The sequence below is a fragment of the Limosilactobacillus pulli genome, from assembly GCF_947381555.1.
In the GTDB taxonomy this organism is placed as follows: domain Bacteria; phylum Bacillota; class Bacilli; order Lactobacillales; family Lactobacillaceae; genus Limosilactobacillus; species Limosilactobacillus pulli.
Map to the genome: position 1 here is coordinate 57,672 of NZ_CANCWQ010000001.1, position 55,712 is coordinate 113,383.

The window sequence follows — 55,712 nt, forward strand, 5'->3', positions numbered from 1 at the left end:
CCAGTTCCTCTAACAGCTCAAAAAAGCGCGGATCATTTGGCAGCGTAAACTGGCCTTGCAGATGCAGCTTTTCTTCGCCATGACGAATAAACTCCTGAGAGCCGCGATTACCCGCTAACAACCCCACGGCATCAATGATAATGGACTTGCCGGCTCCGGTCTCACCAGTCAGAACCGTCATCTGATCGCTGAAGTCCAGCATAAGGTGCTCAATAATCGCCAAATTATCGATTGTCAGTTCCTGTAGCATAGCATCACCTGACTTTAGCGCAATGCCTGCAGTGTTCGCTCAAATTCAACGGCAGCTCCGGCAGAATGGCAGACGATCAAAACCGTGGCATCATCGCCAATTGCCGTAAACACTGTTGGATACTTCATTTGATTGATCAGCATGGCAGCAACCGGACCGTTACCTGGCCGCATCGTTAAGGACACGAACCGATCGCTGCGCTTCATTTCCTGCAATTCGTTACCCATCACGTTGGCCAGGCGCTCTTCTTTGTTGTCTTGGCGCCGAGCCGGCAAACTGTAGTGATAGCCGCCACCTACGCTTGGCACCTTGAGCAGCTGCATGTCTTTAATATCACGTGAAATCGTAGCTTGCGTCACCCGAATACCGGATTTGGCCAGTAGCTTAACGAGGTCTTCTTGACGCTCAACGTATTGATTGGAAATAATCTCTTGAATGTGTCGCTGACGTTCTGATTTCTTCATTAGACAAAACCTCCAAAACTAATCCTGCTTGTTCAGTTCCGCATAGGCCGCGTCAATCGTCTGGTCAATCTTGACTTCTGGTGCAATTTGGCCTTTTCGATCAACCAGTTTCAAGTGGGCCAAAAATTCGATATTGCCTTGACCACCTTTGATTGGTGAAAAGTCAAGACCTAAAACGTCGAAATGATCAGCAGTCGCAAATTCCAACACATGCTGCAGGACTTCTTCATGCACCTTGCGATCACGAACAATACCATGCTTGCCGACGTGTTCCTTACCGGCTTCAAACTGCGGCTTAATCAAGGCCACAACTGAGCCGCCCATCTTTAGAATTTTGGCCAATGGCGGCAAAATCAGACTCAATGAGATAAACGATACGTCAATTGAGGCAAATTCCGGCTGACCGTGCGTAAAATCGGCCAGCTTGCTGTAGCGAAAGTTGGTCTGCTCCATGACCACAACCCGCGGATCATCACGCAGCTGCCAAACCAATTGATTGGTTCCAACGTCTAAGGCATAGCTGAGCTTAGCACCATTTTGCAACATCACATCGGTAAAGCCGCCGGTTGAGCTGCCAATGTCCAATACAACCTTATCCTTAACCGAAATATCAAACGACTTGAGTGCCTTGGCTAATTTGAGACCGCCTCGGCTAACGTATGGCATCTTCTTGCCTTTCATATGCAGCGTCGTGGTGACCGGAATCTTTTGGCCCGGCTTATCAAGGCGCTCATTGTTCTTGCCTAGAATCTCACCGGCCATCACGGCACGCTTAGCCTGTTCTCTAGAATCAAACAACCCTTGTTTGACTAGTAAAATATCAACGCGTTCTTTTTCAATCATAATCTCGTCCTATAGTTTAAAATATGCCAAAAATTGATCAAAGCTATCCATTGATCTCCCAGTCAATTTAGCCAGCCGATCTTGATCCTCAATTGCTTGATCAAGGGCTTTTTGCAGCTGTTCTTTGGCACCGTCCAATCCCAAGAGCCCCGGATAGGTATTTTTGTGCTCGGTAGCATCCTTGTGAGTAGCCTTGCCCATCTGCTCTGGCGTGGCCACTACGTCCATGATGTCATCATAGATCTGAAAGGCCAGACCAAACTGCGCGCCAAACGATCCCAAAAGCTCAATAACTGCTGCCGGCTGCTTAGTGATAATACCGCCCGCTTGCACGGCATATTTAAGCAGCGCCCCGGTTTTTTGCCGGTGCAGATACTGCAGCTCCGCCAGCTTCAAATGCTTGCCCTCACCTTCAATATCGCGCGCCTGGCCGGCAACCATGCCACTGGGACCAGCTGCCTTGGCCAAAGCCAGGGTCAACCTTGCCTGCACTTCAATTGGCAATTCGTTATCAGTCAGCCACTGAAAAGCCAGCGTCAACAGGCCATCACCTGCCAGTGTTGCCATGCCTGCACCAAATTTAACATGGTTGGTCGGCTCACCGCGACGCAGATCATCGTTGTCCATAGCGGGCAGATCATCATGAATCAAAGAGTAGGTATGCAAAAGTTCCAAGGCACAAGCAGCCCGTAGCGTACTTTCATCAATCCTACCGCCCAGCATCTCAACCGTTGCCAATGTCAGTGCCGGTCGCAAGCGCTTGCCGCCTGCCGTTACCGAGTAGCACATTGACTTGCTTAAAGTTGGCTGATCAATATCTTGTGGCAATGCTCGATCCAAATAGTCATCGATTTGCGTTTTAAGTTCACTTAGCGTACTGGCCATCTGCTCATCCCTTTCATTAAATTCAGGCTAAAAAAGATCAACGTTGTCGTCTTGGCCATCTTCAAAGCCTTGACCGCTAAATTGCGAGCGATATCCTTGGTGACCAGAGCCATCGTCAGTACGGCTGTCGGTTGGATCTTCGACTTCTTTGCCATCGTCTTTCATTAGATGCGCAACGGTGGCTTCAGCGTTTTGCAGCTGTTTTTGCAGACCATTGGCCAGTTCCATACCGGTTTTGAATTCATTCAGTGATTCTTCCAAAGACAGATTGCCTTGTTGCAGCTCACTTACGATCTGCTGCAGCTGACTCATCTGTTCTTCAAAGCTGGGTTGTTTTGCCATTTTTTACCTCTTATTGATTTTCTTGATTACTGCTTCAGCCGCGCCATCCGCAAAATGCAAGACGACTGACTCATCTTTTTTAAGCTGCCTGGTACTGGCAACGACCTTGTCTTCTTTGGTGACATAACTGTAGCCACGTGCCATAACCTTTAGCGGACTCAGCGAATCCAGCTGGCTCAGCATGCTTTTGAACCGGTCGCTTTCATGCAGCAGGCGACGATCCATGGCATGAATCATTGCCTGCTGCAGCTGGGTAAGCGCCTGTTGATTATGCTGGAGACGATTAGCCGGGGCATTGAGCAAAAGGCCATCCAAGGCTCGCTGCCAATCGTGTCTGGTTTGGGAAAGGCGCCACTGCATAGACTGCTGCAGCTTTTCGGTTAATTGATCAACATGTTGCTGCTCACTCTCGTACAATCGTGCCGGCTGAGCAAAAACATAGCTGCTGGTTAGGACCTGAAGCTGTTGTTTAGCCTGCTGCAATCGATTTTGGATCGTATTGACCAGCTGTGTGCGGGCACTTTGCAGATCAGCCAAAAGATCCATTAAATGCAGCGGCGTAGCCATTTCAGCCGCCAAACCAGGTACCTGGGCCCGATAGTCGGCAGCCAGGTCGCAGATGGTCGTATCGGTTTCATGACCAACCCCAGAAATAACCGGAATTGGACTGGCAGCCACGGCACGAGCGACAATTTCAGAGTTAAAAGGCATCAGATCTTCTTCGGAGCCACCACCACGGGCCACAATCAGCGTGTCAAACGTGCCATTGATCCCAACTCGCTGAATCTGACGGGCCAAGTCCTCAGCCGCGCGCTCACCTTGCACTTGCGTAGGGTAAAAGACGACCTGTACCAACGGATTGTTATTGCGAATCCGCGTGATCATATCGTGCTTGACGGCCCCATCATTGCTGGTAACGATTGCGATTCGCTTAGGAAATGGATTGAGCGGGCGCGGGTCTTGCGCATGGGCAAACGCCCCGCTGGCCTTCAGTTTTTTATAGGTTTCTTGAAAGGCTAACTGGGCAGCGCTGATTCCAACCGGCAGCATTCGATTGACATAAAACTGATACCGGCCGTTTTGTTCATAAACCGTTACCTTCCCGCCTAAAATAACCTCCATCCCATTTTCTGGGGTAAAGTCAACGTTTTTCCAGTCGCTGCTAAACATTACGGCATCAATGACGGCCCGGCGATCTTCAGGAGCCGAGTCGTCTTTGAGCGAAAAGTACTGGTGACGGGCCCTTTTTTTAAAGTTGGTCAGCTTACCAACGATCCAGAGATTTCTCTGCAGATAAGGATCAAAATCAAATTTGCGTTTGATGTAGCGAGTCAGTTGATTAACCGTCAGGCAATCCTTTTTATCCATTAATTTCAGCGCTCCATTCTGCCAGATCAACCGTCTGTTCCATCAAAGAAGCAATCGTCATCGTCCCAACCCCACCTGGAACCGGAGTGATCATACCGGCAACTTCTTTGACCGATTCAAAGTCAACGTCACCGGCAATCGTTCCGTCTTCCAGTCGATTGATACCAACATCGATCACCGTAGCTCCCGGTTTAACGGCATCGGCTTTGATCAGATTTGGTACACCGGCGGCCACAACCAAAATGTCAGCCTCGCGCGTCCGCTTAGCCAGATCCTTGGTACGACGGCCTGTAATGGTGACCGTAGCATCCTCATTGATCAAAAGCGCCTGCAGCGGCCGACTGACCAGCGTGCTGCGGCCAACGATAACAACGTCTTGGCTAGCCAATGGCACATGATAATGGCGCAACATCGTCATGATACCGCGTGGCGTACAGGCAACCGGATAGTTTCCTTGAACGTTGTTGTAAAGCTTGCCGACATTGATTGGATGAAAGCCGTCAACGTCTTTAAGTGGGTCAATCAGATTGACGATCGCCGTATCATCAAGATGATTAGGCAGCGGTTCTTGAACCAGAATGGCATGAATCGATGGATCACTGTTGAGGTGTTCGACTGCCTGCACCAACTCAGCCTGACTGGTTGAAGCCGGCAAGTGTTCACGAACCGATTTCATTCCCATGCTGTGCGCCTTTTTCTCCTTGCTGCGCGTATAAATCTGGCTGGCTGGATCATCACCAACCAAAATCGTGGCAATCCCTGGCGTAATGCCATTTTCTTTCAATTTTTCAATACGTTGCTTGGTATGAGCGTTGACTTCTTTAGCCAATGCTCGGCCGTCAATCAATGTGGCCACGTGCTTCACCCCTTATCAGACTGCATAAAAATTGCATATGTTTATATTTTATCATCATTCGCGCAACAAAAAAAGAAGCTGGGAATTAACTCAGCCTCTTAGCAATTTTATAGATAACCATGCCTGAGCACAGGAATTGGCTGGCCGTTCAAATACTGATAGATCAGCGTTTGATCAACCTAGCCATTTTCGCGCACTCTGTTTAATTAGTTTTGTTCGCTTTCAATGCTGCCCAAGACACCGTTGATAAAGCGGTATGACTTTTCATCACTAAAGTCATGTGCCAGTCTTAAGGCTTCGTTGATCGCAACGGCATTTGGCACCTTGGTATATTCCAGCTCGTATAATGCCAAGCGCAAAATCACCAAATCAGGCCGTGCCAGACGCTCCAAAGTCCAGCCCGGTGCCAGCTTGGATTCGATCTGGGCATCCAGTTCGTCTTGATGGGCCAAAACGCCATCCACCAGCTCTGGCAAGTAGGCTGGCACCTCTTGATCCGGCTCAAGGCCCAGACGTTCGGTGTAGATTGCCTCCCGATCGATTTCAGGATCCGAAGCCAATGCAAAAAGCGTTTGAAAGGCACATTCACGGATCGCGTGACGACTAATTTCCACTATTCTTCACCATCTTTGTTTTCGTGTTCCCCAAAAATATCGTTGGGGTCAACCTGCTGCTCTTCTTTTTCAGTGATAACGCCCTGTACGTGAACGTTGACTTCCTTAACGTCCAGATCAGTCATCAGCGTAACCTGCTGCTTGATTTTGTCTTGGATCTCGGCGGCCACTTTAGGAACCGAAACTCCGTATTCCAAGTAGACGTCGACATCAATCGACAGTTCGTCATCACTGTTGGAAAGCTTAACGCCACGACGATGGTCAGAACGCCCCAGCAATTCACTGACGCTGTTGGCAATTGAGCCATGCATGCGTGAAACGCCTTCAATTTGACCAGCAGCAATCCCTGCAATGATTTCTAAGACCCGTGGCGCGATTTGAATCGTACCCAACGATTGATCTTCGCTGTTTAAGATAATGTTGGAATCTTCTGCCATTTGTCAGCCCTCCAGTTTTTTTCGTCATTAAGACATCTTTTTAATTATGCACTATTCTGCTAAAATTGGCAACCATGCCAGCCTAGCGCATCAGTGCATATTCGGCAATCTTTTTTACATCATGATTGTACCAATCGTGAATAACCAAGTCTAGCCGATCGACTGTGAAGGTGCCAAACTGCAGCTGCTGCATGGACATTAGATCAGCCAACAACGCCGGCGGAGCTTTTAGCGGCGCTTTGAATCTGGCAATCGTCACGTGACCAGAACAAGTTGGATAACGTTCAGCAACTGGCAGCTTATCGGTTAACTGATGGCGCAAATTCTGACGCAGCATGGTCAATTCATCAGAATAATATCCCGTAGCCAAGATGCCAGCTGGACTGGCAATCAATCCCTTGAGCGTCACATCAAATGGCTTTGATTTTGCCATTAAGTTTTGAAGCGCTTTTTGATAGGCAGCCAGGTCATGGGGCGAAATAGAAAAGTCATCATAAGCGCCAATCAGATCCAAAACGGTTAGATGCAGATCTTTTAATGGATAGTAATAAAGATTGGGATTGGCAAGGTGCAGTTTTTGCTGAGCATAGCCAATATTGCGACCGACATGAATCGGCAAGTAGGCAAGCAGCGTCAAGCCCCGCCGATGATCTGGCTGTTCATGATTCAAATAAGGATCGGTAAATTCGTTTTTTAAAATGGCCCGCCTGCCTTTTTGATCGATGGCTTGGTAAAGGCAGCTCAGGTCGTTTGAAGCTGATTCGGTCATCATTACAGCTTAACGATTTCCAATTCAGTTGGGGCCGTGGTCAAAATCTCAACGCCGCCATGCGTTACCAAAATATCGTCTTCAATTCGGACGCCACCAATTTCTGGAATATAGATACCAGGTTCAACGGTAATGACCTGATTGTTTTGCAAAACGACGTCACTGGCATTGGGACCATAGCTGGCTGGCAGCTCGTGGACGCTTAGGCCGATGCCGTGGCCCATGCCATGATTGAACTCATCGCCATAACCGGCGTTTTCGATAATCTGCCGTCCCGCTGCATCCAATTGATCACCATGAATACCAACTTTAGCCGCATCAATCACAGCTTGCCGGGCCTCATTGACGATCTTATAGACGTCCTTTAGTTCCGGATCGATGTCGCCGATCCCAAACGTCCGCGTCATGTCAGCCGTATAGCCTTCCACAAAGTAGCCAAAATCCAGCGTCACGATATCACCGTTTGCAATCACCTTGTCACTGGCCGTAGCATGCGGCATGGCAGCATTGGCACCACTGGCACAAATCGTTGGAAACGAGGCGGCCTGCGCACCGTGTTCTTTCATCCAAAAATCCAAGCGATTGGCTACTTGTCGCTCTGTCATCCCTGGCTCAATAAAATTCAAGACGTATTCATAACCAGCTGACTGTAATTGAGCTACCATGCGGATTTTTTTAATTTCATCGGGATCCTTGACTGCCCGCATGGATTCGATCAGACCATCAAAAGGCACGATATCGGCTTCCATAATTTCGTCTAAGACGTCATAGATCCGATAGTCAATCGTATTTTCAAAGCCAACGACTTCAATTTCCATGCCTTGGCAAATCTGGTTTAAAGCTCCCCAGTAATCGCGCGTGATCATGCCCACGACCTCATCGCTTTCAAATCCTTCCAGCTCGGTAGCATAGCGATCGTCTGTGATCAAAATCGCGGCGTCTTTGGTAATCAAAAGCTCGCCATCACCTTGGGTCAAATCAAATCCCGTCAGGTAAAAAATGTTTGCCTCATTGGTTACCAAAAAAGCATCAATGTATAAAGCGTCAAACCGCTTGCGCAGCCGTTCAATTCGAGAAGCCATGTCTAATCGTTCCTTTCAGTTTTTGCTTGTCATTATTAATCAATTTTGCGGATGCTCGTCAAAAACACCCCGTCTGGTCAGCAGATCTGCAAACGGCCGCACCGAAAGCTCATAAAATTCAGTATCCGAGATTCGTTGGTTACCATCCCAAAACCGGCTGCTCCAAAATTGACCGACGTTAAGCCAGACAAAATTCAAGGCTAATTGTCGATAATCAATATCATCGCGAATTTTTTCGGCTTGCTGCATTTTTTGGAAATAGTCAATAATCATCTCCACGCCATAATTACGGATTTTTTCAATCATCCCCCGCAGCTGCTGTTTTTGTTTAGGATCTTTAGTGGTATTAAACATAACCAGCATCACGTTTTGGCGCGGCCACTGCTGGCGAAAGCGTTTGGAAAACTCAATCAGATCATCTTCAAGCTCCCAAGTTGGCACAAAATCATCCATCAATTCAACAATCAGGCTGCGATACCTTTTGACCAGCTCATTAGCCAACCCCATCTTATCACCAAAGTGGCGGAAAATCGTACTTTCATTGACGCCCGCTTTTTTGGCCAGCTGACTGGTTGTCGTTGCGCTGTAGCCTTGCTCGTTGACCAAAACGGCAAAGGCATCCATAATCTTGTCGTCAGTCGCTGCTTTATCCTTCACGTTTTAGCCCCCTTTTTGTTTTTTATCATTTTAGCACATTATTGCAAGTATTTACTTGCACTTTCTTTTTGAGTATAATGTTTCATTAGATTAAGCTTATGTTAAGTTTAAATTGGCTACCGTAATTATAGAAGGTGAGAAGTATGGTAAAAACAATTTATTATACCGAACCAACTGATGACGTAGTACAAAGCGCTCATCAAGACTTTCAACTGCAAGATGACTTTCGCTGGCTGCGCACTAAGCCGGCTGAGCGCTGCTGGTCATGGATGATTCGTGGTGGCGCCAAGGCATTCGCCTATCTATATACTTATGGCTGGCGCAGAGCCAAGATCGTGGGGCAAGCAAAGCTGCAGCCATATCAAAATCAGGGATATTTTGTTTATGGCAACCATACGCAGCCGGTTAACGACGTCTTTATGCCCTTTTTAATCGGCCAGGCACAGCACTTTTATGCCTTGGCGGCACCGGCCAACTGGGGCATCCCCATAATCGGCCCATTGCTTTCCTATGGTGGGGCCTTGCCAGTGGGCAATTCGCTTCATCAAACCGCACAGCTCTTAAAAGCCGTACAGACCATCAGTCGGCACCAAGGTCACGTCTTTATCTATCCTGAAGCTCACGTCTGGCCCAACTATACTGAGATTCGACCCTTTCCCGATACCAGTTTTCGGTTTCCGATTAAAAATCAGCGGCCAGCATTTGCCATGACGACGACCTATCAAAAGCCGCGCTGGGGAAAAAAGCCACGTCTGACCGTTTTTATCGATGGACCGTTTATTCCCGATCAGAATCTGTCACTAAAAAAACAGCAGTCCTGGCTGCATAATCAAATTCAAGCTGCCATGCTAAGCCGGGCCCGCCTTAGCAATTATGAGGCCATCAAATATATTCAAGAAAGAAGATGAAACCGTGAATATCCTGTTTTGCGGCGATCACCGCGCTGAAGATGGCGTTTTGATCGTTACGCTGTCTTTGCTCCATCATGTTAAAGAACCGCTAAACATTTACGTTCTAACGATGAAGACGGCCACCAAGTCGTTGCAGTATGAGCCTTTCAGCAAAAAAGCCGCCAATCTTTTGACCCAGCAGCTCCAATCGTATAATCCCAAAAATTCACTTCATTTAATCGATTGTACCGAGCTGTTCAACAAATCACAGCCCTTGGCCAACATGAACTCGCGCTTTACGCCTTATTCAATGCTACGACTGTATGTCGATCTGATTCCTAACATGCCGGATCGCCTGCTTTATTTAGACAACGACGTAATCTGCCGTGAATCATTTGATGACTTTTACCATCAAGATCTGACCGGTGTCCAGGTCGTTGGCGTACTGGATCATTATGGGAAATGGTTCTTCCACCATCAAATGCGCATGGCCGATTATATCAACTCAGGCATTTTGCTTTTGAACCTGCCTGAAATCAAGCGTACCAATTTATTCGTCAAAGCACGCCACATGATCACCACCCGCCATATGTTTATGCCCGACCAGGCTGCAATCAATCGACTCTCACATGCCAAAAAGATTGCACCACGACGTTTCAATGATCAGCGCCGACTCCATCACGACACTGTATTTCAACACTTTACCACCAGTTTTCGCTTCTTCCCCTGGTTTCACATTCTGACCGTCAAGCCATGGCAGATCAACAACGTTCACAAAGATCTGCGCTTGCATGAATATGACGGTCTTCTGGAAGAGTATCGTCAACTGAAGTCCGAACTATAAGGAAGGTTAATATGACGCAGCCAATTCCAATTTTTTATACCATCAGCAATGACTTTGCCCCCTATGCGGCTGTAGCGATTCAGTCGCTGCGTGATCATATCTCGCCTGAGCAGCACTATCAGGTTATCATCGTGCATCAGGGACTGACGCCGGTGACGCGGCAAAATCTGCAAAGCCTGGCCAGTGACAATCTTGAGCTTATTTTTTATGAGATCAATGATGAAGCACTCAATGCCATCCAAAATCGCAAAGAAAACTACCTGCGGGCCGACTTTTTTACGCCCAGCATTTTTTACCGCTTATTTTTAGCCGATCTTTTCCCTCAATACGACAAGGCCATCTATGTCGATAGCGATACGGTCTGGAATGGCGATCCAGCCGACATGTTTGCAATTGAGCTTGGCAATAATCTGATTGGTGCGGCACCAGATCATTCCGTTGAGCACGTTGGCCCAATGCAGCTTTACATTAAAGAAGCGGTCGGCGTTCCCGCCAAACAATACCTCAATTCTGGTGTCTTATTGATGAATTTCAGTCAGTTGCGCAAAGATGAATTTACCCGCCACTTTTTAAATCTGCTGCAAAGATACCATGTTGACTGCATTGCCCCCGATCAAGACTACCTAAACGTCATGTGCAATGGTCGCATCACCTATCTGGATGAAAAATGGAATGCCATGCCAAAAGATGAAGAGTTTGCTGATGAACGCGTCAAAGATCCTAAGCTGATTCACTATAACCTGTTTTTCAAACCTTGGCATTTTGATCACGTTATGTATGATGAATACTTCTGGCAAGCGGCTAAAAAAACGCCTTATGCTCAGCAGCTAAAAGACGTCCGAACTGACTATACGATTGCTCAACAGCAGCTGGATCGGCAAAAACTGATGAGCATGCTTAATCATGCCGATGAGCTGCCTGATAATCCCGTAACGTTTAAAAAACTGCAAGAGCAAGGAAAGCAGGTACGGCTGTCATGATTATCGGCGAACATCGCGATCAGGTCATTAAAAACATCGCCGACCATGCGCAAAAAGGACTTTTTAACGAAAAGGTCGAAATCGATGACCCACAGACCTCATCTGAAGAAAGCATGGCGATCGTCAATCAGTTTTGGCAAAATCAAAATCACTGGCGCGCAAGATTCGATAGTTTGATTGCTCGGACCACAATGCGTGGCATCACAGATTGGTTCAATCTCAATACCACGTTCTGTGGATTGGAAAATCTGAAATCGTTAAAGCCCACGCAAGGTGCCGTAATCACCAGCAACCATTTCAATCAGTTGGACAACACTGTCATTCGCAAGCTTGCTCAGAAGAATCATCGTCGGCTGTTCATCGTAATTCAAGAAACCAACTTGAAAATGGATGGTCTGATCGGCTTTTTGATGAATCACCTCGATGTTTTGCCACTGACCAAAAACGTTGGCTATTTGGGTCGTACGCTGCCAAAAAAACTTGAGCAGCAGGTTCAAAAAGGGCACTGGGTTTTGATCTATCCTGAACAGGAAATGTGGTTCAACTATCGCAAGCCGCGGCCCGTCAAGCGTGGTGCCTACTATTACGCTGCCAAGGCCAACGTACCGATCATCTCTTGTTTTACGGAAATCATTGATCAGCCCAAACCAGAAAAAAACAACGATGAATTTTATCAGACTAAGTATCGTCTGCACGTTTTGCCATTGATTTGGCCTGATTCCAAGCTTTCGGTTAATGAAAATGCCAAGATGATGATGGAAAAAGACTACGCCCAGAAAAAAGCCGCTTATGAAGCTGCCTATCAAAAAAAGCTCAGCTATGATTTTGAGCCGCATGATATTGCGGGCTGGCGCGGTTAGGCACGGTTGATCAAAATTCGTTTTGCAATTATTTCACTTGCTTTTTGTAAGAACTCGTGTAGAATAAAGGCATGTTTTAAAGATGCGTTGAAAAAGCAGAAAGGAGAAGTGCATCATGATCAAGTTTGATTTTGCTAAGAACATGACTTGTTGCTGCCTTTTTCTCTCTGCGGAAAAGGCTTGTTTGAGTTTAATCTAAACAGCCCTATCGATCCATTCGATAGCAAAGCCCCGCAGACCTGTCAGTTGGTCAGCGGGGCTTTTTGTATATCGCACTTTGAATCATCGACAAACTCACCGGTGAAAGTCTGATTGTTTAACTATGGCAATCGTTAAGAAAGGAGTACCTGATGTTAGATCAGCATCTAAAAATCGGCATCTTAAATCTGATGCACGATAAAGTTGCTACTCAGCAGCGTTTCACATCAATTTTTAAGGCTCTTGATCCAACGGTTGAACTTACCTTTTTCTATCCTGTTGATCATTATCGCAATCGCGAGGTCCCAGCACTGGTTCAAAACATTTCTGAACCACTGGATCTTAACAAGGCAAGCCAGCTGCAAGGATTCATCATCACGGGTGCCCCAATCGAACAAATGCCATTTGAGCAGGTCGAATATTATGATGAGATCACGCGCCTGATCGATACGCTGGTCGAATTTAACATTCCGCAGCTATACATCTGCTGGGGTGCCATGGCTGCCGCCAACTATTTGTATGGTATTGAAAAGCGGCAATTAACCAAAAAGTACTTCGGCGTTTTTGACAACGAGGTGTTGGTTGAGACTCCCGTATTAAATGGCTTGACCATGCCATTTCCGGCTCCCCACGCCCGCTATGCCGAACTGGATCATAATCAGATTCGGCAATCATCTGAACTGACGATCAACGCTATGTCCGTTGACGACTATCTGCTCGCTTTAAGCGGCAGCGACAATCAAGACTTTCTGTTTGCCCACCTTGAATACGATCGCAGGGCTCTCTTAGCCGAATATCAACGGGAAACGGCTGCCCATCCCGATCGTCACTATGCATTACCCAAGAACTATTTTAAAGACATCAAAACGCTGGCTGATCCCCAATTCAAATGGGAACAGGTTCAGCAGCTGTATTTTAGAAACTGGCTGCAAAAAGCGGCTGACTATTCACAACTCGCATTGATTGCATAAAAAGGAGAATACCTTATGTCAAAAATCTACACTTCAATCGACCAACTGGTTGGCAACACCCCACTGTTAAAGCTTAACCGTATCGTGCCAGAAGACGCGGCTGATGTTTACGTAAAGCTTGAGTTCTTCAACCCAGCCGGCTCCATCAAAGACCGGATTGCCCTGGCCATGATTGAAAAGGCTGAACAAGAAGGCCAGCTTAAGCCTGGCGACACTATTATCGAACCAACCTCAGGCAACACTGGGATTGGGCTGGCCAGCGTAGCAGCCGCCAAGGGCTACCACCTGATTATCGTAATGCCAGAAACGATGAGCGTTGAACGACGCAAGCTGATGCAGGGCTACGGGGCTGAATTGATTCTGACGCCTGGTGCCGAAGGGATGAAAGGCTCAATTGCCAAGGCCCAAGAACTGGTTGACGCTAAAGGCTACTTTATGCCAATGCAGTTTGAAAACCCAGCCAACCCAGCCATCCACGAAGCTACGACCGGCCAAGAAATCATCGATGCTTTCGGCAAGGATAATCTGCCAGATGCCTTCGTTGCCGGTGTTGGTACTGGCGGTACTTTGAGTGGGATTGGTCATGCCTTGAAGCAAGCTGATCCAAGCATCAAAGTCTATGCACTTGAACCAGCTGAATCTCCAGTGCTCAAGGAAGGCAAAGCCGGTAAGCATAAGATCCAAGGTATCAGTGCCGGCTTTATTCCAAAGACGCTGGACCAAGACGTTTATGATGGTATTATCGAAGTTACCAGCGACGATGCTATCAAGACCGCTCAAGAAGTCGGTCATCTGGAAGGCTTTTTGCCGGGTATCTCAGCCGGGGCCAACATCTATGGTGCGATTGAACTGGCTAAGAAGCTTGGCAAGGGCAAGAAAGTCGTAACCGTTGCTCCTGATGGCGGTGACCGCTACTTGTCAACTGAGCTGTTTGACTACTAAAATCTAATCAATCAAAAGAGGCTGGGAATTAACCCAACCTCTTTATTGTTTTCTGGATAATAATGCCTCAGCGCAGTAGCTGGCTGGCAGCTCAAATGCTGATAAATCAGCATTTGACCGACCTAGCCATTCTTGCGGAGTTTTTTCTCAATCTCTTTATTTTGCAGTTGTTGCTAAACGCCTCAAATAACAATCATTTAGTATCCGTTTAGCAGCTTCCTTATTCGATTTTTCCCAACGTTCAACTGTTTTCAATCAGCTCAGCCACCCGATCCTGCAGTTCTGCAACCGTATGACGCCGCGAACGTGCACATTCCTTGGCTGGTCGCCCACAGATCAAGCACGTCCGTTTAGGCAGCCCCAGCTCGGTCCGTGACATTGAAACCGTCTGTCCAGCTTGACGACTCAAAACGTCCAGATCAAACAGTCGATTTGAGGCATCAGCTTCTTCAAATGCGGTCGTCAGCTGCTTAACCTGCTCAGCTGGACCATCAACCAAATAAAAGCGTTCAGGTCCGGTTGATTCGTCCAGCCATTGCTCAACCATTTTAAAATCATACTGAGCCTGCAGCTGCTTTTCAAAAATCGTCAGCTTGGTCACAAAGAAGTTCTTGATCGTCTCGTTATTCTTGATTGGTCCGGGAATATTAAGCTTAGCGGCAATCACGGTCTGGTCAGGATGTGATTTTGTCAATTGATTCTGCAAGGCCACCCGATGATCCCGATTGGTCAAGACTTCGGGAATCTGCTGCGGCGTGCCATTGGCAAACAAATTGTTCATGTTTTCTCCCCCCTTTAGCAAAACGCCAAAAGAAAAGTCCAGTTCGATGACATGCAAGCACATCAGTCGGACTGGACTTTAATTTATTATTCGGCAACTGGGTAAACCGAAACTTTGCGGTTGTTGCGACCCATGCGTTCGAACTTAACAACGCCATCGATCTTAGCAAACAAAGTGTCGTCACCACCGCGGCCCACGTTTTCACCTGGGTGAATGTGAGTACCACGTTGACGGTAGATGATAGAACCGGCCGTTACGACAGAACCGTCAGCAGCCTTAGTTCCCAGACGACGACCAGCAGAGTTACGACCGTTGGCAGTCGAACCGCCCCCTTTGTGGTGGGAGAAGAATTGAAGATCCATAATCATAGTTTTCACCTCCAGCTTAAAATTTGTTTTTAAGACATTTTAATGACAATATTTTCTGCATACTGTTCTTGAATATCAAGCATCGCTTCCAAGAACGTCTGCATTAAAATCTGGGAATCGTGTCCCGGATCAATTGAGCTGACTTTAAGCAAACCGCCGTTAGCATGGTCGGCCGTAATCGTGGCAGACCGCCTGACGACTCTTTCCAATCCATTGACCGTAGCGATTGCCAAAGCAGAAACCGCAGCACAGACAATGTCTTGACCATAATCGCCATGATCGGCATGCCCAGTCATCTCAAACGAAGCTATTCCATGATCCTGATTGGTATGAAAAACCGCGCGAATCATTGAATCACCCCATTAAGCGTTGATCGTGTCAATCGTAACCTTAGTGTATGGTTGACGGTGACCCTTCTTGGTGTGGGTGTGCTTCTTTGGCTTGTACTTAAAGGTAACAACCTTCTTTTCCTTGCCTTGCTTGTCAACAGTACCTTCAACAGAAGCACCGTCAACAAATGGCGTGCCGACCTTAACGTCGTCGCCGCCTACGAAGATAACCTTGTCAAAAGTTACCTTGTCGCCTTCTTTTGCGTCCAGCTTTTCAACGTAGATAGCTTGACCTGCTTCTACCTTGTATTGCTTGCCGCCAGTAACGATAATTGCGTACATCAGTTTGTGCACCTCCTTAATTTCTAAGACTCGCCGGCCGAGCAGCCGAAGCTTTTAAAACTCGGTTGCGTGCGGTTGTAGTTGTTGGTTCACAAATACAACGTTCATATGGTATCAAAATCTCGGCCGATCGTCAACATTAAACACAGATTTAGATAAAATTTTCCGTACTGATCTTGATAGGTAAATTCTAGATACTAGATTCGTTCGCTGCAATGGACCTAATTACTTCCAAAAGTCAGCGCGGTGTGCAAAATCTTGATGCTTAGAAAAATAAAAATCCCCGCCCCATTAAAGCGAGAATTTAACTATCAAACTTATTAGATTTCTAGTGCTGATTTAACCTTGCTATCAAAAAACGAGGTTAACAGCATTCCCTCACCGCTAAATTGCTGCAGCATCTTAACCATGCTCTGCGTCATATAGCGTGGCGTGTAGATCATGCCATCTTGCAGCCAGCTTTTGATGACGCCCAAAACAGCGGATGCCAAAAACGATACCTGCATTTTGATTGGAACGTCAAAATCATCAAACTCAGTACCAAGCTGTTTAGCATACTTGGTCATTTCCTGGCAAAGTCGATCATAAAGCTGACCATAGAAGAAATCATTGCGTTCGTTGTTCAACAATACATCAAAGACCTCGGCACTGTTTTCAATGCATTGAAAGGCCTCATTTAATGAAAGAACCTGAATTGAGGCACCAGACGTGGAAATCTGGCGCTCAACCATAATCTTTGCGAATAAGTCATCTAAAATCTCGTTCATAGCTGACTTGATAAAATCGCGCTTATCCTTATAATGTAGATAAAATGTGCCTCGAGTAATGTTCGCCGTTTCAGTAATCTTTTGGACGCTGATGTTTTCAAGCTTCTCATGCTTCATCAGATAAACAAGTGCCTTGCGGAGACTACTGCGGGTCTTGACTACACGAGGATCAACCTTGCTGCCCGTCATTGGCACTACGCCTCCATTCTAAAAAAAGCTCTTTAGGTTAAACATGTAGCTGATCTACAAACTTGTTCTACCGTTAGATTAAAACGATGTAAGCGCTTTGTCAATAAATTACACCTACTTCAACAGAAAAGGTTTGGCAATGGTCTAACCAACTGTCTTATTGACATTTTCGTGGAATATAATATACTTGATTAGGTCTGGGGCAATAGCTCAACTGGATAGAGCATTGGTCTTCTAAACCAAAGGTTGTGGGTTCGATTCCCACTTGCCCCATTTTGGAAACGCGGAAAGCACAGATATCAAGGTATTCTCAATCACCCAGGTGTCCTACTGGTGTCCCAGAGGCATTAATAAGGGGGTTTTAAGGTTAGAGATGCCTTTTTTAAAAAGTTCTGGTTGATTTTATTAGAATTTAATGCTCAAAATACTGTTATATCAGTACTTCTAACTAATTTTTCGTCTAGCACTGATATAACCTATCAATTTGTATCTATAATTTTTTGTTACCTTTTTTGAAATTTACACGCACGGCTAGACGGTATTGATTGTATGTTTTGTATAAGCTTGGAAAGATAAATATGTAGATCATTAGTTCAGCATTTTTCCTAAAATGTTTAAGAAAGTATTAAGAATTAAATTTATGTTACAGAACTATTGCATTTTTTAATAAAAGTAACAATAATGAAATATATAGACAATGCTTTTGACGGGATTACAAAACATTGCCGCTCTTTATCATTTCGTTGATTCTTTCTTTATCTGTAGTTGGTCAAATCTTTGGCAATTTAAAATCCCCGCTGCTAGGTCAATATTCTAATGGCACAAAGCATCGCCTTTCCTTATCAACAAAAACGGCATCCGTCTCCATGGCGGATGTCGTTTTTTAGTCATAAAAAAGCCCTCCCAGAGCACTTAGCGACTAGCAGGGCTAATATATTTAATAGTTGTCTTCTTGGCGCTGGATGTTGATTTTCAGCTTTTCTTCATAGGCATCCATGATCTCGTCTTCAGTAAAGCCAAAATCAACCAGTCCCATCTTCAAAAACAGGTGCCAGGCATGGCGAAAATCTTCTTGACGGTGATTGAAATAACTGCCATACAAGAAGTTTTTGATGGCCAGATATTCCTTATTCCAGTCTGGGACTTTTTCAGCAGGCTTGCCATTTTTAATGCGCGCAAGCATCTGCTCATCCAAAACAATCAGATGCGTCCATTGATTTTTGGCACTGAAGAGTAAAAAGAAGTTCAGCGCGTCCACGTATTCTTCCAGAACGGTCTGATGATGCGTCCGGCCAGGCAATTTTTTGCCAAGGTGCTCTTTCCAGACTTTAAACCATTCTGCAGCGTTGGCAATCTCGGCCAGCTCAACGTCCAATGCAGTAAAGACGTTTTGCACGCGAGCTTCGGCACCAAGTTGAATATCATGATCCTCATCCAATTGCCAGTCAAATTCAATTGACTCATGCAGCAACTTAGTAATATCTAACAAACTAATCTTCCTTTTCTACTTCCGTTTGATTTTCTAAATTTTCAGCCGTCTGTTCTGCTGATTGAGCCGGTTGATCCGGCGTCGTCATGGTCAGCGTCTCATCAACATGATCCTGATCGGCATTGTTGGCAAAGATCATCGCATCCGTTCTAACGGCTAAGAACTCACGGTTGTCCAAGTACCATTCCCGTACCAGCGGATAATGCAATAAGACGTCAAAGAACGAGACGCGCTCTTCTTTGTCCAGAACCCGGAAGCTCCATTCCTGAGCATAGTCGTCTGGATCAAACGCCAGCTGCAGTCGTACGTTTTGATCCAGTCGCAGCTCGGCACCATTGTTTTGTGGCAGGTTCAGCAGCATGTAGTCGGTATCCGTGGTTTTGACAAACAGCCGGTCGATAATCGTCAATGGCAGATCTGGTTTTTGCAGGCGGAAACGGGCACCGTTGCCAGTTTCCAAAATTCCCAGATCAATGACGAAATTAAGCTGCTTTTCCAACAGCAAGGCAAACTTAATCATTGGCGAAACAACGGCCTGCAGATCCAGATCACTGAACTTTTGGGTCTGGCGAACGATGAAAAAGTCAACCAGCGCCCGGTTGCTGAACTTGAGAATCTGATGCTTGAGGTTCAGATAAAACAGCGGCTCATGATGATGCTGCTCGGCAAAGAAGGCCCCACCGTTATGCGGATCGATTTCAAACGTAAAGCGCTCTTGATCCTCCATTGGCGAAATCTTAGCCAATAACTGGTGGTGAATCTCATTTTCTTCGATTTCCAGACTGTTTTCGCCATTCAATTCCAGCATGCTTGCCATTAGCAGTAGATAGTAGTCAGCCAGCTGATAATGCTGTGGAAACTTGACAAAAGCGTTTTCCAGGCTGAGTCCTTCCAGCTTTTCAGTAGCATCAAGCAGTTCAGCCGGATCCTTGGTTTCAGTCAGCTGATTGAGTAAAGCAACGTAGCGCTGACCGATTTCAAGGCCTTGGGTAATCGAGTCGCTGAGTGAATGAACGCGATCGGCTGCCGTTGAGATCATTTGATTACTGCTCATCTGCGCTCACCCCCGCTTTTTTGCCGCCTAGGCTGTTAAGATAGCTGGCATACAGATTTCGGTTGGCCAATTCGAAGTCCTCAAACGTGCCAAACGTATCAATGATGCTCTTTTGCTCGTAGCTTAGAATCGTATTTTCTTTTGAAAGATCCAGTACGACACGTTCATTTTCTTTGATCGTGTCCGCAGCCGTACGGGATTCTTGTTCCTCATCTTCCAGCTTGCTGATCTGTTCAACGATTACCTGACGTGCTTCACGATTCTTGTTGGACTCAAACAGACCGCTGCGTGAGCTGGCATCTTTGAGCTGCTCTTGTAAGGCTGCCCGCTTTTGTTCACGTTCCAGACGACTGTCAATCAGTTTTTGCAGACGATCGTTTTCACTCGAGATCTGTTCAATGCGATCACTGTTGTAGCGCTTGTTTTGCTTGCTTAGTTCAAAGGTGCGCGCCAGTTTTTGGTATTCTTCTTGATCAAAGGCAAAGCGGATATTTAAGACGTCCAGTTCACCAAAGCGCCGCCGATCCCACCAGTTCCCAAAGTAGATGCGGTAGTGACCTGTTTGGTATTCTTCATAGTAAAAGAATGGGTATGCCTTGCCCAAATATTGAATCAGGTTGGCACTCAAAAAGTTGCTCAACTGGTCAGCCAGATCATCGACCAGGTTCATAACGCCCTGCTCGTTTGGCTGCTGTTCGCGATGCTCAATTTCCGCAGCATAGCGCTGATTGTCCAGCAATTGATATACCTTGCAGTCATCATGATGTTCGACCGCGGTTTCCAATTCTTGTAGATACTTGATCTTGGCCGCAATCTGCTTGTTGATTGCTTGGCTGATATCAAGCGCACCATTTGTCTGTTCAACACTTGCCATAGCTTTGACTCCTTAATTTAATACTGCTTTAATCTTAGCGGATTTTTGACAACTTTTAAAGCGATTAATCCAGGTAGTTGTAAAATCTTTACCATTTGCGATAACGGTTGCAAATTCTTAAAGAATGACTATAATAGAATTGTTCGAGTATTACACATATGTGGACTACTTGAATGTCAAGAAAAGAGGCGAAACTATTATGGCACGTAAATTGAATAAGCAAGAACGAAAAGAAATGGCCCGCAAGGCTATGGAAAAGCGTGACAACAAAAAGCCTAATGGTTCAGGCTTCGCTAAGCTGGATGCAGATGCTAAAAAGCTGAGTGAATAGTTTTAGTCACGATTTTGATTTGAAAAAACGCAGCGTCACTTGCAACGCTGCGTTTTTTTCGTCTCTAAAATAAAAAGACCTGCAGCTTGGCAGGCCTCTTTGGCAAAACACAAATTAGTATTGGAGCATATACTTGTCACGTTCCCAGTCAGAAACGTGTTGACGGTAACCATCATATTCACGCGTCTTGGCCTCAAAGAAGTTCTTGTAGAGGTGTTCGCCCATTGATGCACGAACTACGTCATCGGCACGCAGACTCTTCAAAGCGTTGTGCAGGTTGGATGGCAGATCTTCAATGCCCTTGGCTTCACGTTCTTCTGGCGTCATCGTGTAGATGTTTTCCGTAACTTCCTTCATTGGCGTCAAGTTATTGCGCAGACCGTCCAGACCGGCTTCCAAAATAGCGGCAATTGCCAGGTATGGGTTAGCCGTGCAGTCAACGGAGCGCATTTCAACCCGCGTACCCATCTTACGATCATCTGGGATCCGGATCAATGGTGAACGGTTGGATCCAGACCAGGCAACGTAAACTGGGGCTTCATAGCCAGGTACCAGACGCTTGTAAGAGTTGACGGTTGGGTTGCAGATAGCCGTCAAGGCGCGAGCATGCTTCAGAATCCCAGCCAGGAAGTGGTAAGCCGTGGCGGACAATTGCAGGTCGCCCTTTTCATCGTAGAAGGCGTTGTTGCCATCTTTGTCAAACAGCGACATGTTGGTGTGCATACCTGAACCGTTGATGCCAGACAATGGCTTTGGCATAAACGTGGCGTGCAGCCCATGTTTTTTGGCAACTGACTTAACAACAAACTTGAACGTTTGAATATTGTCGGCTGCTTCCAAAGCATTAGCGTACTTAAAGTCGACTTCGTGTTGGCCAGGAGCAACTTCATGGTGAGCAGCTTCAACATCAAAGCCCATTTTTTCCAGTGCCAAAACGATGTCGCGACGGCAGTTTTCGCCGGCATCGGCAGGTTCCATGTCAAAGTAGTTTTCGTTATCGTTTACTTCAGTCGTTGGGTTGCCCTTTTCGTCAGTCTTGAACAAAAAGAATTCTGGTTCCGGACCAATGTTGAATGAAGTGAAACCAGCTTTCTTCATGTCGTCTAAAACCCGCATCAGGTTGTTGCGAGGGTCACCAGCAAATGGCGTGCCATCAGTCATGTGCACGCTGCAGATCACGCGGGCAACCTTACCGTGTTCCTCACCCCAAGGAAAGACCAGCCAAGTTGACATGTCTGGGTAGAGGTACATGTCACTTTCGTTGATGCGGACAAAGCCGTCGATTGAAGAGCCATCAAACATCATCTTGTTGTTCATCAGCTTGTCTAATTGGCTGACGGGCAGGTCAACGCACTTCGTCGTACCAAACAGATCAGAGAACATTACCCGCAGAAAATGAACGTTTTCCTTTTCAACTAATTCATGAACTTCTTCTTTAGTGAATACGTGTTTTGCCATTTTATTCCATTCCTTCCACACTTACGATTTCACAACTAGTCTCAGATGGCTAGACCAATTATTGAATTGGTCTTGGTTAATGCTTATATTCAGCCTTCCCTCTGATTACTTTAATAGCCTACCAATTGGAAGGAAATAAGTCAATTTTTGATAGGGCTTTCATGATCGATCACGTTGATTAATTAGTTTGACTAACGTTTAACTTTAATTTTTTAACCACTCTTTAACGTCAGCTTCAATTTCATTAGTCGTATTCCGACCGCTAACCAAATCATACCATTGAACGTTCATCTTATTTCTAAACCAGGTTAACTGACGCTTGGCATAGTGACGGGAATCCTGCTTGATCTTGGCAATTGCATCCGCCAGCGTCGTCTCACCCTTAAAGTACGGAAACAGCTCTCGGTAGCCGATTCCCTTGCCAGACTGGTAATTTTCACCGCCTTGTTCATACAGCCAGCGCGCCTCATCAAGCAGACCTTCTTTAATCATCAAATCAACCCGTTGATTGATGCGTTCATATAAAACCGAACGTTCGGTAGTCAAACCGATCAGCAAAAATTCATTGTCGCTTTTGGTCTGCGTCTGCTGCGAAAACAGTTGGCCCGTTTTTTCAATAACCTCTAGTGCCCGAATTACACGTCTTAAATTACCCACCGGGATCTGTTTGGCAGCCTGAGGATCTTTTTGGTACAGCTGCTTCCAAACGGCTTCAGGGCCCTTTTGATCGACCATTTGATGCCAGTAGTCGCGAATCCGTTGCGATTGTTCATCGAAATGATCAGCACCCAGCGCCAGATTTTCAGTCAGTGTCTGCAGATAAAAGCCGGTCCCACCAACGACCATGGGCAGATGCTGACGAGCGGCAATCTGATCAATTTGTTCATTAGCCAGTTTTTGGAATTCTGCCGCCGAAAAGCGCTGGTTAAGATCGCGAATATCAATCAAGTGATGCGGTATGCCATCCATTTCAGCAGGCGTGATCTTAGCCGTACCAATGTCTAAGTGACGATAAATCTGCATCGAGTCGCCTGAGATCACCTCGCCGTTTAAATCATGGGCCAGCTGAATCGACAGTGCCGTCTTGCCGACAGCAGTTGGGCCAACGATGGCTATTGCTTTAGTCAAAATTAAAACCTTCCTTGCTTAAAATTACTGGTAAATCTATTCAAAATCAGTCATAATAAAGCCAAATGACATAAAGGGGGCTACTCTTTTGAAAAAATTTACACGTGGTTTTGTATTGGGTGCCTTAACGACTCTGGGTGCGGTGGCAAGTGGCGTGGCTGCTTTCCACAAGACCGTCGTTAAGCCAATCGAAGAAGAAGAAAATCGTTTTGATGAGAACCGTCGCGCCGCTACACGCAAGGGACGCTCTTCTCACCAACTGTAATCCATTACGATTATAAAAAGAGGCTGGGAAAAAACTATATTTTCAGATGAATTTTAGAGAATAGTAATATTAAAAATCGCTAGAAATCAACGTTTTCAGCAACGTGGTTCCTAGCGATTCTTTAGTTTTGAGACTTTTTTCCCAGTCTCTTTGTTTTTAGTCAGCGTACTTGGCTTTTTTCGTCTTGCCATGCCAGTCAGCATAGCCGCCCTTTAAGATATAGAGCTTGTGGTAGCCTTTTTTGGCTAAGAAAGTCACGGCCTGCGTGCTCAGCTGTATGCCGTCATCATAAAGGTAAACCGGCAGATCCGGCCGCAATTCGCCATACTGCTGCTTAAGATATATGTATGGAAGACTGCGGGCGCCTAAAATGTGCCCCTTGTCAAAAGCATCCTTTTGCCGCAAGTCGATTACCTGCGCCTTACGCATGCCATCACGGAAGGCATCTTCATCCAGCACCGTGGCATAATGCTTGCGCCGGTAAGCACTGATCCCAGCACTTACGCCCCAGCCAATCAAAAGTGCCAATACGATGATATCAAAAGCCAGCCATCCCGAACTCATTCCCAGTACCACAACAATTCCTCCAAACATGCTTGTCTTAATTTAAGAAAGGCAATTCATCACGTAAAACGTGCCTCCTTGCCTAACCAAAAATAGTTTTCAAATAAATAGTTTATTTTTCATCGGCAGTAAAGTCAAGTGCCAATGAAGCAGCCCCGATCACACCAGCATCGTTACCCAATTGTGCCAGCTTCAGTTGAGTAGAAGTGCGAACCGTTGGGAAAGCAAATTTTTGGAAGTTTTGCTGTACGCGCTTGAGCAGGAACTCACCGGCTGCCGAAACGCCACCACCGATAACAACCGTTTCAGGGTTCAGCGTGTTGCTGATGTTGGCACATGCCAGACCCAGGTAGTAGGTAACCTTGTTAACAACTTCATTAGCCAGGAAGTCGTTTTCCTTGGCCAGATCAAAGACGATCTTAGCCGTGATCTCATCACCGTTGTCAATCATGGCCTTCAAGCGGCTGTTACCTTCGTATTCTTCAGCAGCATCTTGGGCCAGATGAACGATCCCGGTTGCCGAGGCATATTGTTCCAGACAGCCGTGGTTGCCACAGGTACACTCATAACCATTTGGCTCAACGATGATGTGACCAACTTCACCACCGGCACCATTGACACCATGAACCAGCTTGCCATTGGTGATGATCCCACCACCAACGCCAGTCCCCAGCGTGATGAATACAACGTCGTCACCTTCATGACCAGCACCCTTCCAGCGCTCGCCCAGGCCGGCACAGTTGGCATCGTTGTCCAGAGCAAACTTCAGGCCAGTACCCTTTTCAATTTGTTCCTTAACTGGCTGCAGCGTCTTCCAGTTAAGGTTGTAAGCACCGATTACCGTACCTTCTTCACGGTTAACCGTCCCAGGCGTACCCATGCCGATACCGATGAACTGATCACGGTCCATCTTGTACAGGTCAATATGGTGGTTGATGGATTGAATGATATCGGGAACGATGTGCGAACCTTCATCCAAAATGTTGGTACGCAAAGACCACTTTTGTTGAATTTCACCTTGGTCCGTTAAAATAGCAAACTTGATCGTAGTCCCACCAAGGTCAACACCGATTAACTTCTTGTTCATGCTCAAATTTCTCCTTTAACCTCAATAAATCCCTTGCCTCAGTCTAATAAGGCGACTTGTTTTCTTGATTCAGCTCTTCTTCGATGCGGTGCTCTTTTCTTAAAACCAGCTTGACCTGCATATACAGATCCTTATCCAAGACGCCAGCCCGATAAAGATTGTCGACCTCAATGGCCATCAGCTCGATATCCCAAAGCCTTTTGCCTACGTAAACGAAGACATTAAAGCGTCTCAAAAGCTGTTGAACATCATAAAGCGTGCGAATCTCGCGAATTGGTTTCATTTTAGCAATCCCATTTCCAAAAAAGCTGCAATCGTTACAATCAATATAGTGCCACTTAGAAAGCGTTTTAGCAAGTCTATCCTGCCCAAACGTGGAGCACCAACCATGGCTGCCATAAAGAATCCACCCAGCAAACCGCCCAAGTGACCAGCCAGATCGATTCCTGGCACCAAAATGTCGGTTCCCAGATTAAGCAGCACCAGAATCAAAAACTGATGAGCCAGCGAATGAATTGCCGGCTCGTCCCAAAAAGCCAGCCCCAGCATCAAAAAGGCGCCAAACAGCCCAAAGATCCCGGTACTGGCACCCGCTGAAATAGACTGTGGCAAAAAGACCGCACTAGCTAGATTACCCATCAGCGTACTCATTAGATAGATCGCTAAGAATCGCCAGTGGCCAAATAAATTTTCAATATACATGCCGATAAAATATAGCGTTACACTGTTGACGACCAGGTGCGTGAGTCCAATGTGCACGAACCCGGGCGTAATCAATCGCCACCATTCACCTGCCTTGATCAGGGGCGTATAGCGTGCGCCAAATTCGATCAGCACTTGCGTATTGGTTGAGCCGCCAGCCAGCGTCATCAAGATGAACACAATGACTTGGATCAAAATAATCAGACTGGTCAGCGGCGCTTTTTGCCATGCTTCTCTCATTGTTATGCCTGCTCTAAATTAACGACCTGACCAATTTTAACATCATGATCCTCGAGCGACCATTCGTCATCATCAGCCAGTTGTGTGGTCAATGCCAAGGCAACCGTATTACCGGCATAATTGGCCAGCCAGCGATCATAATAGCCGCCGCCAAAGCCCAGCCGCTTGCCATTAACGGTAAAGGCAACGCCCGGTACGACGGCCAGATCAATGTCTGATGGATCGACAACCGTGCCGCCTTTCGGTTCCAAAACGCCGAATGCGGTTTCTTCAAATTCGGTATCCTCATCAATTTGAACAAACTCCATTTGCCGCTTAGGCAGCGTGCGAGGAACGACGACTCGCCTTCCTTCATGACGCGCATGCAAAATCAGTGGAGCGGTATCCAGTTCAAACGACTGACTCATCGTCAGTGCAATCGTCTGGGAACTGCGCCATTGCGGCAGATCGTAAAGCTTTTGTGCCAAACGATGCTGTTCATGCAGCCGCGTATTTTGATCCAGCTGCTGCAGCCGGGCAATATACGCCTTACGCATCTCATTTTTTGAATGTGTCAATTTCTTTCTCTCCCTCCGTAAAACGTATTGACAGACGTTTACAAAAAGTAATTATCACCGTTAATTGCGATTTATGCAAGCGTTTTTTCCAAAAATTGCAACCGTTCGCATAAATCAGTTCAAAATCATGCTGTTTGAGCTAAAAGCATCAATCATTCGGTTGCCGAAAACAAGGCGTACTTTTAGGGCAAAAAAAGACCCAGCCATCAAATTGACGACTGGGCCTGGTTTAATTTGAATTACTTGGTTTCGCGGTGCAGCGTAACCTTGCGTTCCCGTGGGCAGTACTTGTTCAGTTCAAGACGGTCCGGGTTGTTACGACGGTTCTTGCTGGTCAAGTAAGTCCGTTCGTGGCATGAAGTACATTCAAGAGTAATGTTTACACGCATTGGTGGCAACCTCCAAACTTTTTTCAGATTTAATTGGTTATTCGTAACCCTAACTCGTACAACTATATCATCAATTCACTGCTTTGACCAGAGTTTTGTCCAAGATTGTTAAGGAAATTCCCTTGACAGTGATATTTTTTGTCGAATCTGCAGCTTTATTGATAGTCCTTAGAGTTCTTAACATCCTTCCAGAAAGCCTTAAAGATCTGTGAAGCCATCGTCAGGTTGGCCCCACCATCAGAATTGCTTGCCCCTGGAATAGCCAGGGCAACTACGACCTGTGGATTGTTAGATGGCGCATAACCGGCAAAACTAAGCGTAACCGTGCTGTTGTTCTTGTAGAACGTTTCGGCCGTACCAGTCTTACCTGAAATCGAAGGCGTATCACTGGCTAATTTCTTACCGGTAATGTAAGTGCTGGAACCATGAACCACGTCATAGAGACCTTCTTTGACAATCTTCCATTCAGCAGCCGTTGCTGGAATCGTCCCCAGCACTTCTGGCTTGGTGGTGTATTCAATGGCCCCTAGCGAACCATCCTTGTTGGTCCCCCGCACCTGCTTGACGATATATGGTCGCATCCGATAGCCGCCATTGGCAATCGTTGACATGTACTGTGCCAATTGAATCGTTGTGTAGCCATCGTAGTTCCCGTATGAAAGGTCAAGTGCCGAACCGATGTTGGACTGTTTAGAAGGCCCCTCATAGCCGGTACTTTCACCTGGCAGGTCAATCCCTGTCTTAACGCCTAAGCCGAACATCTTGAAGTAGTAGCGCAGCTTGGTAAAGATCGATGGATCAAGGTCAATCGCGCCACCAGAGACATACTTCATGCCCCCTTCTTTCATGGCCAGCTGCATCATGTAGGAGTTGGATGAAACTTCCAGAGCGGTAGCCGCATTCAAGGCAATGTTGGCACTACCAGTCTTGTTGAACCAAGAAGTCTTGGCACTGGTTCCGGCCAGCTTGATCGGCATATCAGTCAAGGTGTTGTTGCTTGGCGTAATGACACCGCTCATAAAGCCACCCATGATCATGGCCCCCTTAACAACCGAACCCATCGTAATTGGATGGTTGATCGCACCAATTTCATCGGTCGTCTGCTTGCCAGTCGTTGGATCCCGATCAATCCCAGCCATTGCGTAGATCTCACCGGTATTTGGATTCATTACGACGGCATAGACCCCTGTTGAATAAGCGATCCCAGCTGACGAATAGTTCTTTTCCAGAATGCTTTGAACCTGCTTTTGGAACTTGGAATTGATCGTCAAAACCAGGTTGTCACCCTTCTTGCCGGCATATTTTACCTTTTCTTTGGTCGTATTGCCAGTGGTTGCAACCTCAGTCTGCGACTTGGAACCAGCCAGCGTTGCCTGATAGAGTTTTTCCAGATAGCTTTGACCCACGTTGTCGTTTCTTGAGTAGCCTTGCGCCAGCATTGAGTTCAACTCGTCGCTTGGCAGCCCGGATGACAGCGTCCCAGTCAGTGTCTGAATCGCCTTGCCCTGTGGATAGTTTCGCGTCCAGGCCTTGCCGATCTTGACCCCTGGCATCTCGCTTAAGTGCTCACCGACTTCAGCTAATTCCTTAGCCGTGACGCCAGTTGACTTGATGTAGGTTGTCGAAAGCGAATAAGCCCCGCTCATGGCAGCATAGATGCGCGCTTTGTTTTGCTGCGGCTTGGTCAGCTTGTAGACTTCGGGATGCTTGTCTAAGTAGGCTAATGCCTTGTTATATTGACCGTTGCTGGTAACCTGACTGGACAGGTGCAGTTTTTTGACAATTGCCTTTAGGTTGCGGCTGTCAGCCAGATAGTAGTCTTCTGCCTGGCGCTGCGTCAGCTTGGTCTTGGTACCAACATTGACATAGTTACCCAGACGATTGGCAATCTTATACAGATCCGCACTGGTAACATCGGCGCCTTTGGTATAGGTAATTGCCTGGTGAACCTGATTGCCGACCAGCACCTTGCCAGATGAGTCATAGATCATCCCACGCTGAACGTTGTTGGTCTGCACGGTGGTATCCGAGCTTTTGACCTCAGCCTTAAAAGATGATCCATTCAGCACCTGCAGATAAAACAGGCGGGCAACCAAGGCCAGTAAAAGGAGCGCTACGATCCACAGCAAAAAGTTCAATCGCGATGGAATCACGGATTGCGCAGTTTTTTTGCCCTTCTTGCGTTGATCGAAGATGCCCTTAAAGCGATTTAAGAACTTCAATTTCGATATCTCCTTAGACAGAATAAGTCTATTTTAACAAATTTTTCGCGACTCGACAGAATCAAGCCACAAGATTGTCCTCAAGACTTTAACTATACTCTTTTATTTGCAAGATTAAACCTATTATGAGATGATTTAACGAATTTTAAGCAAGGAAACCACGAAGTTTTCACACTTTATGGCTATAATAAAACCCGTAATTTTCATACTTTATGATAAGGATCTGTTTTAATATGACACATACCGTTCGTCAGCGCCGTTTGGTTTTGCTGATCAGTTTCTTGCTGCCTGTCTTGATTATGGGCGGCTACTTTGCCTATCGCGGCATGGCACCATTTGGCAGCAGTACTGTCCTGACTGTAGATCTTGGTCAGCAGTACGTTGATTTTTTTGCCTATCTGCGCTCATCGCTTCTGCATCATCCCAGCAGTCTGCTCTATTCATTTAGCAAGGGACTGGGCGGTGAGATGTGGGGGACCAATGCATATTATCTTTGGAGTCCACTGAATCTATTGCTGCTCTTTTTCCCAGCCCAGCACCTGTCGAGCGGCATCACCATCATGACCCTTTTAAAATATGGTCTAGCCGGACTTTCGATGGCTTGGGTACTTGACAAAGAAAAGCTTCAGCAAGGTCCGCGCATCTGGATCTTTTCAACGCCATATGCCTTAATGGGCTGGATGGTGGCTAATCAGTTCAACCTACTGTGGCTGGACGTTTTGTTCCTGTTACCAATGATCATCTATGGCGAACGCAAGCTGCTGAAAGGTCAGAGTCCCTGGACCTACACGCTATGGCTAGCAGCTGCTTTGATCGACAACTACTATATGGCCTGGATGGTGGCCATCTTTACCGTTTTATTTGGAATCTGGATGATCGCCAGTGAAAAGACCACCTGGCAGTGGCACTGGCACAATGTCGGCTATACCATGGGACGCTATTTAGGCAGTTCCATGATCGCTGGAGCCATCAGTGCATTTGTGCTTTTGCCAACTGCCTATGCCTTAACTCAGAGTAAGGGTACTTATACAACCACGTCATGGAACTGGAAACTCGAGTACAATCCATTGAAGATGCTGGCTAAGCTGGTGCCGGGATCATTTAATTTCAACCAGATGCCAAGTGGTCAGCCTAATATCTATGTCGGCATGCTGATCATGATTGGTGCCGTGCTTTACTTTTTCAACCGGCGCGAAAAAATTGGCGGTCGCTTGGTTGCTGGCCTGATTACCTTGTTTTTGCTGGCTTCTTTTTGTATCGAGGCATTGGATTTATTCTGGCATGGCGGTCAGTTTCCGGTCTGGTACCCCTACCGTTTTTCCTACCTGTTTTCTTTTTGGTGCATCTGGCTGGCTGCGCGAACATTGCAGCCCGACTTTCGCATCAAGTGGCCAGCCGCGCTTGGCTTAATGGCTTTGGTCGGCAGCATTTTTGCCTACCTGATGCTCAAGCAGGTCAGTCATCTTTCATACATCAATCGTAATCAATTGCTGATTGGGCTGGGGTTTGCACTGGTTGCCATTTTGGCGCTTTTAATTCCGCGCCGGGGCAATCAAAGACTCTATGACCTGCTTTTGATTTTACTGGCAGTCTGTGATGTCAGCACCAGTGCATTTACGTCTTTAAACAATATCTCTTATGTCTCGCAAGCTGAGTTTGGCAACTATACCAAAGAATTGGACAAAGCCGTTACCAAGCTCAAATCTTTAGACAGTGGCCTTTATCGCACTGGCAAGACCTTTATGCGGACCAAAGACGATCCATTCCAAGCCGATTTCAACAGCGGTGATCACTTTGGCTCGACGCTGGAACCCGCTCAGCCGGCTTTCATGGGTGCAATCGGTCAGCCGGATGGTGATGGCTTTATTACCTATACGGACGGCACGCAGGTTACCGATTCGCTGTTGGGCTTCAAGTACTTCTTACAAGAGCGTCATGCTGGCCAACAAAATGGCAATACCGTTTTACCTCAGACCAGCCTCAGACCTGATCTCAAGCAGCAAAAAACGGTAGCCAAGACTTCGATGGTCAACATCAAGTCCAATCAAAATGCCTTGCCAATCGCATTTGGGGCCAGCAGCCAAGTACTGAATCTGACGCATAATACGTTAGATCCCCTGTCCTATCAGTCACAGATTTTTCAGTCACTGGCTGGCCGCAATATCAACCAGTCATTGTTCCAGGTGCAAAACTTTAACCATGTGACGTTTGGCAACGTTCAATCAGCCGTGCAGATTACCGGTACGACCTTCAAAAAGCGCAACCTCATGACTCCGGCAAGCATTGAGCTTGAGTTTACACCAACAACCAACAATTCTTATTATCTGACGCTTGGTGCCAACGTCAAAAACAATGCCACGATTACGATCAACGGCAAAGCTTTAACCCAATATGACACTTATCGTAATACGGTAACGGTCAACGTGGCTAACCATGCTAAAGGCAAGACCATCAAGATCATCTTCAGCTTAAAGAACTCAACTTTGTGGATGCAAAACGTCAGTCTCTACATGCTTAACCAAAAAGCTTTCAATGCCAGTCTCAAGACCTTAAAGCAGTCGCCATTAAAGGTCACCAGCTATGGATCCAACCGCATCAAGGGGACGATCAATCTTAAGCATGGTCATGATCTTTTGATGACCACCATTCCTTATGACAAGGGTTGGCACGTTAAGGTTGATGGCAAAACGGTCACGCCTAAAAAAGCTTTGAGTACCTTCATGGCCATCTCAATGTCTGCTGGCAAGCATACGGTCTCGATGTATTACATTCCACCGTACTTGATCTTAGGTACGGCGATCACGCTGATCAGTCTTGGCGCCAGTCTCTGGTGGATCAGATCTGGCACTCGACGCAGACAGTAAAATTTATTTGATTACTATATAAAACGACTTTAATAATAAAAATGGCCGAAGATCAGCGTTTAAGTCACGCAATCTTCAGCCATTTTTTGTTTTGAGACTTTATTCCCAGCCTCTTTTTTTCATTCGTCAATTTTAGCAACGTTTAACAGCAATGAGCTGGCAACCACCGAAGCTGAGCTAAAGGCCATTGCCAACCCCGCCAAGGCAGGACTGAGCTCAATTCCCCAATGCGCGAAAACACCGGCCGCGATTGGAATACCGATCAGATTGTAGATCAAAGCCCAAAACATATTCAACTTGATGCGGGCAAAGGTCTTTTTAGCTATTGAAAGTGCCCTAACGACATCTTTAAGACTGTTCTTGATTAAAACAATGCCGCCCGTCTCAATTGCCACATCGGTTCCCGAGCCCATCGCAATGCCGACATCCGCAGTCGCTAATGCCGGTGCGTCATTGATCCCATCACCGACAAAGGCTGTTACACCTTGATTTTGCAGATTTTTGACTCGTTGTGCCTTATCGCCTGGCATAACCGAGGCAATTACCTCATCGATGCCAACCTGCTTGGCAATTGCTTGGGCCGCCTGCTCATTGTCACCGGTAATCATAACCGTGTGATAGCCTTGCTGCTTAAGCTTTTCAATCGCAGCCTTGGCAGATGGCTTAGGGACGTCTTGAATTGCAATCAAGCCGATTACTTTGCCTGCTTGGCCGATTGCTGCTACCGTCTTGCCATCTGACTGCAGCTGATTCATTTTGACTTGCAGTGTTTTAGCAATTGGCTGGCTGGCCAGATCCGGTTTGCCGACAAAAACGGTTTGACCATTGATTATGCCAGTGACGCCTTGGCCTGTTAGATTCTTAAAATCAGTAACAGTAGGCAGCGTAAGCTTTTGATCCTGCGCCTTTTTAACAATGGCACCAGCCAAGGGATGCTCAGACAATGATTCCAAACCGGCTGCCAGTGTTAAGGCTTGTTCTTGCTCCCCGATCACATCGGTAACAACTGGCTGTCCCAGCGTAATCGTCCCGGTTTTGTCAAAGGCCACGTTTTTAATATGGCTGGCAGTTTCCAAAACCTCGCCATTCTTGATCAAAATTCCCAGCTTGGCAGCACGTCCGGTACCAACCATCAAGGCAGTTGGCGTGGCAATTCCTAAAGCACACGGACAGGCAATCACGATTGTCGAAACGGCAAAAGTCAGTGCCTTGGCTAATTCAGCATCCAAAAAGACGTACCAGACGGCAAAAACGGCAATTGCAATCATCAAGACCACTGGAACGAAAACATCAGCAATCCGATCCGCCAGTTTTTGTATCGGCGCATGGCTGGACTGAGCATGCTTGACGATCTCAACGATTTGAGCCAGCATGGTATCCTTGCCAACTTTTTCGGCGGTATATTCCAGCATCCCCGTTTGATTGAGGGTACCACCGATCACTGCATCGCCGGCCTGCTTTTCAATCGGCATGCTCTCACCGGTAATCATTGACTCGTTGACCGTTGAATGACCAGCAACTACCTTGCCGTCGGTAGCAATTTTTTCACCAGGACGTACCAGCAGGCGATCACCGATTTTAACGTCTTCAATCGGAACTTCTTTGGTTTGGCCATCTTTAATCAGCGTGGCGTTTTTAACCTGCAGCTGCAGCAGTCTGGTTGTTGACTGTGAGGCTTGCGTGCGCATCTTGTCTTCCAGGTACTGCCCAAGCAAAACGAAGACAATGATGTAAGCGGCACTTTCAAAAAATACGCCTTGATGATGCAATAGCGCGTAGATACTGTACAGATATGCCGTCATGGTTCCAACGGCAACCAACGTGTCCATGTTGGCATGGTGATGCAAAAATGCTGCCCAGGCACTCTGAACAAATGCACGGCCTGAGATCAGCATGATCAACGTTGTCAAAATCAATGCCACCCAGTCACCGTTTGGGATCATTGGCCAATTAAAAAACATAGCCAGCATGTCATATAACATCGGCAATGCCAGCATCAAAGCCAGCCAAAAACGCTTTTTGATGCTCATCATTTTACGATCACCTTACCATGAAACATATTCATCCCACAGGCAAACTCATACTCGCCAGCCTTGCTGGTATCAACTTTAATCTGATGCAGCTGATTTTGTGGCAGTTTTTCGTTGATTCCCATATCTGGAAAGACGACCCGTTCCAAGCAAGATGAAGGATCCTTGCGATAAAAATCCAGTTCTGCCGGTACGCCTTTTTTTAAGACAATCGTACTTGGCGAATAACCACCATTAACTTCTACTTTTACCTTCTGATCCTGGCTGTCGGCACTAACGTCAGCCGCAACGGCCTTTTCTTGATGACGGCCAAAGAACCACCAGATAATTGCAGCAATTAATAATACAGCAATCAATAAAACTAAGACTTTAATCATTATTCCATCCTCCTTTTGTTTACGATTGTAATCTTTAACAGTGATCATTTTGAACTTTATAATTACATTTGTCAACACAGACGTAATAAAAAAATTCCCCACTTCGCTTTTGAAGCGGGGAATTTTTGGAAGCTTACTTAACTTCCAAAATCTTGACCTTCATCGTGCCATTTGGAATCTCAATTTCAACTTCTTCGCCAACCTTGTGACCAATCAAGCCCTTAGCCATTGGCGATTCGTTTGAGATCTTGCCGTTCAGCGGGTCAGATTCGGATTCACCAACGATTTGGTAGGTTTCCGGTTCTTCGTCCGGCAGTTCTTTAAACGTTACCTGACGACCCATTGATACCTCGTCAGCAGCCACGTCATTGTTGTCGATGATCACCGAGTACTGCAGCATGTGTTCGATCTGTGAGATCCGGCTTTCAACAAATGACTGCTCGTCTTTGGCTGACTCGTATTCGGAGTTTTCCGAAAGGTCACCATAGCTGCGGGCAATCTTGATTCGTTTGATTACTTCTGGGCGCCGTACCAGACGCAGGTTTTCCAGTTCTTCTTCCAGTTTTTGCTTACCTTCAGCCGTCATTGGGTAGCTTTTTTCTTCAGCCATTTCAATAACTCCTTTGATTTTTATTTAGAAATGATTTTAAATTTCGTCTTTTGCAACGTTAACATGCTAAACATTAATTGTAAACCATCATTAATGTTACTTTAGTTCAGTATGACCGCGCTTGACCAAAATGTCGCGAACCTTAGTCGATAAAAGATCAATTGCGACCTGGTTTTCACCACCCTCTGGTACGATCAAATCAGCGTAGCGCTTGGTTGGTTCGATAAATTGGTGATACATTGGCTTAACCGTTGCCAGATATTGACCAATGATCGAATCCAAAGACCGACCCCGCTCTTCCATATCACGCTGAATACGGCGAATGATGCGAATGTCATCATCAGTATCAACATACACCTTGATATCCATCAGATTACGGAGGCGCTCGTCATCCAGGATCAAAATGCCTTCCAGAATAATTACGTCTTGTGGTTCCACATGCACGGTCTCCTTAGCCCGCGTGTAGGCCTTATAGTCATAAACCGGCATTTCAATGGCTTGATTATGCCGTAATTGGTCCAGCTGCTCAACCAACAGATCCGTGTCAAAAGCCAGGGGATGATCATAGTTAACGGCCTTACGCTGCTCCATGGTCATGTCGGCCTGGTCGTTGTAGTAGGTATCTTGAGTAATAATCTGAATGGACTGGCCATGCAGCTGATTGTAGATGGCACGGCTGACCGTGGTTTTACCACTGCCGGAGCCGCCCGTTACGCCAATAATGATTGGACGTTTGTCATCATTGTTCACGCTAAATTTCTCCTTTATTTGTCAATACAAAATTTAGTATAGCGCAGCCAGATAGCAGCGACAAGGTTATTCACTGGTATTTGTCATTGCGGTCGGTTTTTGCTGCAGCTTTTCTACAATCTGAGGCGTTGACTGACTCCGTTTCAGATAAAAGCGCCCGGCCTTAATTCCCTGCGTCTTGTGCGTTTGCAAATAATAATCGAACACATAGGCATTGCGTACCAGTCTTTGTTTTTTTAGCAAGGACCCGGTCTGTTTATCGGTCGTACCCTTTGGAATCACCATCACACGTTTGGTTTGATCACTAGTATCAACTGGCAGCAGCTCATGATTAAACCAGCCATGAATCACTAATCCGCCAATGATTAAAATAGCAATTACAATTATGGTGACGATGTTTTGGCGCCGCAGCTGTTGTTTGGTAAAATGGGGCATTTTTAATTCCTCTGACAAAATGACAAAAAGGGACCGCCAGTTTTGACGTTCCCTAATCAGTCATAAATTAACGAATCTCAGCATTCAAGACGTCTTGCAGATGCTTTTCTACTCGAGCAAAGGCATCGTTAACCTGATCTTCAGTCAGCGTCGTGTCGTCAGCCTGATAGGTCAGCGTGTAGGCCAGCGACTTTTTGCCAGCTGGCAGCTTGGCACCCGTGTAAACGTCAAACAGATGCACGTCCTTGAGGTATTGACCACCCTTTTGATAGATCAGATCAACAACTTCTTCATTGGTTACGTCCTCATCAACCAACAGGGCAATGTCACGCGTTACGGCTGGGTACTTGCTGATGTGCAGGTACTGTTTTGGCAGTTTTTCAGCCGCCATCAATGCTTCCAGGTTCAGTTCAAAGACATAGGTAGCTGGAATCTTTAAGTCCTTAGCAAATTGTGGGTGAATCTGACCGACAAAACCAATCAGCTTGTCATTAAGCAGAATATTGGCGGTCCGTCCTGGATGCATCTCCTTGCGCGTGCTGTCGGCTACGTATTCGATCGTACCAGCAATTGCCATGTTGTGTAAGTAGCGTTCTACAATTCCCTTGATCTGGTAGAAGTCAACCGGACGCTTCTCAAGATGCCAGCTGTCAGCCAACAGACTGCCGGCCATGGCCCCAGCAACGTGCTCTTGTTCTTCAGGACGCTCACCGCCTTTAGGAATAAAGACGCGACCTTGTTCGTAAAGCGCGATGTCTTCAACCTGGCGAGTCGTATTGTAGGCTACGTCAACCAAAAGACCACTAATAATGCTTTCACGAGCCGTCGTGTGATCAGAGCTCATTGGATAGTCCAGCTGCATTGGCGTAACGGCTGGATCAATCGTAAACTGCTGAGCCTGCTTTTCATTCATCAATGAGTAGCTGATGGCTTGGTTGAGCCCCATGCTTTGCAAAGATTGGCGCGTAGCTTTCAAGAATTTTTGGCGTGGATTTAAGCCACCCAGTGTCCGCGTCATAGTTGGCAAAGTTGATGGAATGTTTTCATAACCATACAGCCGCGCGATTTCTTCGTTTAAATCGGCTGCAATGCTGATATCCCAGCGCCGGGCCGGAACATTAACGACCAGTGCATCATCACCTGACTGCGTGTAGGCAAACTTCAAGCGATCAAAGATGTTTTCAATCTGCTCAAGCTTCAGCTCCGTACCCAAAACGGCGTTGACCTTGTTTACAGACATCGTAATCGGCGTGGATTTAACCAGTTTTTCACTGCCAGTAACGATCCCCTGTTCAACTTCACCGCCAGCCAATTGCTGAAGCCAGTAAGCTGCTTCGTTCAGTGCCGTTTCCACGGTTTCTGGATTGATGCCTCGTTCAAAACGCATTGAGCTTTCACTGTGCAGATCCAGTCGGCGAGCCTGCTTGCGCACCATTACTGAATCAAAGATAGCAGCTTCTAAGACTACGTTTTGCGTCTGATCGTTAACTGCCGTGCTCAAGCCGCCCATCGTTCCGGCCAGGCAGACTGGCTCATCGTTTGAGGTTACCAGGATGTCTTCTTTTTGCAGCGTTTGTTCGGCCTCATCCAGCGTTACAAACTTTTCGCCTTCATGCGCATGGCGAACGCTCAGCTCATGGGCTGGCAGACGGTCGTAGTCATAGCTGTGCATTGGCTGACCATACTTGAGCAAAATGTAGTTGGTAACGTCAACGACATTATTAATTGGGCGAATCCCAGCGTTCCATAAACGAATCTGCAGCCACATTGGACTCTCGCACAGCTTAACGTTTTTAATCACCCGTGCTTTATAGGTTGGTGCAATCTGAGCATCAGGAATCGTGATCTTCAATAGATCGCCAGCCTTTTGCGTGCCGTTTTCTTTAACGTCGTAGGTCTTAAAGTTGTTTGGCAAGTCATAGATTGCACTTAGATCATTAACGTTGCCGTACATGCTCAGCATATCACCACGGTTAGGCGTCAAGTCGGTATCAATGATCGTATCGTCCATTCCTAGGTAGGAAAAGACTGCATCGCCGACCTTGGCATCGTCATTTAAGAACCAGATGCCTTCTTCATAGGCTTTGGGAGCGATTTTGTCGCTAAAGCCAATTTCTTGCAGTGCACACAGCATCCCGTTTGATTCTTCACCGCGGATCTTGCCACGCTTGATCTTGGTGCCGTCCTTTAACTTGGCACCGGCTAAGGCAACGATGACCTTCTTGCCCAGCGCCTGGCTGACGTTTGGTGCACCACAGACAATCTGAACCGCGGCACCTTCGCTGATCTTGACTTGGCACAGATTCAAGTGATCAGAGTCTGGATGTGGCTTGATTGATTCAACCTGGCCAACGACAATATTGCTCAGCCCATCGCTTGGTGAGTAGACTTCATTGATGTCAACCGAGGTCAAGGCCAGTTTTTGTGCCAGCGCATTTGGTTCAATCTTATTTTCTTCAAGAGGCAGATATTCATTTAACCATTGGTATGAAACTTTCATTGAGATTATCCTTTCTGATCAAATTGAGTCAAGAAGCGCATGTCGTTTTGGTAGAAGTCACGAATGTCTTCAACGCCGTATTTAATCATGGCGAAACGATCTGGTCCTAGACCAAAGGCAAAACCGCCATATACATCGGGATCAACGCCTGACATCTTCAAGACGTTTGGATGAACCATACCGGCACCCAGCACCTCAATCCAGCCATTGCCCTTGCAGATGCCGCATCCTTTACCCAGACAGTTGAAACAAGTAACGTCAGCTTCAACGCTTGGTTCGGTAAATGGGAAGTAGCTTGGCCGCAAGCGAACCTTCAATTGATCACCAAACAGATTTTGGGCAACGACTTCCAGCGTCCCTTTCAAATCAGCCATCGTTACATGCTCACCGACAACCAGTCCTTCAACTTGATGGAACTGATGACTGTGCGTGGCATCATCAGTATCGCGCCGGTAAACCTTACCTGGTGAGATCATCTTCAAAGGACCCTTGGAAAAGTCGTGCGTCTCCATCATACGGGCCTGCATTGGCGAAGTCTGGGTCCGCATCAGAACAGATGGCGTGATGTAGAAAGTATCCTGCATGTCACGAGCTGGGTGATCTTTTGGTAGATTCAGCTTTTCAAAGTTGTATTCTTCTTGTTCAACCTCATCACCGACTGCCACTTCATAGCCCATCCCAATAAACAGATCTACCAGTTGGTCAATAATCTGCTGAATCACGTGTGGCTGCCCTTGAGCAACCGGCGTCCCTGGCAGGGTAACATCGATTGATTCGCTTTGCAGCTTGGCATCCATTACGGCCTGTTCCAGACTGGCTTTTTTATCTTCCAAGGCTCGTTGCAATTCATCACGAACCTCATTGGCAAACTTGCCGACTTTGGGCCGTTCTTCAGCCGTCAGATCACGCATGCCGCGCAAGACGTTGGTGATTGGACCTTTCTTACCCAGCAATTTTACGCGAATATCATTAACGTTCTTTAAGTCCTCACTGTTTTCAATTTCATTGAGCCCTTGTTGACGCAATTCTTCAAGTTTTTCTCTTAAACCCATCATTTTCCTCCTTAGCGTGGCCACAAAAAAACTCGCCCCTCGACGAATCGAGGGACGAGTTGTTCGCGGTACCACCCTGGTTTATGACAATGTCATACGCTCAAATGACTGATAACGGTTGTCAACCGGGATACAAGGTACCGACTCCGGAAGTGAAATTCACTAATGCCAGCAGAAATGACTTGCAGTCGATGATCATTTCTCCCTAAGTGCCGCCTAATCAGCTACTAATTTCCATCACAGTCGCTTTAATAAATATAAGGCTATTTTAGGCAATCATGACGGCATGGTCAAGTCCTAATTTTAATTGCGCCCGCACCAGCGATCACTCCACTGATGCACGGCGTCCATAACTGGAGCCAGCTCACGTCCGCGCTCAGTCAATGAATAGTCAACGCGACTTTCGCCTGGATAGGTATTGCGTGAAACAATCCCATCTTCTTCCAGTTCCTTTAAACGCTCGCAAAGCACCCGATCACTACACTTTTCGACATGAGCCGCCAGATCCTTGAACCGCTGCGTATGCTCATGCAGCAGTACCTCAATGATCAGCCCATTCCATTTCTTGCCCAACATGGCAAACGTTTCGGTAAACTTTGGACACAGCGTAAAATCATCCTGCTTGGCTTTTACTTGATCCATCAAATCTCCCCTTCCTCAAATTAGACTTTTTTCCTGGTTTTGGAAGGAATGGCATGCCAATTCATCACGATTTCTTTTTGCTGCTCCAGTTTTTTGCGCAATGGGCCGAAGAATTCATGCTCGGCCTCGTAGTTGTCGACCATTGACACGATCAGACTCTCCATATAACGCGGCACGGCCATCGTAGCACCAAACATATGCTTTAAGATAATGTCACGTTCTTTTTTGTTCAGGTGCGTGATCTTTTCGGCATTCCGCAGTGCAACGCGAGGGTGAATAAAGGCATGCGATCCCAGATTGAATTTGGTAGTTCGCCAGTCATAGTAGAACAGATCGTGCAAGAGTCCAGCGCGAGCAGTGCTCTTGTAGTCCAGATGCATTTTCTTTGCCAGCTTGTAGCTGTCAAATGAAACGGCAATCGAATGCTGCAGACGGTTGGAATGATGATGCTGTTTATAGTGCGCAAGCCTTTTGACGGCCGGCTGTTCCAGCAGATCCTTAACCAGTGAAACATACTCAGGGTCTTGACGCCATTCGTTCTCGGTTTTCATAGTAACTGGCCCCTTCCTTTATTTGTCAATATCATACACGATTCGCCATCAAAAATAAATTAATACGTTCTTATAAAATGTAAGTATTAATAGTAAGCAATCTGCTGAGACTGACGATAACTGAGGATCTAGTCCTGGGCATTCAGCTGAAACATCAAGATGCCAGCTGAAACCGCCACGTTAAGCGACTCGGCTTGACCACGCATCGGAATATACAGATTATCCGTAGTCTGGCTCAAAAGTCGATCGCTCATCCCCTGGCCCTCGTTGCCCATGATCAGAGCAAAGTCATTTCCAGGGTGAACACTGCGGAAATTTTTGGCCGACGGGTTGAGCTGCGTGCCATAAACCGGTGCCTGCTGATGCTTGAAATCATCGATCCACTTGCTAAGGTCGCCTTCAAACAGCTGCAAATGAAACTGACTGCCCTGCATAGAGCGTACGACCTTAGGACTGCATAAGTCGGCAGTACCATCACCGGCAACCACACCTGCAAAGCCTGCTGCATCGGCCGTTCTGACCATCGTACCCACGTTGCCCGGATCCTGCACTCGATCCAACAGCAGCCAGGCTCCATGAAGCGGCAGTTTAGGCATACGCTTGAGATCTGGCATGTCAACAATGGCGGCGATTCCTTGCGGCGTGATCGTTTCTGTAATATGACGCATGATCTCAGGCGTGACCTGATAGACCGCCTCGACTCGTGATACAATATCACTGTGTTCGGCCAGTGCATCGCTGGTGCCGATCAGTTCATGAATCGTCAAGCCGCTTTGAATGGCTTCTTGAACCAGATGCCAGCCATCCAGCATGTATTGACCAGTTTGGCGGCGATACTTGCGGGTCTGTAGTTTTTTCCAGTTCTTGACGCGTTGGTTGTGAATTGAAGTTAGTTCTTCCATAGTCTGATTTTTCACCTCAGTTTATCGTTAACTTAATTATACCATTATCCTAATGATCCTTGATAATCGTCAACCGCTTATGGGAGAGGTTTTTATGCTTAATTATCATATTGTCGTCACTGGCAGAGTCCAGGGCGTCGGTTTCCGCTGGTCAACTCATGAACTGGCGTTACAGCATGGTCTGGTCGGTCAAGTCAAAAATGAATGGGACGGCAGCGTTACGATCGACGTCCAAGGTCCAGCTGCAGCAGTCAAAATGTTTGTCAAAGAAGTTCAAGCTGGTCCCAATCCATATGCCAAAGTCGCCGGCATGCAGATTGAGCCACGTGCTATCAGAAACGACTGGCAAGACTTTAAAATGCGGTGATCTTGTTGAAGTTGCTAGATTTTAAGCCCTTTTTAAGGTAAGATACAAAATGTTAAATTTATTGAAGTCAAAGGAATGAGCTATTTAAAATGAAGAAAAAACGCCTCACCGTGGCCATGCTTTTAGGCACCATGCTGCTGATCTTAAGCGGCTGCGTACGTACCGACAAGCATGGACATCCAATCGGCTGGGTCTACAATTACATGGCTAAACCCATGCAGCATCTGATGACTTGGCTGGCTCAGCACATGGGAAACAACTATGGCTGGGCAATCGTCGTGATTGTTGTGATCGTCCGCTTGATTCTTTTACCGGTTATGATGAGCCAAATGAAAAAGTCAACGCTGATGCAGGAAAAAATGGCAATGGTGCAGCCGCAGCTGCGTGAGCTGCAGCAACGGCAAAAAGACGCCAAGACGCCACAGGAACAAGCCGCGGTCAGCCAACAGATGATGCAGCTCTATCGTGACAACAACATCTCAATGACTGGCGGAATCGGCTGCCTGCCATTGCTGATCCAGCTACCGATCTTTGCTGCCCTGTACGCAGCCATCCGCTACTCGCCAGATCTTTACCATGCTACGTTCATGGGAATGCCTTTAGGGAAACCAAGTGCAATTTTGGCAATTCTGGCATTTTTGGCCTACATGGTCCAAGGTTGGCTTTCCATGATCGGTGTCCCTAAAGAACAGCGCAAGCAGATGGGCGCCGCGATGCTGATGAGCCCGATCATGATTCTGTTTATTGCCTGGTCTTCTTCTGCCGGCCTAGGATTGTATTTTGTGGTCAGCGCCCTGTTTGCCATCCTACAGACCTGGCTGGTAAACACCTGGCGACCAAAGCTGCGGGAAAACATCAAACAAGAAATGAAGGATCATCCAGTTAAGCTGCCCGACCCGATTCCTGCTCAGCCAACTGCCGCCAAGCCGACGACTGATACGATTGAACAGCTCAAAAAGGCACCAGCCAAATCCAAGCCTGCTGCCAATAAGAGTCAACGGCGCAATGCCGGCAAACAGCATCACCATTCATCCAAATAACTAAGCAAAGCATCGCGGTCAATTCACGACTCGATGCTTTTTGTAAACACAGAAAGGAAGCAAATCATGATCAAGCCAATTTGTCGCAACCTGCAGATTTTGTCACAAAAAGCTCGTCCTGCTGGCAAACAGGATATTCCTTTGGCCAAGGATCTTTTGGAGACGCTGGCAGCCCATTCGGCTGATTGCGTAGGCATGGCCGCCAATATGATCGGCGCCCCCGTAAACATTATTGCCGTCTCATTAGGACCAGTCAGTGTCGCCATGCTCAATCCTCGTTTAATTGCCAAAAAGACTCCTTACCAAACCAAAGAGGGCTGCTTAAGTCTTGTTGGCCAGCGACCAGCGACTCGCTACCAACAGATCGTCGTTGAGTATCAAGACCTCAATTGGCAGCCTCAGTCGCTTTCTTTGACTGGCTTTGCTGCCGAGACCGTTCAACACGAGATTGACCACTGCAATGGCATCATCATCTAATGCGTTCAGTTTGCAGCTAATTAAGGACCGATTCAGCTCATTGATTCTGTATGAGACGAATCGGTCTTTTTCTTTTCGAGCAATTGACGTTGCCTGTTACAGCAGCAGATTTTTAGCCTATAATTAAATCAATTCCAGTAAGTATTTTCAAAATAAGGGGTGGTGAGATTGAAACATCATGACTCAATCATCAGCGAGTTAAACAATTATATCGTCCGTAACGTTACGGCTTCCGTCGGGCTTTCAATCTATATTCTGATTGACACGCTGTTTATCTCAATGGCAGCCGGTGCAATGGGCTTGACCGTTTTAAACCTGGCTTTGCCAATCTACAGTTTGTTCAGCTGTACAGGACTGCTTTTGGGCGTTGGTGGCGCAGCCTATTTTTCCTTAAACAAGGTTGATCATCCCGAACGCGTCAAAACCCTTTACAGCGAACTGGTTATCTTTGCCGTTTTACTGGGAACCGCCATTATTATCCTAATCAATCTATTCACCAGATCACTGGCAACGATTCTGGGGGCAAACAGTCAGACCATGGACATGGCAATCAAGTACCTGCGCTTGATGTCGATTGACGCACCCGTTACCATGGCCAACTACATTACCGTTAATTTCGTGCGCAACGACAACCATCCTGGTCTGACCATGCGTGCGGCTTTGATTGAAAGCTTTGTCGTTATCATCTTTGACTGGTTCTTTATCTTTGGTCTGCATCTGCAAATCGAAGGGGCCGCTTTGGCAGCAGTCGTCTCACCAGCCACCAGTCTGATCGTATTGTCATTTCATAAGCGCTTTCCCTATCGCCAGTTGGAATGGCATTGGGTCTGGCCACGGTTTAAGACCCTTAAAACGGCGGCCACGCTTGGGGTATCAGCTTGTCTCAATGAGCTGAGTACCGGGGTTTCAATCTATGTTTTTAACATGGTACTCTTAAAGCTCAGCGGCAACTATGCCGTGGCAGCCTATGGCGTAATCTCAAACATTGCCATTGTGACTGTTGCGATTGCCAATGGAGTTGCTTTAGGCGTTCAGCCACTAGCCAGTCGTGAATATGGTACACGGCATTTTCGCAACGTGCGGCTGGCACTTCGGCATGGTCTAAAGATTACGGCAGCAATTGCGGTATTGGCATTTATCGTCTTGGTTGCATTTCGTCATCCAATCATCACCCTGTTTAACAACGACCATTCGCTGCAGTTAACCCATTACGCCATGGCCGGAATGCCAATCTACTTTACCAGCACGCTGTTTTCGGCAGTCAATCTGCTGATAATCATCTTTTTGACCGCCATCAACTGTGCTACGCTTTCGTTTTCAATGTCGTTTCTACGTGGCTATCTCATCTTATTGCCAGCAATCATTTTGATGGGCTGGCTGTTTGGTATCAATGGGGTCTGGGCGGCCGTACCGGTTACCGAGCTTTTAATCACCATCATTGGCTTCTTTTTAGTCCATCAACAGGATCACCGTCTCAAGCTCATGGAAGATGCCCGGCGAAAAGCCGAACTGGCCAAATAAGTCATGGTTGATTACGCATCGCCGTTTGTAAAATTAAGTTAGAAAAATAAAAAGCCATTTGTGATAGACTTTTGAATAACCACAAACAAAAGTAAAGGAACATCACAAATGACCTATAAACATCTTACCACACGTGAACTAACCCTCATAGCTGATTTTTGGAACCAAGGGACGAAGGCTTATCAAGCCGCTAAACTCCTCAAGCGAAGCCAGGAAACTGTTTACCGTGTTTATCGCTTTCTCGATAGCGGTAAGACAATTGAGCAGTACTTACAAGCCTACCAACGTAATAAACGACGCTGTGGACGCAGAAAAGCTCAACTTTCTAAAGCCGAGATTAGTTACATCAACGAACAAAGTAAGGCTGGTTGGACGCCTGACACGATTATCGGTCGTGCAGAACAGACTATTAGTTGTAGTATGCGGACGCTTTACCGGATGTTTGCTCGGGGACAATATAATTTCAGTGTTCAACAGTTACCGATGAAAGGCAAACGACACCCGAATGGTTATATTGAACATCGTGGTAAGGCTGGGCGTCTCGGTCGCAGTATTTACCAACGATATCGTGATTTTCCTCATTACCAGCACGAGTTTGGTCACTTTGAAGCTGATACTGTACAAGGGAAAGCTCATCATGGCGCGGTAATGACCCTCGTAGAACGGCAGTCTAAAGTTATGATTATCCTTAACGTTCACAATAAAACTGATGAAGCTGTTAATTATCACTTAGATAAGTGGCTTTCTAAAATGCCGCGTCATTTGGTTAAATCAATTACCTTTGATAATGGAAAAGAGTTTGCTGGTTGGCGTGATATCGCCAATAAGCATGATATCCACACCTACTTTGCGGAGGTTGGTGCACCAAATCAACGAGGCTTGAATGAGAATAATAATGGTATTCTACGCCGTGACGGTCTCAGTAAACAATTAGACTTTCGCCATTTACCTGATGCATTAGTTACTCAGTTAATGCATCGCAGAAATAACATCCCACGAAAGTCACTTAATTACCGCACACCACTCGAAGTATTTTTAAGTTGTGTCACAGATGAACAACTCTCAACCTTTTTCTAATTTAAATTGACATTTCGGGCATAATAAAAAACCTCGCTTCACTTGGAAACGAGGTTTTTTATATTCATCAAAGACTATTTATCTTTTTCCATTGGCTTTTCTTTAACGATTGGCAAGGTGATTCTAAATAACGAACCTGATCCAACCGTACTTTCAACGGTAATGTGGCCATGATAGCCTTCAACCAGACGCTTGGCAATTGCCAGTCCCAGTCCATTGCCACCCTTTTTACGACTACGGGCCTTATCAACGCGATAGAAACGATCAAAAACGTGCAACTGGTCTTCTTGCGGAATTCCCTCACCGAAGTCTTGAACGCCGATTTCAACCGCATTTAAGTTGCGTGACAATGACAGGTGAACTTCTTTACGATCCTTGGAGTACTTTACTGCATTATCAAATAAAATAATCAGAATCTGTTCAAGATGGTCACGATAAATGTGTACCGGCACGTCTTGATGCAGATCGTCATCAAAACGAAAAACATAGTCTGGATACAGCATCTTAAAGTTGTTATAGACTTGCTCAACCACGTCTTTAACCTGCGTGACGGCATCATGGAACTTGACGTCAACCTGCTCGGCACGCGTCAAATCAAGCATTTCTTTGATCAGACTATTCATTCGATTTGTCTCTTTTAAGGCCGCAGCAATCGATTCATCCAAGACCTGTGGATCATCCTTGCCCCAGCGCTGCAGCATCTCCATATGGCCTTGAATAATGGCAACCGGCGTTCTTAATTCATGCGAGACGTCACTGACGAATTGTGTCTGTTGATCAATGTAGCGCTGTGTTTGATCAAGCATCTGATTAAACATTCTCGACAGCTCGCCAAGCTCATCGTTCAATTCTGTAACGTCTTCTGGCACGCGTGCATCACTGGTTGGATCATCTCTTACTACCGTCAGGGTATCATGAATATCATCCAACGGTTGCAGCCAGTAATAAGACAGGAAGTATCCCAGCAAACCACTGGCAATAACGACCAGACAAAGGGCCAGAATCGAGATCAGAATCAAGCGCTTAAAGACCTGGTAGTACTGCTTGAGATCATTTTCAACCTGAACGTAGCCAATTACTGTACCATCATGCGATAGAACTGGTTCGCGGCCAACCAAGATTCGATGACCGTTCCCTTTGATCATGGCCGTCTTGGTATGATGGGACGTTTTCAGCGACAAATTAGCCTTACCGGTTTGAAAGATCTTTTTACCCTTGGCGTTCATCACGGTAATCGTAACTCGTGAATTGCTTAAGCCTTGAACCAAAGGCTGACGATAAAACTCAGTCGTGCTGTTGAGGCTGGCCTCGTGTTCAAAAATCGACCGAACCCCACTCTTGGTTAAAGAGCTTTCGCCAGCATTTCCCAGCTGACGCACCACGACGGACATATTATGATTAACCTCGCTGCGTTCTTGCTGTAGCAGGTTTTGCGTAAAGGCACTGAACAGAGAGATCACTACGATCATTGAAATGATTAAAGACCCAACCGCCGTACCAATGGCCCACTTTACCTTGAGCGAAACGAAGCGAGATGATTTTGATTTCTTTTCGCTCATAAAGAACCTTCTTTAATCGATTAGGAACGAATTACGTAGCCAGTACCCCGAACGGTTTGAATGTAGCTCTTTTCGCCAGGGCGATCGATCTTGTTCCGCAGATAACGGATGTAGACATCGACAACGTTGGTTTCAACCTTGGAGTCATAGCCCCAGACCTTGCTGAGTAGCTCTTTACGTGACATGACCACGTTAATGTTTTCCATCAAGATCAAAAGCAGCTCGTATTCACGTTTGGTCAGGTTAATGATCTCATCGCCACGACGTACAACTCGGTTTTCCTTTTCAATCGTCAGGTCCTTATACGTAACCGTAGTCTGGTGACTCTTGGCATTGCCGCCTTCAATGTTGATCCGCCGCAGCAGTGCCCGTACGCGCGCCAGCAACTCTTCGATGGCAAATGGCTTGACGATGTAGTCATCAGCACCATAATCAAGTCCTGAGACACGATCCATCACAGAATCACGTGCCGTCATGATGATAATTGGCGTATCCTTAACTTCACGAATGCGACGAGCAACCTCGATCCCGTTTAATTCCGGCAGCATCAGGTCAAGTAAAATAACGTCAAAGTCTTGGTTTAAAGCGGCATCCAAGCCAGCACGACCATCAAGCTCGACATCGGTTTCGTATCCTTCGTGCTTTAATTCCAGCTCGACAAACCGTGCCAGGTTTTCTTCATCTTCAATAATTAAAATCCGACTCATATTAAAACGCTCCTCGTTTGAATTGGTGGGTCTTACTCCCACATAATAACCACACCAATTTTATCACACAAAATTAATCTGCCCTACCTTTGCGATTAATAAAACTGCTTTTAAATTAAAAATTTTTTCAATTTTTAGCAGTTATGACATAAAAAAAGACCTTCCCAGGTCCGGCGCCTCGAGAAAGGTCTTTAATCGATAAAATCGACGTGATTAGTTGTTTTCAACAGCTTGCTTGCCGTTGTAGTAACCACAGCTTGGGCAAACCATGTGTGACTTGCGCAGTTCACCACAGTTTGGACATGGAGCCAAGCCAGGCACAGTCAGCTTGATGTGACCACGACGATTGCGCTTACGCGTCTTGGATGTCTTCCGTGCTGGTACAGCCATGTGTGACACCTCCTTCAAATAATCTATCCACTAGTGGTTTTTAACCGTTCGCTAATTTTGGTTATCCTGATCAGGAAATAAATTTTTGAGCTTAGCGAAACGTGGATCAACATGTTCCTTATCCGGTACCTGATTAGCATCATCTTCGGCAACAACTTCCCATCCCTTGCCATTTGGCATCTGAGAGCTGTTTTTTTCATCTTCGGACAATACCTGCATTGGAACCTGCTCAATGATATTTTCCGCTAAAACATTGTCAAAATCAATCGTATCATGCGGGTCTGACAAGACAAAGACCAATTCATCGTCTTCATAGCGGCCAACATGTGATTCATCATTGACATAGGTTTCAGCAAAAGCAAAATCCAATGGCAACTCGACCGGTTTCAGCGAACGGCTGGATGGTACGGTCAGCGTCGTTTTAACGCTAACGCTTAAAGTAGCATCACCCTGATCATAGACCACATAGCCATCAACCTCAACGGGCTGGCAACTAATGACCTGATTAGGGAACCGTTCTGTCAGTGATGCGTTTAGATCAAAAGTACTTTGAATACGCAGCGGTTCATCATGATAGCGATGAAGTTCAGCCAACGTCCATTTCACGGTACTAACCTCCTAATGCAACAAGCGTTATTATACTAGTCCCAAGTTTGCTTGTCAATGTTTATTCCTTGACACCCTTAACAATCACCGGGGCATGCTTGAGATCCTGCTCAACCGGCGTAAAGGTCTGATACAGCTTGCCAGCGCGATAGTCCAGATTAAGCAATCCATCACGCAGGTCTTGATCGATCTTGGTCAAAAGTGGCAACGCGACCGTTTTTTTGATGGTATGCAGATATTTGCGACCGCGTTTATTAAAGCCCAAAACGTGCAGATACGGCTGGCTGAGATGCTCATTGAGTTGAGAATCGGTAATCTGCAAAACCGTATACAGATAGACTCTTAGCAGATGGGCATAGGTATAGCGCTTGGTCTTGACCGACTTCATAAAGCCTGCAAAGGTCAGATTGCGCTGTGCAGCGTCTTTCATGCGATACTCCAAACCTTCTGCCATTTGATAGATCTGGGCAAGCTGGGCAACCGGAGTCTGAATCAATTGATTGCGCAGCATTGGATACAAAGCGTTCCAATCCGGTACCTGCTGAATCTGCTGCAGATATCGCGCGGTTGCCGCAGGGACAGCTTGACTAAAATCGTCTTGTTCCAAAACGGCTTGCCGAACTGCACTGGCACTGGCAATCTTACCATTGATTTGCTCATCATGATACTGACTGCCACGTCGCTTGATCGGGTGCAGTCTTAATGGCAGATTCTCTTTGATTTGAGCCTTGTGATAGCCAAACGCCAAAATATCATTGGGATCGATCAATGATACGCCAGTCTGCTTTTGAAGCTGTTCATTAAACTGAGTGGCATAAGTCGCATTAAACCGACTAAAGCTGCTGGCTGAAAAATCTTGCTCTGCTGCTACCAGCTGGCTAAAATCCCATTCTGGATGCTCAGCACCAAAAACCACGTCATCGACTCCTAAAGATGCCAACAGTTCCAAAGCCCCGGCCGCAAATCGGTGTGCCGGCTGCACAGCCATAAAGATTGGCAATTCAACGACCAGATCCACGCCGTTTTCAAGTGCTGCCTGCGTTCGCTGCCATTTATCAAGCAGCGTTGGCTCGCCGCGCTGCGTAAAATTACCGCTCATTACAGCAACAACTGCATCGGCAGCAGTCAGTCTTTTAGCCTGCTCCAGGTGATATCGATGACCATTATGAAACGGATTATATTCAGTTACCAGCCCCACGGCCCGCATTATTTCACCTGCTTTCGACAGATAAAGAACCAGCGTGTCGTCTGATCGTTAATTTCTCTATGGCCAAAATCAGCCTTAACCATGACTTGATCAAACCCAGCTTGTGCCAGTGCAGTTTGCCAGTCTTTTAACTCATAGGCCCGCTCAAAATGCGTTTCGTGCAGGCGCTGATAGCTGCCCGCTGTCATTTGATAAAAGAAGGTTAATTCATGAATTACACCATGCAAGACGTCATCATCGGCATAGCTGTGCCATAAAAAGGCCCGCTGTTCATCTGGATCCTCATAGTTGTACATATAGCCTGGGTAGATTTCATCGGTTTGATAAGGCGTGATCACGTCAAACAAGAGCACGCCATCATCTTTTAGGTGCGCAGCCATCTGTTCAAGCGTAGCCCTCACATCATTAAAATCATCCAGATAGCAAAGCGAGTCGGCAAAGCAGGTGATTGCATCATATTGATCCAGGCCGCTAAGATCTCGCATGTCGCCTTGCACTAGTGTCAATGGCATTTGTGATTCCTGTGCATGCTTTAAGGCCAGGCTCAGCATCTCTTCTGAATAGTCCAGATCGATAACGTCATAGCCATCTTCAGCCAGCAAAACGCCCAGTCGTCCTGCCCCGCCGGCAACGTCTAAGATCGTCTTGGCGTAATTGGGCAACTGAGAGTTGACAAATTCACGCCATTGCTGATACATATCGCTTTCAAATAGCTCATCATACAGCTGGGCAAACGTCCCGTAGATCATCTCTACTCCTTAACCCATTCGCTGAGATCAACCAATGGTGCATCGGACCAAAGTTTTTCCAGATTGTAGTAGTGGCGAGTTTCCTCACGAAAGACATGAACAACCACATCGCCCAGGTCAATCAGAACCCATTGTGCCTCCTGCTTGCCTTCGACACTCTTGATATCAACGCCGTTTTCATGAGCGGCTTCAATGATGGCATTGGCAATGGCTTGGACCTGACGATTAGAGCCACCTGTCATGATGACGAAATAATCAGCCATTGGCGTGATCGAATCAACCTTTAATGCCGTAATATCTTCGGCACGGCGACCATCAGCCGCCTGTACGGCCATCTTCAATAATTCTTTGCTGTCCATTAATCAATTTCCTTTCCATATCGTGGCACCCATGCATTAAAGGTTGCCAAAGTCTGTGGGTGAATCGGTGCATTGCTTTCAATCAGGTAAAGCAGCGTGTGCTTGGTCTGGTAGGCAACGCCAGCTCCCAGATCCTTTTTGGTCAGTTTGCGGGCTTTTTTGACGGCCGGAAAATCACGACCCGGCTCGATATAATCAGCCATGTAGATGATTTGAGCCAACTTGGTCATGTAGGCTGCTCCCGTTGTATGGAAGCGAATTGCGTCTAAGATATCCTCATCATGCACGCCCAGCTCATCTTTAACCATTTCGGCACCAACGAAGCCATGCCAGATTGCATTGCCATAGTTTAAGAGATCCGGATCCAGCTTTTTTTTCTTAATAACTTTGATAAAATCCTCATCCGGACGCTGCTTGGCATAATCGTGGCATAAACCGGCAATGCTGGCGGCCTCAATATCAACGCCATATTGGCTGGCCAGTTCAACCGCTGTTTTTTCAACGCGCAGTACATGCTCGAAACGTTTGTCGCGCAAAGCTGCTCGTAAGTGCTCAACAAGCTCTTGGCGCGTCATCGGAATCAAATGCTCTTGATAGATCAATTCATCACTCATGATATAGCTGATGCTCCTTAATATATTCGGCAACCTTGTCGGGAACCATATAGCGAATCGAACGACCAGTTTTGATGCGGTTGCGGATATCGGTAGAACTGAAGTCGACTCCTGGCACGTCGACCCAGATCACCGGATACTGTGAGTCATTTTGAGCGCCCGGTCGCCGGACACCCACAAAGTTGACCAATTTAACCAATTTATCGATCTCATGCCATTTTGGCAAATAGTCGACCATGTCACCGCCAATGATAAAGCAATAGTCGGTGTCAGGATGCTTGGCCTTTAGATATTTCATCGTATCGTAGGTATAGCTGATGCCGCCCCGTTCAATCTCAGCCATCTCAATGCCAAACAATGGATTGTCTTCAATTGCCAATTGCAGCATATTAACGCGATCTTCGGCATCAATCGCCTCTTTATGGTCAACGTGTGGCGGAATCATATCGGGCATAAAGAGGACCTTGTTGAGCAAAAGCGTTTTACCAACCTGGTCAGCGGCCAATAGATGGGCGTTGTGAACAGGATTAAACGTTCCTCCATATAGGCCGACGCGTTTGCGATGTTGAAAACTGGTACGCTGAACCTGTGGCTTGGGGATCGCTATCGTTGCTTTAGCCTGCTGCACGAATCACACCTCGATTCTAGATGCGTTCAACGCGTTGTGAAAGCTCACGCAGCTTGGGGTTTTTTGAGACCTTAAACAGGACCAGTACTCGGCCGATTTCTTGAACGACTTGAATATCACTGTTGGCCTCGATAAATTCTTTGACCTCACCAGTCGTCTCATCGGCATTTTGCAAGATGCTGACCTTGATGAGCTCACGCTTGTCTAGCGCACCATCCAATTGAGCCAGCCAGGCATCAGTCAGACCATTTTTACCAACTGCAAACAGTGGCTGCAGATGGTTGGCCTGTGCACGCAAAAAACGCTTCTGCTTTCCGCGGAGATTCATAAATTATTTTCCTTTCTGTGATAAAAACTAAATCATTGCACGGCGCACCAAGACATCAACTCCCTTAGGCGCCCAACCAGCGACGGTCGTTCCAGCCGGTACCGTAACCCAGCCCAGCCCTTCAAAGACTAAGTCGCTTTTTTCCTTGATGGCAAACTCATGCCGTTCCAGTGGTGGAAAATCAGCCAGCTCGTCTTTGGTTGGCGGTGTCAGCAGATCGCCACAGTGCTTTTGATAAAACTCGTCGGCATTGGCAAGTTTCGTACGATGCAGTGGCAAGCTGTTTTCAAAGTAGGCAACAATGCCGGCATGTGGTCCCTTGACGTAATCAAAGCGCGCCACCCCGCCCAAGAAGACGGTTTGAGAATCATTAAGCTGGAACGTTCTTGGCTTGATTTCCTTTTGTGGAGCTACGATTTTAAGATCCTTGGCCGATAAAACATGGGCCATTTGCTCTTGATGAATGATCCCTGGTGTGTCAACCAGCTTGTGACCATCATCCAAAGGAATCTCAATCTTGTCCAGCGTCGTACCTGGGAACCGTGACGTCGTAATCAGATCCTGCACGCCGGTCTGCTGCTTGATAATGGCATTGATCAAGGTCGACTTGCCGACGTTGGTAACCCCGACGACATAAACGTCGCGATCTCCACGATGCTTTTCAATCTCAGCCAGCAGCTGGTCGATCTGGTGATTCTTTTTTGCCGAAACCAGCAGCGTATCAATTGGTCTAAGGCCTGCCAGATTGGCCTGCTGTCTCAGCCAATCCGTTAATTTACGTCGACGCAGCGAGCGCGGCAGCACATCTTCTTTGTTGCCGACCAGCAGGACTGGATTGTCATTACCTACAAACCGGTGCAGGCCAGGAATCAAACTGCCGTTAAAGTCAAAAATGTCCACCACGTAGACGATCAAAGCGTGCGCATCACGAATATGATTCAACAGACGCAAAAAGTCATCGTCAGTCAAGGAAACCGGTGCGATTTCGTTATAATGACGCAGCCTGAAGCATCGCTGACAGTACAGCTCGCCAGACTCAAGACCTTTTTTCAGCGCTGAGTTAGGCGTGTATCCCAAGCCATCGGGATCCGTCGTTTGAATAACTGCACCACAGCCGATGCATCGCAATTCTTCATCCTGCATTATTTAAATTCCTCCTGCCAGTCCATTTCTTTTGGATACTGCTTTTGCAGACTCTGCATGACGAACTTCTCCATAAAACGGTTGGGCCGCGTGATCCACTTGTCGGTTTCAATCAATGGCTTGACCAAAATACTACGCACGTGCGCATGATTGGCAGCGGCCACGTCAGTCATCAGCTGATCGCCGACCATAACGACCTCAGACGGCTCCAGTCCAAGCTTTTTGCGTGCGCGCGTGATCCCGAAGCTCAATGGCTTAAGTGAACGGGCAACATATGGCAGATCCAGCTTTTGAACCGCCTTGCCAATCCGCGCCCGACTGTTGTTGGAGACCACGATCAATGGAATACCAGCTTCATGCAGTTCTTCCATCCATGCACGCAGTTCCGGGGTGCCATTTGGATTGTTCCAGGCAATCAGCGTGTTGTCCAGATCGCTGAAGACGGCTCGGATGCCTTGACGCTTGAGGGCTTGTGGTGAGATCTCATAGGCGCGTGCGACCATCCAAGTCGGTTTAAACATTTCAAGCATTTTCCACCTCGTAAAAAAATTTCTAACTTCAATTATACCGACTAACCGGTATGGGTTCAATCAACGTGCAGTGTCAAGCAGTAATAAAAAAATAAGGTCAGAACATTGCTGCTCCAACCTTATTGATGATTTCAAACGCAAATTAGTTGAGGGCCTTCTTGGCTTCGTCAACTACGGCCTTAAAGGCATCAGCGTCGTTAACGGCCAGGTCAGCCAGCATCTTACGGTTCATGTCGATGTTGGCCAGCTTCAGACCATGCATCAGCTTGCTGTAGCTGATACCATTTTGACGGGCACCCGCGTTGATCC

Annotated in this window: 66 protein-coding genes, 1 tRNA gene and 1 other annotated feature (2 of these 68 cut by a window edge); of the genes, 15 read left to right on the top strand and 52 right to left on the bottom strand. The window is 46.7% G+C overall.

What is annotated here, in order from left to right:
* The 12 genes from recN to QOS03_RS00335 form a co-directional block, all read right to left on the bottom strand.
* Positions 1 to 250: the 5' portion of a DNA repair protein RecN gene (gene recN / locus QOS03_RS00280; RefSeq protein ID WP_283574959.1), read on the bottom strand. Its footprint begins 1,430 nt before the window's first position; only the first 250 of its 1,680 coding nucleotides appear in the window; it begins with the start codon at positions 248 to 250; its stop codon lies off the left edge, out of view.
* Positions 251 to 264: 14 nt separating this feature from the next.
* Positions 265 to 714 carry an arginine repressor gene (locus QOS03_RS00285; RefSeq protein ID WP_169461862.1) on the bottom strand — a complete coding sequence of 150 codons (450 nt, stop codon included), beginning with the start codon at positions 712 to 714 and terminating at the stop codon, positions 265 to 267.
* Positions 715 to 732: 18 nt separating this feature from the next.
* Positions 733 to 1,554: a TlyA family RNA methyltransferase gene (locus QOS03_RS00290; RefSeq protein WP_283575027.1), complete on the bottom strand. Its 822-nt coding sequence runs from the start codon at positions 1,552 to 1,554 to the stop codon at positions 733 to 735.
* Positions 1,555 to 1,566: 12 nt separating this feature from the next.
* A complete protein-coding gene (locus QOS03_RS00295) occupies positions 1,567 to 2,442 on the bottom strand; it encodes a polyprenyl synthetase family protein (protein WP_283574960.1) in 876 nt (291 codons plus the stop codon).
* Between the two features lie 27 nt (positions 2,443 to 2,469).
* Positions 2,470 to 2,784: an exodeoxyribonuclease VII small subunit gene (locus QOS03_RS00300; RefSeq protein ID WP_283574961.1), complete on the bottom strand. Its 315-nt coding sequence runs from the start codon at positions 2,782 to 2,784 to the stop codon at positions 2,470 to 2,472.
* 3 nt (positions 2,785 to 2,787) lie between these two features.
* Positions 2,788 to 4,152, bottom strand: coding sequence for an exodeoxyribonuclease VII large subunit (xseA, locus tag QOS03_RS00305; protein WP_283574962.1), 1,365 nt, complete (start codon positions 4,150 to 4,152; stop codon positions 2,788 to 2,790).
* Positions 4,145 to 5,008 (bottom strand): bifunctional 5,10-methylenetetrahydrofolate dehydrogenase/5,10-methenyltetrahydrofolate cyclohydrolase, encoded by an 864-nt coding sequence (locus QOS03_RS00310; RefSeq protein ID WP_283574963.1) that lies wholly within the window; start codon positions 5,006 to 5,008, stop codon positions 4,145 to 4,147. Before QOS03_RS00310 ends, xseA begins: the two co-directional genes overlap by 8 nt.
* Before the next feature lie 206 nt (positions 5,009 to 5,214).
* Positions 5,215 to 5,622, bottom strand: a complete 408-nt coding sequence (gene nusB / locus QOS03_RS00315) for a transcription antitermination factor NusB (protein WP_169461867.1) — start codon at positions 5,620 to 5,622, stop codon at positions 5,215 to 5,217.
* Positions 5,622 to 6,059 carry an Asp23/Gls24 family envelope stress response protein gene (locus QOS03_RS00320; protein WP_169461868.1) on the bottom strand — a complete coding sequence of 146 codons (438 nt, stop codon included), beginning with the start codon at positions 6,057 to 6,059 and terminating at the stop codon, positions 5,622 to 5,624. Before QOS03_RS00320 ends, nusB begins: the two co-directional genes overlap by 1 nt.
* 82 nt (positions 6,060 to 6,141) lie before the next feature.
* The gene (locus tag QOS03_RS00325; protein WP_283574964.1) at positions 6,142 to 6,831 is read right to left on the bottom strand and encodes a 2'-5' RNA ligase family protein; all 690 of its coding nucleotides are present in this window, start codon (positions 6,829 to 6,831) and stop codon (positions 6,142 to 6,144) included.
* Positions 6,831 to 7,910 carry a M24 family metallopeptidase gene (locus QOS03_RS00330; protein WP_283574965.1) on the bottom strand — a complete coding sequence of 360 codons (1,080 nt, stop codon included), beginning with the start codon at positions 7,908 to 7,910 and terminating at the stop codon, positions 6,831 to 6,833. Before QOS03_RS00330 ends, QOS03_RS00325 begins: the two co-directional genes overlap by 1 nt.
* A gap of 39 nt (positions 7,911 to 7,949) precedes the next feature.
* Entirely contained in the window at positions 7,950 to 8,567 is a 618-nt protein-coding gene (locus QOS03_RS00335) for a TetR/AcrR family transcriptional regulator (RefSeq protein ID WP_056968035.1), read from the bottom strand.
* Between the two features lie 143 nt (positions 8,568 to 8,710).
* Between QOS03_RS00335 and QOS03_RS00340 the strand changes: the two genes are divergently transcribed.
* The 6 genes from QOS03_RS00340 to cysK all read left to right on the top strand — a co-directional run bounded on the left by QOS03_RS00340 (position 8,711) and on the right by cysK (position 14,252).
* On the top strand, positions 8,711 to 9,475 hold the full coding sequence (locus QOS03_RS00340) for a lysophospholipid acyltransferase family protein (protein WP_283574966.1): 765 nt from the start codon (positions 8,711 to 8,713) through the stop codon (positions 9,473 to 9,475).
* Positions 9,441 to 10,301, top strand: a complete 861-nt coding sequence (locus QOS03_RS00345; RefSeq protein ID WP_283574967.1) for a glycosyltransferase — start codon at positions 9,441 to 9,443, stop codon at positions 10,299 to 10,301. Before QOS03_RS00340 ends, QOS03_RS00345 begins: the two co-directional genes overlap by 35 nt.
* Positions 10,302 to 10,312: 11 nt before the next feature.
* Positions 10,313 to 11,281 carry a glycosyltransferase family 8 protein gene (locus QOS03_RS00350; protein ID WP_283574968.1) on the top strand — a complete coding sequence of 323 codons (969 nt, stop codon included), beginning with the start codon at positions 10,313 to 10,315 and terminating at the stop codon, positions 11,279 to 11,281.
* Complete coding sequence (locus tag QOS03_RS00355; protein ID WP_283574969.1) at positions 11,278 to 12,141, top strand: lysophospholipid acyltransferase family protein; 864 nt, start codon at positions 11,278 to 11,280, stop codon at positions 12,139 to 12,141. The genes QOS03_RS00350 and QOS03_RS00355 overlap by 4 nt, the downstream gene beginning before the upstream one ends.
* Positions 12,142 to 12,491: 350 nt before the next feature.
* Positions 12,492 to 13,310 (top strand): homoserine O-acetyltransferase/O-succinyltransferase family protein, encoded by an 819-nt coding sequence (locus QOS03_RS00360; protein ID WP_283574970.1) that lies wholly within the window; start codon positions 12,492 to 12,494, stop codon positions 13,308 to 13,310.
* A 15-nt stretch (positions 13,311 to 13,325) separates the two neighbouring features.
* Positions 13,326 to 14,252: a cysteine synthase A gene (gene cysK / locus QOS03_RS00365; protein WP_283574971.1), complete on the top strand. Its 927-nt coding sequence runs from the start codon at positions 13,326 to 13,328 to the stop codon at positions 14,250 to 14,252.
* 241 nt (positions 14,253 to 14,493) lie between these two features.
* On the opposite strand, the gene citX is transcribed toward cysK, so the two are convergent.
* The 5 genes from citX to QOS03_RS00390 all read right to left on the bottom strand — a co-directional run bounded on the left by citX (position 14,494) and on the right by QOS03_RS00390 (position 17,028).
* The gene (gene citX / locus QOS03_RS00370; RefSeq protein WP_283574972.1) at positions 14,494 to 15,033 is read right to left on the bottom strand and encodes a citrate lyase holo-[acyl-carrier protein] synthase; all 540 of its coding nucleotides are present in this window, start codon (positions 15,031 to 15,033) and stop codon (positions 14,494 to 14,496) included.
* Positions 15,034 to 15,119: 86 nt separating this feature from the next.
* Positions 15,120 to 15,401 (bottom strand): 50S ribosomal protein L27, encoded by a 282-nt coding sequence (gene rpmA / locus QOS03_RS00375; protein ID WP_283574973.1) that lies wholly within the window; start codon positions 15,399 to 15,401, stop codon positions 15,120 to 15,122.
* A 29-nt stretch (positions 15,402 to 15,430) separates the two neighbouring features.
* A complete protein-coding gene (locus tag QOS03_RS00380; RefSeq protein ID WP_283574974.1) occupies positions 15,431 to 15,751 on the bottom strand; it encodes a ribosomal-processing cysteine protease Prp in 321 nt (106 codons plus the stop codon).
* 12 nt (positions 15,752 to 15,763) lie between these two features.
* Entirely contained in the window at positions 15,764 to 16,072 is a 309-nt protein-coding gene (gene rplU, locus QOS03_RS00385; RefSeq protein WP_056968018.1) for a 50S ribosomal protein L21, read from the bottom strand.
* Positions 16,073 to 16,088: 16 nt separating this feature from the next.
* Positions 16,089 to 16,159: a sequence feature (ribosomal protein L21 leader region), on the bottom strand.
* 233 nt (positions 16,160 to 16,392) lie between these two features.
* Entirely contained in the window at positions 16,393 to 17,028 is a 636-nt protein-coding gene (locus QOS03_RS00390) for a TetR/AcrR family transcriptional regulator (RefSeq protein ID WP_283574975.1), read from the bottom strand.
* 199 nt (positions 17,029 to 17,227) lie between these two features.
* Here QOS03_RS00390 and QOS03_RS00395 point away from each other — a divergent pair.
* Positions 17,228 to 17,301: transfer RNA gene (locus QOS03_RS00395), tRNA-Arg, on the top strand.
* 664 nt (positions 17,302 to 17,965) lie between these two features.
* On the opposite strand, the gene QOS03_RS00400 is transcribed toward QOS03_RS00395, so the two are convergent.
* Genes QOS03_RS00400 through QOS03_RS00410 form a run of 3 tightly spaced genes read right to left on the bottom strand, consistent with a single transcriptional unit; the run spans position 17,966 to position 20,445 of the window.
* Positions 17,966 to 18,517: a dUTP diphosphatase gene (locus QOS03_RS00400; protein ID WP_283574976.1), complete on the bottom strand. Its 552-nt coding sequence runs from the start codon at positions 18,515 to 18,517 to the stop codon at positions 17,966 to 17,968.
* Between the two features lies 1 nt (position 18,518).
* Positions 18,519 to 19,571, bottom strand: a complete 1,053-nt coding sequence (locus QOS03_RS00405) for a hypothetical protein (protein WP_283574977.1) — start codon at positions 19,569 to 19,571, stop codon at positions 18,519 to 18,521.
* A complete protein-coding gene (locus QOS03_RS00410) occupies positions 19,561 to 20,445 on the bottom strand; it encodes an exonuclease SbcC (protein WP_283574978.1) in 885 nt (294 codons plus the stop codon). Before QOS03_RS00410 ends, QOS03_RS00405 begins: the two co-directional genes overlap by 11 nt.
* Positions 20,446 to 20,644: 199 nt before the next feature.
* Between QOS03_RS00410 and QOS03_RS00415 the strand changes: the two genes are divergently transcribed.
* Positions 20,645 to 20,776: a hypothetical protein gene (locus QOS03_RS00415; RefSeq protein ID WP_283574979.1), complete on the top strand. Its 132-nt coding sequence runs from the start codon at positions 20,645 to 20,647 to the stop codon at positions 20,774 to 20,776.
* Positions 20,777 to 20,890: 114 nt separating this feature from the next.
* Here QOS03_RS00415 and glnA read toward each other — a convergent pair whose 3' ends face one another.
* A complete protein-coding gene (gene glnA, locus QOS03_RS00420) occupies positions 20,891 to 22,234 on the bottom strand; it encodes a type I glutamate--ammonia ligase (protein WP_283574980.1) in 1,344 nt (447 codons plus the stop codon).
* Between the two features lie 204 nt (positions 22,235 to 22,438).
* Positions 22,439 to 23,362, bottom strand: coding sequence for a tRNA (adenosine(37)-N6)-dimethylallyltransferase MiaA (miaA, locus tag QOS03_RS00425; RefSeq protein WP_283574981.1), 924 nt, complete (start codon positions 23,360 to 23,362; stop codon positions 22,439 to 22,441).
* 88 nt (positions 23,363 to 23,450) lie between these two features.
* Between miaA and QOS03_RS00430 the strand changes: the two genes are divergently transcribed.
* Positions 23,451 to 23,627 carry a DUF3042 family protein gene (locus tag QOS03_RS00430; RefSeq protein WP_081036732.1) on the top strand — a complete coding sequence of 59 codons (177 nt, stop codon included), beginning with the start codon at positions 23,451 to 23,453 and terminating at the stop codon, positions 23,625 to 23,627.
* A 156-nt stretch (positions 23,628 to 23,783) separates the two neighbouring features.
* Here the strand turns inward: QOS03_RS00430 and QOS03_RS00435 are convergent, their stop codons facing one another.
* The 7 genes from QOS03_RS00435 to QOS03_RS00465 form a co-directional block, all read right to left on the bottom strand.
* A complete protein-coding gene (locus QOS03_RS00435) occupies positions 23,784 to 24,209 on the bottom strand; it encodes a rhodanese-like domain-containing protein (protein ID WP_283575028.1) in 426 nt (141 codons plus the stop codon).
* A 94-nt stretch (positions 24,210 to 24,303) separates the two neighbouring features.
* On the bottom strand, positions 24,304 to 25,278 hold the full coding sequence (locus QOS03_RS00440) for an ROK family glucokinase (protein ID WP_283574982.1): 975 nt from the start codon (positions 25,276 to 25,278) through the stop codon (positions 24,304 to 24,306).
* 43 nt (positions 25,279 to 25,321) lie between these two features.
* Entirely contained in the window at positions 25,322 to 25,561 is a 240-nt protein-coding gene (locus QOS03_RS00445) for a YqgQ family protein (RefSeq protein WP_283574983.1), read from the bottom strand.
* Positions 25,558 to 26,220: a rhomboid family intramembrane serine protease gene (locus QOS03_RS00450; RefSeq protein WP_283574984.1), complete on the bottom strand. Its 663-nt coding sequence runs from the start codon at positions 26,218 to 26,220 to the stop codon at positions 25,558 to 25,560. The genes QOS03_RS00445 and QOS03_RS00450 overlap by 4 nt, the downstream gene beginning before the upstream one ends.
* A gap of 2 nt (positions 26,221 to 26,222) precedes the next feature.
* Positions 26,223 to 26,777, bottom strand: coding sequence for a 5-formyltetrahydrofolate cyclo-ligase (locus QOS03_RS00455; protein ID WP_283574985.1), 555 nt, complete (start codon positions 26,775 to 26,777; stop codon positions 26,223 to 26,225).
* 239 nt (positions 26,778 to 27,016) lie between these two features.
* The gene (gene rpmG, locus QOS03_RS00460; protein WP_033935278.1) at positions 27,017 to 27,166 is read right to left on the bottom strand and encodes a 50S ribosomal protein L33; all 150 of its coding nucleotides are present in this window, start codon (positions 27,164 to 27,166) and stop codon (positions 27,017 to 27,019) included.
* Between the two features lie 155 nt (positions 27,167 to 27,321).
* The gene (locus QOS03_RS00465) at positions 27,322 to 29,388 is read right to left on the bottom strand and encodes a peptidoglycan D,D-transpeptidase FtsI family protein (RefSeq protein ID WP_283574986.1); all 2,067 of its coding nucleotides are present in this window, start codon (positions 29,386 to 29,388) and stop codon (positions 27,322 to 27,324) included.
* 233 nt (positions 29,389 to 29,621) lie between these two features.
* Here QOS03_RS00465 and QOS03_RS00470 point away from each other — a divergent pair, with 233 nt between their 5' ends.
* Positions 29,622 to 32,252, top strand: coding sequence for a YfhO family protein (locus tag QOS03_RS00470; RefSeq protein WP_283574987.1), 2,631 nt, complete (start codon positions 29,622 to 29,624; stop codon positions 32,250 to 32,252).
* 119 nt (positions 32,253 to 32,371) lie between these two features.
* On the opposite strand, the gene QOS03_RS00475 is transcribed toward QOS03_RS00470, so the two are convergent.
* The 10 genes from QOS03_RS00475 to QOS03_RS00520 all read right to left on the bottom strand — a co-directional run bounded on the left by QOS03_RS00475 (position 32,372) and on the right by QOS03_RS00520 (position 42,101).
* Positions 32,372 to 34,282, bottom strand: a complete 1,911-nt coding sequence (locus tag QOS03_RS00475) for a copper-translocating P-type ATPase (RefSeq protein WP_283575029.1) — start codon at positions 34,280 to 34,282, stop codon at positions 32,372 to 32,374.
* Entirely contained in the window at positions 34,282 to 34,659 is a 378-nt protein-coding gene (locus tag QOS03_RS00480) for a cupredoxin domain-containing protein (RefSeq protein ID WP_205882284.1), read from the bottom strand. The genes QOS03_RS00475 and QOS03_RS00480 overlap by 1 nt, the downstream gene beginning before the upstream one ends.
* 133 nt (positions 34,660 to 34,792) lie before the next feature.
* A complete protein-coding gene (gene greA / locus QOS03_RS00485) occupies positions 34,793 to 35,269 on the bottom strand; it encodes a transcription elongation factor GreA (RefSeq protein WP_006499982.1) in 477 nt (158 codons plus the stop codon).
* Positions 35,270 to 35,365: 96 nt separating this feature from the next.
* Entirely contained in the window at positions 35,366 to 36,019 is a 654-nt protein-coding gene (gene udk / locus QOS03_RS00490) for a uridine kinase (protein ID WP_048345325.1), read from the bottom strand.
* A gap of 66 nt (positions 36,020 to 36,085) precedes the next feature.
* A complete protein-coding gene (locus QOS03_RS00495) occupies positions 36,086 to 36,454 on the bottom strand; it encodes an endolytic transglycosylase MltG (protein WP_283574988.1) in 369 nt (122 codons plus the stop codon).
* Positions 36,455 to 36,521: 67 nt separating this feature from the next.
* Positions 36,522 to 38,954, bottom strand: a complete 2,433-nt coding sequence (pheT, locus tag QOS03_RS00500) for a phenylalanine--tRNA ligase subunit beta (RefSeq protein WP_283574989.1) — start codon at positions 38,952 to 38,954, stop codon at positions 36,522 to 36,524.
* A 5-nt stretch (positions 38,955 to 38,959) separates the two neighbouring features.
* On the bottom strand, positions 38,960 to 40,006 hold the full coding sequence (gene pheS, locus QOS03_RS00505) for a phenylalanine--tRNA ligase subunit alpha (RefSeq protein ID WP_169461888.1): 1,047 nt from the start codon (positions 40,004 to 40,006) through the stop codon (positions 38,960 to 38,962).
* A gap of 303 nt (positions 40,007 to 40,309) precedes the next feature.
* Positions 40,310 to 40,648 (bottom strand): winged helix-turn-helix transcriptional regulator, encoded by a 339-nt coding sequence (locus tag QOS03_RS00510; RefSeq protein WP_272209316.1) that lies wholly within the window; start codon positions 40,646 to 40,648, stop codon positions 40,310 to 40,312.
* Between the two features lie 20 nt (positions 40,649 to 40,668).
* Positions 40,669 to 41,199: an HD domain-containing protein gene (locus QOS03_RS00515; protein WP_283574990.1), complete on the bottom strand. Its 531-nt coding sequence runs from the start codon at positions 41,197 to 41,199 to the stop codon at positions 40,669 to 40,671.
* Between the two features lie 128 nt (positions 41,200 to 41,327).
* Entirely contained in the window at positions 41,328 to 42,101 is a 774-nt protein-coding gene (locus tag QOS03_RS00520; protein WP_283574991.1) for a TrmH family RNA methyltransferase, read from the bottom strand.
* A gap of 94 nt (positions 42,102 to 42,195) precedes the next feature.
* Between QOS03_RS00520 and QOS03_RS00525 the strand changes: the two genes are divergently transcribed.
* The 5 genes from QOS03_RS00525 to QOS03_RS00545 all read left to right on the top strand — a co-directional run bounded on the left by QOS03_RS00525 (position 42,196) and on the right by QOS03_RS00545 (position 46,583).
* Complete coding sequence (locus QOS03_RS00525) at positions 42,196 to 42,468, top strand: acylphosphatase (RefSeq protein WP_272209317.1); 273 nt, start codon at positions 42,196 to 42,198, stop codon at positions 42,466 to 42,468.
* Between the two features lie 89 nt (positions 42,469 to 42,557).
* A complete protein-coding gene (gene yidC / locus QOS03_RS00530) occupies positions 42,558 to 43,508 on the top strand; it encodes a membrane protein insertase YidC (RefSeq protein WP_283574992.1) in 951 nt (316 codons plus the stop codon).
* Between the two features lie 66 nt (positions 43,509 to 43,574).
* Complete coding sequence (locus QOS03_RS00535) at positions 43,575 to 43,985, top strand: peptide deformylase (RefSeq protein WP_283574993.1); 411 nt, start codon at positions 43,575 to 43,577, stop codon at positions 43,983 to 43,985.
* A gap of 168 nt (positions 43,986 to 44,153) precedes the next feature.
* Entirely contained in the window at positions 44,154 to 45,506 is a 1,353-nt protein-coding gene (locus QOS03_RS00540; RefSeq protein WP_283574994.1) for an MATE family efflux transporter, read from the top strand.
* Positions 45,507 to 45,614: 108 nt separating this feature from the next.
* Positions 45,615 to 46,583, top strand: a complete 969-nt coding sequence (locus tag QOS03_RS00545; RefSeq protein ID WP_047769456.1) for an IS30 family transposase — start codon at positions 45,615 to 45,617, stop codon at positions 46,581 to 46,583.
* Between the two features lie 74 nt (positions 46,584 to 46,657).
* Here QOS03_RS00545 and QOS03_RS00550 read toward each other — a convergent pair whose 3' ends face one another.
* From QOS03_RS00550 to rplT, 13 genes are all read right to left on the bottom strand, one after another.
* Positions 46,658 to 48,142: a HAMP domain-containing sensor histidine kinase gene (locus QOS03_RS00550; RefSeq protein ID WP_283574995.1), complete on the bottom strand. Its 1,485-nt coding sequence runs from the start codon at positions 48,140 to 48,142 to the stop codon at positions 46,658 to 46,660.
* A 20-nt stretch (positions 48,143 to 48,162) separates the two neighbouring features.
* The gene (locus QOS03_RS00555; protein WP_169461897.1) at positions 48,163 to 48,849 is read right to left on the bottom strand and encodes a response regulator transcription factor; all 687 of its coding nucleotides are present in this window, start codon (positions 48,847 to 48,849) and stop codon (positions 48,163 to 48,165) included.
* Between the two features lie 213 nt (positions 48,850 to 49,062).
* A complete protein-coding gene (gene rpmF, locus QOS03_RS00560) occupies positions 49,063 to 49,239 on the bottom strand; it encodes a 50S ribosomal protein L32 (protein ID WP_006500051.1) in 177 nt (58 codons plus the stop codon).
* Between the two features lie 51 nt (positions 49,240 to 49,290).
* Complete coding sequence (locus QOS03_RS00565; protein WP_169461898.1) at positions 49,291 to 49,845, bottom strand: YceD family protein; 555 nt, start codon at positions 49,843 to 49,845, stop codon at positions 49,291 to 49,293.
* A gap of 61 nt (positions 49,846 to 49,906) precedes the next feature.
* Positions 49,907 to 51,052, bottom strand: coding sequence for a nucleotidyltransferase (locus QOS03_RS00570; protein ID WP_283574996.1), 1,146 nt, complete (start codon positions 51,050 to 51,052; stop codon positions 49,907 to 49,909).
* Positions 51,052 to 51,801, bottom strand: a complete 750-nt coding sequence (locus tag QOS03_RS00575; RefSeq protein ID WP_283574997.1) for a class I SAM-dependent methyltransferase — start codon at positions 51,799 to 51,801, stop codon at positions 51,052 to 51,054. Before QOS03_RS00575 ends, QOS03_RS00570 begins: the two co-directional genes overlap by 1 nt.
* Positions 51,802 to 51,803: 2 nt before the next feature.
* Complete coding sequence (rsfS, locus tag QOS03_RS00580; RefSeq protein ID WP_169461901.1) at positions 51,804 to 52,160, bottom strand: ribosome silencing factor; 357 nt, start codon at positions 52,158 to 52,160, stop codon at positions 51,804 to 51,806.
* Entirely contained in the window at positions 52,160 to 52,774 is a 615-nt protein-coding gene (gene yqeK, locus QOS03_RS00585; protein ID WP_283574998.1) for a bis(5'-nucleosyl)-tetraphosphatase (symmetrical) YqeK, read from the bottom strand. Before yqeK ends, rsfS begins: the two co-directional genes overlap by 1 nt.
* Entirely contained in the window at positions 52,767 to 53,381 is a 615-nt protein-coding gene (locus QOS03_RS00590) for a nicotinate-nucleotide adenylyltransferase (protein ID WP_283575030.1), read from the bottom strand. Before QOS03_RS00590 ends, yqeK begins: the two co-directional genes overlap by 8 nt.
* A 37-nt stretch (positions 53,382 to 53,418) precedes the next feature.
* Entirely contained in the window at positions 53,419 to 53,730 is a 312-nt protein-coding gene (yhbY, locus tag QOS03_RS00595; RefSeq protein ID WP_272217636.1) for a ribosome assembly RNA-binding protein YhbY, read from the bottom strand.
* 27 nt (positions 53,731 to 53,757) lie between these two features.
* Positions 53,758 to 54,873: a ribosome biogenesis GTPase YqeH gene (yqeH, locus tag QOS03_RS00600; protein WP_272215696.1), complete on the bottom strand. Its 1,116-nt coding sequence runs from the start codon at positions 54,871 to 54,873 to the stop codon at positions 53,758 to 53,760.
* Positions 54,873 to 55,403, bottom strand: a complete 531-nt coding sequence (locus tag QOS03_RS00605) for a YqeG family HAD IIIA-type phosphatase (protein ID WP_169461906.1) — start codon at positions 55,401 to 55,403, stop codon at positions 54,873 to 54,875. Before QOS03_RS00605 ends, yqeH begins: the two co-directional genes overlap by 1 nt.
* A 142-nt stretch (positions 55,404 to 55,545) precedes the next feature.
* Positions 55,546 to 55,712, bottom strand: partial view of a 50S ribosomal protein L20 gene (gene rplT / locus QOS03_RS00610; protein ID WP_169461907.1) — the final stretch only. Its footprint extends 187 nt past the window's final position; 167 of the gene's 354 nt are visible here — the last part of the coding sequence; the start codon falls outside the window, past its right edge; it ends in the stop codon at positions 55,546 to 55,548.

Excerpts from the sequence above, each read along its gene's own strand:
- QOS03_RS00285 (WP_169461862.1), bottom strand. The coding sequence starts at position 714 with ATGAAGAAATCAGAACGTCAGCGACACATTCAAGAGATTATTTCCAAT.
- QOS03_RS00295 (WP_283574960.1), bottom strand. The coding sequence starts at position 2,442 with ATGGCCAGTACGCTAAGTGAACTTAAAACGCAAATCGATGACTATTTG.
- QOS03_RS00300 (WP_283574961.1), bottom strand. The coding sequence starts at position 2,784 with ATGGCAAAACAACCCAGCTTTGAAGAACAGATGAGTCAGCTGCAGCAG.
- xseA (WP_283574962.1), bottom strand. The coding sequence starts at position 4,152 with ATGGATAAAAAGGATTGCCTGACGGTTAATCAACTGACTCGCTACATC.
- QOS03_RS00320 (WP_169461868.1), bottom strand. The coding sequence starts at position 6,059 with ATGGCAGAAGATTCCAACATTATCTTAAACAGCGAAGATCAATCGTTG.
- QOS03_RS00325 (WP_283574964.1), bottom strand. The coding sequence starts at position 6,831 with ATGATGACCGAATCAGCTTCAAACGACCTGAGCTGCCTTTACCAAGCC.
- QOS03_RS00330 (WP_283574965.1), bottom strand. The coding sequence starts at position 7,910 with ATGGCTTCTCGAATTGAACGGCTGCGCAAGCGGTTTGACGCTTTATAC.
- QOS03_RS00340 (WP_283574966.1), top strand. The coding sequence starts at position 8,711 with ATGGTAAAAACAATTTATTATACCGAACCAACTGATGACGTAGTACAA.
- QOS03_RS00345 (WP_283574967.1), top strand. The coding sequence starts at position 9,441 with ATGAGGCCATCAAATATATTCAAGAAAGAAGATGAAACCGTGAATATC.
- QOS03_RS00350 (WP_283574968.1), top strand. The coding sequence starts at position 10,313 with ATGACGCAGCCAATTCCAATTTTTTATACCATCAGCAATGACTTTGCC.
- QOS03_RS00355 (WP_283574969.1), top strand. The coding sequence starts at position 11,278 with ATGATTATCGGCGAACATCGCGATCAGGTCATTAAAAACATCGCCGAC.
- QOS03_RS00360 (WP_283574970.1), top strand. The coding sequence starts at position 12,492 with ATGTTAGATCAGCATCTAAAAATCGGCATCTTAAATCTGATGCACGAT.
- cysK (WP_283574971.1), top strand. The coding sequence starts at position 13,326 with ATGTCAAAAATCTACACTTCAATCGACCAACTGGTTGGCAACACCCCA.
- citX (WP_283574972.1), bottom strand. The coding sequence starts at position 15,033 with ATGAACAATTTGTTTGCCAATGGCACGCCGCAGCAGATTCCCGAAGTC.
- rpmA (WP_283574973.1), bottom strand. The coding sequence starts at position 15,401 with ATGATTATGGATCTTCAATTCTTCTCCCACCACAAAGGGGGCGGTTCG.
- QOS03_RS00380 (WP_283574974.1), bottom strand. The coding sequence starts at position 15,751 with ATGATTCGCGCGGTTTTTCATACCAATCAGGATCATGGAATAGCTTCG.
- rplU (WP_056968018.1), bottom strand. The coding sequence starts at position 16,072 with ATGTACGCAATTATCGTTACTGGCGGCAAGCAATACAAGGTAGAAGCA.
- QOS03_RS00390 (WP_283574975.1), bottom strand. The coding sequence starts at position 17,028 with ATGACGGGCAGCAAGGTTGATCCTCGTGTAGTCAAGACCCGCAGTAGT.
- QOS03_RS00405 (WP_283574977.1), bottom strand. The coding sequence starts at position 19,571 with ATGAGCAGTAATCAAATGATCTCAACGGCAGCCGATCGCGTTCATTCA.
- QOS03_RS00410 (WP_283574978.1), bottom strand. The coding sequence starts at position 20,445 with ATGGCAAGTGTTGAACAGACAAATGGTGCGCTTGATATCAGCCAAGCA.
- QOS03_RS00415 (WP_283574979.1), top strand. The coding sequence starts at position 20,645 with ATGGCACGTAAATTGAATAAGCAAGAACGAAAAGAAATGGCCCGCAAG.
- glnA (WP_283574980.1), bottom strand. The coding sequence starts at position 22,234 with ATGGCAAAACACGTATTCACTAAAGAAGAAGTTCATGAATTAGTTGAA.
- QOS03_RS00440 (WP_283574982.1), bottom strand. The coding sequence starts at position 25,278 with ATGAACAAGAAGTTAATCGGTGTTGACCTTGGTGGGACTACGATCAAG.
- QOS03_RS00445 (WP_283574983.1), bottom strand. The coding sequence starts at position 25,561 with ATGAAACCAATTCGCGAGATTCGCACGCTTTATGATGTTCAACAGCTT.
- QOS03_RS00450 (WP_283574984.1), bottom strand. The coding sequence starts at position 26,220 with ATGAGAGAAGCATGGCAAAAAGCGCCGCTGACCAGTCTGATTATTTTG.
- rpmG (WP_033935278.1), bottom strand. The coding sequence starts at position 27,166 with ATGCGTGTAAACATTACTCTTGAATGTACTTCATGCCACGAACGGACT.
- QOS03_RS00470 (WP_283574987.1), top strand. The coding sequence starts at position 29,622 with ATGACACATACCGTTCGTCAGCGCCGTTTGGTTTTGCTGATCAGTTTC.
- QOS03_RS00475 (WP_283575029.1), bottom strand. The coding sequence starts at position 34,282 with ATGAGCATCAAAAAGCGTTTTTGGCTGGCTTTGATGCTGGCATTGCCG.
- QOS03_RS00480 (WP_205882284.1), bottom strand. The coding sequence starts at position 34,659 with ATGATTAAAGTCTTAGTTTTATTGATTGCTGTATTATTAATTGCTGCA.
- greA (WP_006499982.1), bottom strand. The coding sequence starts at position 35,269 with ATGGCTGAAGAAAAAAGCTACCCAATGACGGCTGAAGGTAAGCAAAAA.
- QOS03_RS00495 (WP_283574988.1), bottom strand. The coding sequence starts at position 36,454 with ATGCCCCATTTTACCAAACAACAGCTGCGGCGCCAAAACATCGTCACC.
- pheT (WP_283574989.1), bottom strand. The coding sequence starts at position 38,954 with ATGAAAGTTTCATACCAATGGTTAAATGAATATCTGCCTCTTGAAGAA.
- pheS (WP_169461888.1), bottom strand. The coding sequence starts at position 40,006 with ATGGGTTTAAGAGAAAAACTTGAAGAATTGCGTCAACAAGGGCTCAAT.
- QOS03_RS00510 (WP_272209316.1), bottom strand. The coding sequence starts at position 40,648 with ATGGATCAAGTAAAAGCCAAGCAGGATGATTTTACGCTGTGTCCAAAG.
- QOS03_RS00515 (WP_283574990.1), bottom strand. The coding sequence starts at position 41,199 with ATGAAAACCGAGAACGAATGGCGTCAAGACCCTGAGTATGTTTCACTG.
- QOS03_RS00520 (WP_283574991.1), bottom strand. The coding sequence starts at position 42,101 with ATGGAAGAACTAACTTCAATTCACAACCAACGCGTCAAGAACTGGAAA.
- QOS03_RS00525 (WP_272209317.1), top strand. The coding sequence starts at position 42,196 with ATGCTTAATTATCATATTGTCGTCACTGGCAGAGTCCAGGGCGTCGGT.
- yidC (WP_283574992.1), top strand. The coding sequence starts at position 42,558 with ATGAAGAAAAAACGCCTCACCGTGGCCATGCTTTTAGGCACCATGCTG.
- QOS03_RS00535 (WP_283574993.1), top strand. The coding sequence starts at position 43,575 with ATGATCAAGCCAATTTGTCGCAACCTGCAGATTTTGTCACAAAAAGCT.
- QOS03_RS00545 (WP_047769456.1), top strand. The coding sequence starts at position 45,615 with ATGACCTATAAACATCTTACCACACGTGAACTAACCCTCATAGCTGAT.
- QOS03_RS00550 (WP_283574995.1), bottom strand. The coding sequence starts at position 48,142 with ATGAGCGAAAAGAAATCAAAATCATCTCGCTTCGTTTCGCTCAAGGTA.
- QOS03_RS00555 (WP_169461897.1), bottom strand. The coding sequence starts at position 48,849 with ATGAGTCGGATTTTAATTATTGAAGATGAAGAAAACCTGGCACGGTTT.
- rpmF (WP_006500051.1), bottom strand. The coding sequence starts at position 49,239 with ATGGCTGTACCAGCACGGAAGACATCCAAGACGCGTAAGCGCAATCGT.
- QOS03_RS00570 (WP_283574996.1), bottom strand. The coding sequence starts at position 51,052 with ATGCGGGCCGTGGGGCTGGTAACTGAATATAATCCGTTTCATAATGGT.
- QOS03_RS00575 (WP_283574997.1), bottom strand. The coding sequence starts at position 51,801 with ATGATCTACGGGACGTTTGCCCAGCTGTATGATGAGCTATTTGAAAGC.
- rsfS (WP_169461901.1), bottom strand. The coding sequence starts at position 52,160 with ATGGACAGCAAAGAATTATTGAAGATGGCCGTACAGGCGGCTGATGGT.
- yqeK (WP_283574998.1), bottom strand. The coding sequence starts at position 52,774 with ATGAGTGATGAATTGATCTATCAAGAGCATTTGATTCCGATGACGCGC.
- yhbY (WP_272217636.1), bottom strand. The coding sequence starts at position 53,730 with ATGAATCTCCGCGGAAAGCAGAAGCGTTTTTTGCGTGCACAGGCCAAC.
- yqeH (WP_272215696.1), bottom strand. The coding sequence starts at position 54,873 with ATGCAGGATGAAGAATTGCGATGCATCGGCTGTGGTGCAGTTATTCAA.
- QOS03_RS00605 (WP_169461906.1), bottom strand. The coding sequence starts at position 55,403 with ATGCTTGAAATGTTTAAACCGACTTGGATGGTCGCACGCGCCTATGAG.